Raw genomic sequence first — 55,853 nt, 5'->3', positions numbered from 1 at the left:
GCGATCGCGCTCGGCCTTGACCTTCCACAGCTCTTCGTGACCCATGATCACGGTGTCGATGACGGTGAAATCTTCGTAGGCGAACTGGTCCTGGCGCAATTTACCCAGACGCACGTTCGGCTCAAGCATCACCTGGCCGCCAGACGGCTCCAGATCGCCGCCGAGGATCTTCATGAAGGTGGACTTGCCACAGCCATTGGCGCCGATGAGGCCATAGCGATTGCCACCGCCGAATTTGACCGAAACGTTCTCGAACAGCGGCTTGGCGCCAAACTGCATGGTGATGTTAGCTGTGGAAATCAATTACCTTACCTATCAATGGGTTGCGGGTTGCTGGATGTGACCTTGGGCCAATCCTGGGGCATTTCTGAGTTGTTCCATTTCCCCCAATCGCCGCTGGAGCTGGGCCAGCGCGCATATGTCGAGAGCAGCATCTGGACTGAGTGTCCGAGCTGTTGGGCGACAAAGGAGGGATTCGTTCCAGACATTGCGCGTAGTGTCGCATAAGTATGACGACAGTTGTACGGCGGACTCTGGAACAAATCTCTGAAGGACCTGTCAGGTAAATGCGTGAAAGTGGCTCTACGCTGGGCTCAGTGCTGGCTGGAGCCGCTTGAATCTACCTATGATCATTTTGGAATTGACTATGTTGAATAAATGGAATTTGCCAGTCGCAACGAACCGATCGCTAAAAAAAGCCGCGCTCAATCTCACCCTGAGCCTGGCCGTCACAATGACCGTTGGCGTCACGGCGGCTCTGGCAGCCTCGCCGCCTGCGGAGGCGCAGAGCAGTTACACCGCCGAACAGGCTTCAATGCTTGGCGGCAAGCTCTCGTTCAGCGTGCCCTCCGGGTATGTCCAACAGCCTGAGACACAGGATCCCAGAGCCACAGCCATGGGCGTGACCAGCGCCAGCTACCTCAACAAAGCGGAAAAAAGCCTGCTGATCACCGCACAGGTCCCGCTTGCCGTGGATGCCGATTCCGACAATGACCAAACCGCATTGAGCGGGATGGTGACCGGCACCGAGATGCAACAAACCTCAGATTACAAAGACTATAAAAAGCTGGGGGAAAAAAGCATCGTTAAGGCCAACGGCTTGGGTTTACGTCAGCTCGACGCCTCAATGAGCCTGGCTGACAAGCCGATGCTCGCGACTACCGTCGCAGCCGCCTCGGGCACACGGTCGGCCATCGTCACAGTGCTGACCAACGCGGACAACCCAAAAGGCCACGCTGCACTGGTGAAAACCGTTATCGGCGAGTAAGCGCGGCCTGACGTTCGCGTTCAAACCGGCAGACGCCACGTCATCCCCAGGGTGCCGCGGTTTCTAGGGTTCATCTGGTGGTGCCCGGTCGTAACATCGGAATCCGTCCCCCGATAACCGACCTCGCGCTTGTGGCGCTTTACTCAACGGGCGCTGAAGGCGATGGTTCCAGCAGCAGAAGGGTGCCCATGTCATTTTGAGCACTCACGGGGTACTTCGAGATGAGGGAGTCGTCATCCAGCTTCAGCAACGTCTGCGATGTGGGACCGACGCCCAGATAGATGCACTCCAGCGGCTTGCTGAGTGCCCCCGCCATGAGCGCATCAAGGTCACTCTGCAGGAGAGTTTCGATCAGGCCTGGCCCAGCCAAAGGCGACGCTGATTTCAATTCTGCGTGATAGATCGCTTGGCGCTGGGCCAATATCAAGCAGTCGCGGCCTTTGGACGTTGCACGGAGGAATGCCAGTTCACTGGCGATCACAGGGTCTCTCGCCTTGTCAAAGTCCAGAACATTACTGACCCCAGCCATCACCAGGTCTCGCGCTGAGAAGGCCAGCGTAACGGTGCCCAGGCTCACGAAGAACACGAATGGTAGTGCCAGTAGGCCTGAAACAGAGGATGTCGAGCGCTTGCGTACCGCGCGGAGTATCAGGTCGGTCAGGATGGCGCCAACGATCAGCGCAGGCCACAGCACCATCATCAGGCAGTAAATATGAGATCGGCCCTGATAATAAGTAAACAGCCCAAGGCCCATTATCGCCGCACAAAACAAAACATCATAAATGTGGTTATTAACGTGCCGACGCCATGCTGATACGGCCGCGACTGCCGCCGCGGCATACGCTACCAAAACGAGTTGCCAAGGATGGAACGTGAGCGGCATGGGCAGCATCATGAACCCCGACCCGTAAAACAGTTTCTGGGACGAGATGGCTTCCTGAATCCCGAGCGGGCCACCCGCCTTGAGTCTCAGGATCGCCATCAGTAGGCCAAAGGTAAGGGCTGCAAAACTCGAGAATGCGAACGCTGGCCCCAATACTCTCCACCTCAGCGGCTGGATGAAGAACGGCTTCACCAATAGCGTGGCGCCGATCGAAACCAGCACCGGAATGCCGGAATCAAAATTCCAGAACACGGCGACCCCTGATGCGACGCCCAACGCCACCAGCCTCGTCCGCGTTGGCTTCAGGCAATAGCCGGCGAAAAGGAATAACGCCACGGAAGGGCAGATGAAGCGAATCGGGTAGTACTGGACATACATCTCTTGCTTGATGTCGTTGAGGTACAGAAACAACCCTGTCGATATCAAAAGGCACAAGAACGTCATGGCCCGAAGGAGGGGGTTGCGGACGTGAAGATGCAGCACGGCAGCCAGGCACGAAAGCGCGATCACCTGAAGGACAATGAACAAGGTGCTGACCGTGAAAACGCTGATGTCTATGAGCTTGAAGAGCGGCGCTATCAGCTCCGGAAACAGACCATATTGAGAAGGCAGGTCGTGTAGGAGGGTCTTTCCCGCAACGACTTGGGTCAGCGCATAGGTGGCAGCGTCGTAGCTGACCGACCATTGGGCTGCGAGCGTTACCATTCGGTCTGAAGCAAGCCGGTAAGGCGCCACTTGAAAGACTATCGCAGCGGCGATAGCTGCTCCGATGGTCCAGCCCATGTGATAACGGCGTGCTGCATTGCCCTTCAGGCTAACTGACAGCACTGCGGCTGAAAGCAGCACCGCGAGTGTCAACATGATCAGCCTGTTGGCGTTTGCCAGGCTGGTAGGGAAGAACATTACGCCCACAAAATCAGAAGTGACAAAAGGCGCTACCAATAGAATGCAAGCTGCCGTGGCCAGAAGGGTGTGACCCAATAGGCTTGGGTTGAATCCTCGGAACAGTTTCCCGGCAATGACCAAGGCAAGGGGGGCAAGCGCGGCAAGGAGGATAAATACTGATCGCTCAACGGGCTCAGGGTTTAGCTGCGAGGGTGTCGGGATACGTACTGTCGCAAACACGGGTATCTCGGCATTCATCCCTATATGCAGATAGTGGACGAGGTAGCTCAGTGCCGAGGCCGCAAGCACCAGACATGCGATGAAGAGGATCAGCCCGAGGACCTGGGCGCGGATAACGTCATGTCTTGGCTGCGATGCAGCATCATTGGTCATTGTCGTAATCGGCCTGATCGAGTGTGGTGTGAACAAAAGGGTGCGATTCAATCACAGCCAGCGTTGAGTGCGCTATAAACGCGGACAGCTTCGTCGACCATTTCTTCTCTGTAAAACCTCCATGCCAGCCCTCCGCAGGATCCTTTGCGCACCCTTGAGCCGTTTCGATTCTGACTGACAGCCACATTCCATCGGGACGGCTGCCATCAAGGTCGGCGTGGAACATGCCAAGCGGCGTGATGTCGAGGTGGGTCAAGCGCTGTGGGCTCCTACAAACACCCACCGGCACGGGTCGCCATTGGCAACAGGGGGTTGGGACGAGCATGAAGGGACAGTTGAACTGTCGGCAGAAAGCCGCAAACTAGGGCCAATTTTTGGGGGAGTGGTGGTATTTCGTGGCGATTGCTCGTGATCCAACCAGCACCCTTAATGTCACTGAAGGCGGCGACACGACCTGATGAAAATGGGTGATCGGTGGTTCAGCGGATGCCCCATATGCATCGGGGCAGCAGAAGCACAAGTCCGGGTCGTGCGCCGCGACCCTAGGAAAGGCTCAAGCGGCGTCTTGGTTACCCACCTACCGCCGCTCGCCGGTGACGATCACCTGATCAAGCGTGTTCGACCTGCGTCCTGACTTTGTTCACCGTGCTGTAATGGGAAAACACGATGCAGCCGATCAGTCGGGAGAACAGCTCAAGGGTTTCCACGAGGTCGGGGTTCTCGAAGGTGCTGGCCTTGGTGTCGAGCAGGCACAGCGCGCCGAAGAGTTGGCCGTCGGGCAAGGAGATCGGTACGCCGATATAGCTTTCGATGGCGTATTTCTTGACCACGGGGCGGCCTGCATAGCGCTCGCTCTTGCTGATGCTGGGGATGATCAGCGCCTTCGGGTTTTTGATCAGCTCGTTACACAGTGTCGTTTCCAGCTCCAGGACTTCGCCTTCCTGAATGCCGATGTGAATCTCGTCGTAAACCGCGCAGGCGACCCACTCGGCGTCGGTGAACTTGGCGATGCCCGCGAAGCGCATGCCGGTCAGCCGGGTCACGAGCCTGAGGACGTTCGTCGTCGCTTCAACCTCGGCAATCGCCGAACGCTCTGCAATGGTCAGTAAATCCGGGCAAAGCAGGGAATTCAAAGCCATTGTCGGCTCCATGTAAGCGTGGGGTGGCATACCGGATGGGGCCACTTATGTCGGCAGATTAGCATCTTGTAGGGCAAGCGTATCTCCCCCTCAGCGCGCTGCGACTATTTGCCATGGCTCACCCGAACCCAAGGCGAGGGCGGTCGCTGTCAGAGCTGGTGGGTAAATCGCTGCACCGCCCCCACGACCTGCCGCGCGCCCTCCTGAATTTCCACGATCACGCTGCCGGCCTGATTGGCCAGCGACAGGCCCTGTTCGGCCTGGACCCGCGTGCTGCCCATGTCCTTGACCACGTCATCCACCAGCTTCTGGTTCTGCTGCACCACTGCGACAATTTCTTCGGTGGCGGTGCTGGTGCGCCCGGCCAGCTGACGCACTTCATCCGCCACGACGGCAAAGCCACGGCCTTGTTCCCCGGCGCGGGCCGCTTCGATGGCGGCATTGAGGGCCAGCAAGTTGGTCTGTTGGGCGATGCCGCCGATGGTTTGCACGATGGTGCTGATCAGCAGCGACTGCTTGCCCAGCGCTTCCATGCCATGGGAGGCGGAAAGCATCTGGTCGGCGATGCCGTTCATGGTCTCCACCGTGTTGTTGATCACAGCCGCGCCGCGCTGGGCCGAGACGTCGGTGCGCTGGGAAATCTCGAACGCTGTGCCGGCTGCAATGCTGATGTCCGCCTCGCGCCGCACTTGATCCGTGATCACGGTGGCGAACTTGACCACTTTATAAAGCTCGCCCTGGGTATCGTGCACCGGGTTGTAGGTTGCTTCGAGCCAGACGTCTTCGCCCCGGCTGTTGATGCGCTTGAACCGGTCGGCCACGAACTCGCCGTTGTTCAGGCGTTTCCAGAAAGTTTTGTAATCTTCGGTGGCGGCAAACTTCGGGTCACAGAACAGGCTGTGGTGCTTGCCGACGATCTGATCCTGGCTGTAGCCCATTTCCTTGAGGAAAGACTGGTTGGCCTTGAGCACGTGACCGCCGAGGTCGAATTCGATGACCGCCGTCGAGCGCAACAGGGCGTTGATGAACGACTCGTTTTCCCGGGCCTTGTTGATTTCGCTGGTGACGTTGGTCGCCAGGCATTTGAGGGCGACGAGGCGACCCTGCTCATCTTTCAACGGCGACCAGGTGGCGTGAATCCAGATCAACGGACCGCTTTTGCTGACGAAGCGGTAGTCGTCCGTCACTGCCGTGCCGCTGGTGGCTGCGGCCTTGAAGTTGCGAAAGCATGGCATGGTCGCCACGTAGGAAGGGACAAACGCCGCCATGGGGTTGCCGACCAGTTCATCGTGGGAGTAACCGATTGCTGCGCAGAACTTGCTGTTGGCGTCCGTGATGCGCAGGTCGGAATCCACTGTCAGCGACAGCATCTCCTGCATGAGGGCGTCATGAAAATTTTTTAGCGTGACCAGCTCCGAGCTTAGTGTGGCCACCTGCTTTTTGACTTTGGAATTAAACATCTGCCGCTCCTTGGATATCCTCTGCTTGATGTCGGCGTTCGTACGCCGAAATTAAGCCCGGTCGTCAGAATGTTTATAGATCATGCGTGGACAGAAGGAGGGCGCTGACAAGGAATTGCGGACAAGAAAAAGCCCGCGATGGGGGGTGCGGGCTTAAAGTCAGTCTTGGAGGAGCAAGTGAAGACTACCGCCCTCGATGTGAAAAACCCGTGAACACCTCTCAACAACAGTTAATAAATAGCGTTGGTCAGAAAGGCTTTGACGATGGACTTCGCCGAAGGACTGACTTTCTGGCTGCCCAGTTCTTCAGTGGTAAACCACTTGCAGTCGGCAATTTCATTGTGGGGGGCAGGGGTGGCGATCATCGTCACCGACACCTCGAACACGTGATGCATCACGGCGCCGCCTTCAAACCGGCTGATGTATGCCAGGTCTTCCAGGATCAGTCCGGTCTCTTCACGTAGTTCCCGAGCAGCCGCCTGTGCAGGCGATTCATCGGCCTCGACCTTGCCGCCCGGCAGGTTCCAGCGGGCTTTGGATTTGCGCACGTAGAGGATTTGATTGTCCCTGCGGCAAATGACTGTGGCTCGTTCTTTCATTGGCGTTCCTCCACCGTACAACCCGTAAAAGCGCCTGCCGTCCGTGCATGTTCACGCGGTTGTCATAAAAGCTTCATAAAGACGTTTGAAGCAGTAAGGGTGCCAATGTTCCCTTGACCTCTACATAAATCGGCCGGTCATAGCAAAACCGTAGTTGGAATGGGGGAAGTTTTTCGGTAACCGGCCCAACGGCATGGCGTAGCGCCGTGGTCTGAGCTCAGCACAACCCAAAGTGCCACTACTGAAGTGACGCGATGCTTAGGGGTTACACCAAGGGGATCGTGCCCTTGCCGCGATGAACGGTCGGCGGAGGTAAGACGTGATGCGCGTTTCTGGCGCGGGGCGCACACCGATGGGGCCCAATGCTCACTGCGTGGGGTGATCCGTAGCGCTGAATCTATCGACTCGCGAGAGGATTCAACCTGCACGCAACTGCCTTTCAACTGCATGTGATTGAAAACACCCGTGATTCTTGCGCCTTCTTTTACCGCCCGACTCTGTGGCACACTTTCTGCTGTCCATTCCGTTGTGGCAAACAGTGTTCCGCTATAGCGGAATAAATACAACCGGCGGAGTTTCTCTCATGTGGCGCGGATCCCTTTCTTTGAAAGCTTGTGCACTGGCCCTGATAACGGCAGCGACGTTTGCGACGACGGCGTACGCGGCTGACAGCAAGCTCGACAGCGTTCTGCAACGTGGCCATCTGATCGTGGGCACGGGCAGCACCAATGCCCCGTGGCATTTCCAGGGCGCAGACGGCAAGTTGCAGGGTTTTGATATCGACATCGCGCGGATCGTCGCCAAGGGCCTGTTCAATGACCCGAGCAAAGTCGAGTTCGTCGTGCAGTCTTCCGACGCGCGGATCCCGAACCTGCTGACCGACAAAGTCGACATGAGCTGCCAGTTCATTACGGTCACCGCCAGCCGCGCCCAGCAGGTGGCCTTCACCCTGCCTTACTACCGCGAAGGCGTCGCGCTGCTGCTGCCGACCAATAGCAAGTACAAGGAAATTGACGACCTGAAAAGCGCTGGCGATGGCGTCACCGTTGCCGTGCTGCAAAACGTCTACGCCGAAGAGCTGGTGCATCAGGCGCTGCCGAAGGCGAAGGTTGACCAGTACGACAGCGTCGACTTGATGTACCAGGCCATTAACTCCGGTCGTGCCGATGCGGCGGCCACCGATCAGTCGTCGGTGAAATACCTGATGGTGCAGAACCCCGGTCGCTATCGCTCGCCCGCGTTCGCCTGGAGCCCGCAGACCTACGCGTGCGCCGTCAAGCGTGGCGATCAGGACTGGCTGAACTTCGTCAACACCGCCCTGCATGAAGCCATGACCGGGGTTGAATTCCCGATGTATGCCGAGTCGTTCAAGAAGTGGTTCGGCGTGGACCTGCCGACCCCTGCGATCGGTTTCCCGATGGAATACAAATAACCCGCGCCGCTTGCGTCGCCCATTGAAGGGGGCGAGGACGGCCGTGGTGCCGTCCCGTCCCAGGTACTGCTGACCATGAATTATCAGCTGAATTTTGCAGCGGTCTGGCGGGATTTCCCCAGTCTGCTGGCGGGGCTGGGGCTAGGCCTGGAACTGGCCCTGATCTCCATCGCCATCGGGTGCGTGATCGGCATGATGGCCGCGTTTGCGATGCTGTCGCGCTATCGGGCACTGCGCATCGTGGCGTCGGTTTACGTCACCGTGGTGCGCAACACGCCGATTCTGGTGCTGATCCTGTTGATCTACTTCGCCTTGCCAGGGCTCGGTATTCGCCTGGATAAGATCCCGTCGTTCATCATCACCCTGTCGCTGTATGCCGGGGCGTACCTGACCGAGGTGTTCCGTGCAGGCCTGCTGAGCATTCACAAGGGCCAGCGCGAAGCGGGGCTGGCGATCGGCCTCGGCGAATGGCAGGTGCGCGCGTACATCGTGGTGCCGGTGATGCTGCGCAACGTGCTGCCGGCGCTGTCGAACAACTTCATTTCGTTGTTCAAGGACACGTCCCTGGCCGCCGCCATCGCGGTACCGGAACTGACCTATTACGCGCGCAAGATCAACGTCGAGAGCTACCGGGTGATTGAAACCTGGCTGGTGACCACGGCGCTGTACGTCGCGGCCTGTTACCTCATCGCCATGCTGCTGCGTTACCTCGAGCAGCGTCTGGCGATTCGCCGCTAGGAGGCCAGGACCATGTACGAACAACCCAGTTGGTTGCATGAATTGTGGATCGCCCGGGAGGCGCTGTGGGCGGGGTTTCTCACCAGCGTGCAGTGCGCGGGCCTGGCGATCGTGTTCGGGACGGTGATCGGCGTGTTCGCCGGGCTGATCCTGACCTACGGCAAATGGTGGGCGCGCCTGCCGTTTCGCGCTTACGTGGATCTGATTCGCGGCACGCCCGTGTTTGTCCTGGTGCTGGCCTGCTTCTATATGGCGCCGGCGCTGGGCTGGCAGATCGGCGCGTTCCAGGCCGGTGCACTGGGGCTGACGCTGTTTTGCGGCTCCCACGTGGCCGAGATCGTGCGCGGTGCCTTGCAGGCCATCCCGCGCGGGCAGCTGGAAGCGGGCAAGGCCATTGGCCTGACGTTCTCCCAGTCCCTCAGCTATGTGCTGCTGCCCCAGGCGTTGCGGCAGATATTGCCGACCTGGGTCAATTCGTCTACCGAGATCGTCAAGGCCTCGACCCTGCTCTCGGTGATCGGCGTGGCCGAGCTGCTGCTCAGCACCCAGCAGGTCATCGCGCGCAACTTCATGACCCTTGAGTTTTACCTGTTCGCCGGCTTTCTCTTCTTCGTCATCAACTACGCCATCGAGCTTCTTGGGCGGCAAATCGAAAAACGGGTGGCCTTGCCATGACACAGACTCAAACCGCACCTGCCGCCCCGGCTCTGTTGAGCATCGAAGGGCTGCACAAATCCTATGGCCCGGTTGAAGTGCTCAAGGGCGTCGACCTGAAGATGAACAAAGGCAACGTGGTGACGCTGATCGGCTCCAGCGGCTCGGGCAAAACCACGCTGCTGCGTTGCGTCAATCTGCTGGAAGAATTTCAGGGTGGGCACATTCGTCTCGAAGGCCAGGACATCGGATACAGCGACGTCAGTGGCAAGCGCGTGCGTCATCCGGAAAAGGTCATCGCGCAGCACCGGGCGATGACCGGGATGGCGTTCCAGCAGTTCAACCTGTTCCCGCACCTGACAGCGCTGCAGAACGTCACCCTTGGCTTGCTCAAAGTGAAAAAGCTGCCCAAGGACCAAGCCGTCGCCCTGGCCGAAAAGTGGCTGGAGCGCGTCGGCCTGCTGGAGCGGCGCAACCACTTTCCCGGCCAGTTGTCCGGCGGCCAGCAGCAGCGCGTGGCGATTGCCCGCGCCATCGCCATGAACCCGAGCCTGATGCTGTTCGACGAAGTCACGTCGGCGCTGGACCCGGAGCTGGTGGGCGAGGTGCTCAGCGTGATCAAGGGCCTGGCGGAAGAGGGCATGACCATGTTGCTGGTGACCCATGAGATGCGCTTCGCCTATGAGGTGTCCGATCAGATCGTGTTCATGAACCAGGGGCGCATCGAAGAGCAGGGCCCGCCCAAGGCATTATTCGAACAACCCAAGTCAGCGCGTCTGGCTGAATTCCTCAAGAACATTCGTTTTTAAGACGCTCAATCAAAGGAGATTTTCATGAGCATTACTCGTTACGGTGCCGGCAGTACCGCAGGTGGCGGCCAGCCACGTCCTTTCGCCCGCGCCGTCGAAGCCGATGGCTGGCTGCATGTGTCGGGGCAGGTGCCGGCTGAAAACGGTGAGATCATCAACGGCGGGATCGTCGAGCAGACCCATAAAACGATGCAGAATCTGGTGGCCATTCTGACCGAGGCCGGTTACGGCCTGGAAGACGTGGTACGGGTTGGCGTGTGGCTGGAAGACCCGCGTGATTTCTGGAGCTTCAACAAGGTCTTCGGCGAGTACTTCTCCCCGGAACACGCCCCGGCCCGCGCCTGCGTGCAGGCCAACATGATGGTCGACTGCAAGGTCGAGATCGATTGCATTGCCTATAAGCGCAAGTGAGGCGAGCGGCAAGCTTCAAGCTGCAAGTCGATACAGCGGTGATCGAACGCTTGCCGCTTGAAGCTTGCAGCTCAATTGCCTACCCCATTTTTAAAGGCTGAAGGCGCTTTTTGCATCCGCGCCGTTTAGCCTGGAGCTGCTCTTATGACCGAAGACATCAAACGCCGGGCCCGTGGTTTAGACCGAGCGTTCGATATTCTCGATTTTCTCAAGGAAACCGGCACGCCGATGCGGCCCAACGAGATCGCCAGTGGCATCGGCAGCCCGAAATCGACGGTGTATGAGCTGGTCAGTTCTCTGTTGGAGCGGCGCATCCTCGAGACCGTCGGCAAGGACGGTCACGTGTACCTGGGCCGGCAGCTGTACTTCCTTGGGCAGGCGCATCTGCGCCATTTCGACTTCACCCGCGAGGCGGAAGTCAGCCTGGGTGAAATCGTCGAGCAGACCCGGGAAACCGCGCAGATGTGCCTGCTCAACGGCCGCAAATACACCGTCGCGCTGATGAAAGAAGGCGCGCGGCATTTTCGTATTTCTTCGGACATCGGCGAGGACGCGCCGATCCCGTGGACCGCCTCGGGACGCTTGCTGCTCGGGCACCTCACCGATCAGGCGATCACCGACCTGATCGACGACGAGGACTTCATCCTGCCGGACGGCAAGCGCCTGCCGATCGCGACGTTTCTCGCCGAGATCCGCAAGGCCCACGACGACGGCTTCTTTTCTTTCGACAGCATCGCCGACACCTTCACCCATTGCTTCGCCGCGCCGGTGCGGGACAAACAGGGCATCTGCATCGCAACCCTGTGCATCGTCGCCCCGCGCGCCGACGCCACCGCCCATTACGATCATTACCGGCGCGTGTTGATCGACAGCGCCAACGGCCTGGCCCGGCGCGTCATCGAATAGCGTCGCCGACCGTACACACGAACAAAAAAATTCAGGAGAACAGAGATGAGCATTGCCGCGATTGAAAAAGGCGCCACGCAACCCGGCGACCACCTGGTGCGCGATGTCAGCCTGCCCGCGCTGGTGATCCACGACACGGCGCTGGAGCACAACCTGCGCTGGATGCAGAAGTTCGTCAGCGACAGCGGCGCCGAGCTCGCGCCCCACGGCAAGACCAGCATGGTCCCGGCGCTGTTTCTGCGGCAACTGCAGCACGGCGCGTGGGGCATGACCCTTGCCACGGCGGTGCAGACCCGCGCAGCCTACGCCCATGGCGTGCGTCGGGTGTTGATGGCCAACCAGCTGGTCGGCGCGCCGAACATGGCGATCATCGCCGAGATGCTCACCGACGGGATGTTCGACTTTCACTGCATGGTCGATCACCCGGACAACGTCAAGGCGCTGGGCGAGTTCTTCGCCGCCAAGGGCCTGAGCCTCAACGTGATGATTGAGTACGGCGTGGTCGGCGGACGTTGCGGCTGCCGAAGCGAAGACGAGGTCATGGCCTTGGCCGACGCGATCGCTGCACAACCGGCGCTGAAGCTGACCGGCATCGAAGGCTACGAAGGCGTGATCCATGGCGACCAGGCCGTGAGCGGCATTCGTGCGTTCGCCACGTCGCTGGTGCGCCTGGCCGTGACGCTGCAGGACAAGGGCGCATTTGCGCTGGATCGCCCGATCGTCACGGCCTCGGGGTCGGCCTGGTACGACCTGATTGCCGAAGAATTCGACAAGCAGCAGGTGCGCGAGCGCTTCCTGAGCGTGTTGCGTCCCGGCAGTTATGTGGTCCACGACCACGGCATCTACAAAGACGCGCAGTGCTGCGTGCTCGACCGACGTCACGACCTGAGCGAGGGTTTGCAGCCAGCGATGGAAGTCTGGGCCCACGTGCAGTCGATGCCGGAGCCGGGCTTTGCGGTGATCGCCATGGGCAAGCGCGACGTGGCGTTCGACGCCGGCATGCCCAACCCGATCAAACGCTATGCGCCGGGGGCGGTGCCGGCGGTTGGCGAGGACGTCAGCGCCTGCAAGGTCACAGCGGTCATGGACCAGCACGCGTTCATGACCGTCGCGCCGGGCTGTGAGCTAAAGGTCGGCGATATCATTTCGTTCGGCACCTCGCACCCGTGCCTGACTTTCGACAAATGGCGCACGGGTTGCCTGGTGGGTGATGATCTGTGCGTCATCGAATCCTTCGATACCTGCTTCTGACAGGAGTCTGCGATGAGTGAAATGGTCAGTCACAGCTATCCGCGCGTCGCGCTGATCGGCGAATGCATGATCGAGCTGCAACAGCACGCCAACGGCACGCTCAAGCAGAGCTTCGGCGGCGACACGCTAAACACTGCGGTGTACCTGTCGCGCCTGCTGGGCTCGGCGGCGCAGGTGGATTACGTCACCGCGCTGGGCGACGACAGTTTCAGCGACGCCATGTGCCAGGTCTGGAAGGATGAGGGCATTGGTCTGAGTCGGGTGCAGCGTCTGCCGGGGCGGTTGCCGGGTCTGTATTGCATCCAGACCGACGCCAACGGCGAGCGGCGCTTCCTTTACTGGCGCAACGAAGCGGCGGTGCGCGAATGCTTCACCACCCCGGCCGCCGAGCCGGTGCTGGCCGCGCTGCCGGATTACGACGTGCTGTATTTCAGCGGCATCACCCTGGCGGTGCTGGGTGAGACGGGCAGGGCGCGGCTGCTCTCGACCCTTGGCGATGCCCGGGACCGAGGGGCGAGGGTGGTGTTCGACAACAACTACCGCCCGCGCTTGTGGCGCAGCGTCGAGCAAGCGCGGCAGGCGTATCGCGCAGTCATGCATGAGGTGGATCTGGCGCTGCTGACCGAGGAGGACGAGCAGGCGCTGTTCGACTACACCGACGGCGAGCAGATTCTGCAGACCTATCGGGCCATGGGTGTCAGCGAAGTGGTAGTCAAGCGCGGGGCACAGAGCTGTCTGGTCAGTGTCGACGACCGGCGTTATGAAGTGCCTGCGCACCCAGTGCAGAAAGTCATCGACACCACGGCGGCGGGGGATTCGTTCAGCGCAGCCTATCTGGCTCGGCGTTTGCGCGGCGGCGGTCCAAAAGATGCGGCCAACGCCGGTCATCAGTTGGCGAGTCTGGTGATTCAGCACCCGGGGGCGTTGATCCCGCGCAGCGTGATGCCGGTCTGAGGCAGGCCGCTGGGTTCGCGCACTCTGTGGGACCGGCTTCAGCCGGGAAGGCGTCGGGCGTTATGCCGCGAAATCGAGGGTGTGCATGCGGGCCTCTTCCCGGCTAAAGCCGGTCCCACAAGGGTTCCGAGTTCCTTCAGCTGGCCCTCACCACCCATCCCGCTGAATGCACGCCATGCTTAGTGGGACCGGCTTTAGCCGGGAAGGGGCCAGTGTGACCACCACAAAATTCCAGAGACAGCCCCTCAATCCCGATAAACCACCTGCACCAGGTGATACCCGAATTTGCTCTTGACCGGACCATGCACGGTCCGCAGCGGCTTTTTGAAGATCACCTGGTCAATTGCGCCGACCATCTGGCCCGGCCGCACCTCACCCAGATCGCCGCCGCGCTTGCCGCTCGGGCAGGTCGAATACTTCTTCGCCAGCACGTCGAACGCCTCGCCCTTGGCAATGCGCTGCTTCAGTTGCTCGGCTTCTTCAGCGGTCTTGACCAGAATGTGGCGGGCTTGGGCTTTCATGATGGTCCGGACGTCTCGATAAAAAAGCCGCGCATTATGCCTTTGCTGCGCGATTTCGGGTAATTTCCCACACCTAGACCGGACGAACGTGTGAATCGGCGCTCAAACAGCCCTGACCCGGCCAGTTAAACAGCCCGAACGTTGAAACCGGCCGAAGGTCGACACACTGTAGGCCTGCAGTCTCCTCAAACCTCTTGTGCGGTGTTGCCTTATGGATTTTCCGGCGTTGTTGAAGGTGCTTGCCACCCAGGATGGATCGGACCTTTACCTGTCCACCGGCGCGCCCCCCTGCGCCAAGTTCAGCGGCGTGCTCAAGCCGCTGGGCACGGAAGCGTTCAAACCCGGCGACGTCGGCCTGATCGCCAACGCCATCATGGACGCCGAGCAGCGTGTGGATTTCGAGCGCGAGCTGGAGATGAACCTGGCGTTTTCCCTGTCCGGCGTCGGGCGTTTCCGGATCAACATCTTCAAACAGCGCAACGAAGTGTCGATCGTGGCGCGCAACATCAAGCTCGACATCCCCAAATTCGAAGACCTGCACCTGCCGCCGATCCTGCTTGATGTGATCATGGAGAAGCACGGCCTGGTGCTCTTTGTCGGCGCCACCGGCTCGGGTAAATCGACCTCGCTGGCGGCACTGATCGACCACCGCAACCGCCACGCCAGCGGCCACATCATCACCATCGAAGACCCGGTGGAGTTCATTCACAAGCACAAGCGCTCGATCATCAACCAGCGCGAAGTGGGCGTCGATACGCGAAGCTTTCACGCGGCGTTGAAGAACACCCTGCGGCAGGCGCCGGACGTGATTCTGATCGGCGAAATCCGCGACCGCGAGACCATGGAGCACGCGCTGGCGTTTGCCGACACCGGCCACCTGGCGATCTCGACGCTGCACGCCAACAACGCCAACCAGGCGCTGGACCGCATCATCAACTTCTTCCCCGAAGAGCGCCGCCCGCAGTTGCTCCATGACCTGGGCAACAACCTCAAGGCGTTCGTCTCCCAGCGGCTGGTTAAGACTACCGACGGCAAGCGCCGTGCGGCGGTGGAGGTGATGCTCGGCACGCCGACGATTCGCGACCTGATCCACCGCAACGAGCTGACCGAGCTCAAGGGCATTATGGAGAAGTCCACCAACCTCGGCATGCAGACCTTCGACAATGCGCTGTATGACTTGGCCGTGGAGGGTGCGATCACGGAAGACGAGGCTCTTAAAAACGCCGACTCGGCCAACAACGTGCGCCTGCGTTTGAAGTTGCACAGCGAAGACGGGCCATCCACCATAGCCACCGCGCCGCGCGCACCCCAGCCTGCTGCGCAGGTGAATGTAAAGGATTGGGGGTTGGTGGACGAGCGGGACGAGCCGGGGAGTTGAGGTTTCCTCGGCGATGATGTCTCGGTGTCATCGATGGCGCCTTCCCGGCTAAAACCGGTCCCACTGATAGCCGCGTACCCAGGTAGGACCGGCTTCAGCCGGGAAGAAGCCGGTTGGAGCAACACACATTTCGAGGTGTAGCGACCGAGGCTTTCCCGGCTAAAGCCAGTCCTACTGGGCTTGCCCCGTCTACCGCGCCAGCCACCCTCCATCGATATTCCACGCCGCACCACGCACCTGCGCGCCCGCCTCACTGCACAGAAACAACGTCAACTCCCCCAACTGCGAAGGGGTCACGAATTCCAGCGACGGCTGCTTCTCCGCCAGCAGGTCATGCTTGGCCTGTTCCAGGTCACCGGTCTGCGCAGCCCGATCATCGATCTGCTTCTGCACCAGCGGCGTCAGCACCCACCCGGGGCAGATCGCGTTGCAGGTGACATTGCTCGCCGCGGTCTCCAGGCCGACCACCTTGGTCAACCCGATGACGCCGTGTTTGGCCGCCACGTACGCCGCCTTGCCTGTCGAACCCACCAGGCCATGCACCGACGCAATGTTCACGATTCGCCCCCAGCCCTTGGCACGCATGCCCGGGAGGCACAACCGCGTGCTGTGAAACACCGACGACAGGTTGATGGCAATGATCGTGTCCCAGCGCAACACCGGGAAATCCTCCACCGCGTCGACGTGCTGAATCCCCGCGTTGTTGACCAGAATGTCGACGCCGCCAAACTCACGCTCGGCGTAGGCAATCATGTCGGCGATCTGCGCCGCATCGCTGACGTCCGCCGGGTGGTGGCCGACTTTCCCGCCGTACTGCTTGACCTGCTCGATCACCGCCGACGCATCGCCGAAGCCGTTGAGCACCAGATTTGCGCCAGCCTTGGCCAGCGTCAGCGCGATGCCCAGCCCGATGCCGCTGGTGGAGCCGGTGACCAGTGCGGTTTTGCCTTGCAGACTCATGTTCAATTCCTCATACGATGCCGGTTGCATAGAAAACCCCGATCACCACGAACACCGCCAGTGTCTTGATGAGGGTGATGCCGAAGATGTCCTTGTAGGCCTCGCGGTGGGTCAGGCCGGTGACCGCCAGCAGGGTGATGACCGCGCCGTTGTGCGGCAGCGTGTCCATGCCGCCGCTGGCCATGGCCGCGACGCGGTGCAATACCTCCAGCGGAATGTTCGCTGCGTGCGCCGCCGCGATAAAGCTGTCGGACATCGCCGCCAGCGCAATGCTCATGCCCCCGGACGCCGACCCGGTGATGCCTGCGAGTAGCGTCACGGTAATCGCTTCGTTGACCAACGGATTGGGGATGCTTTTGAGCCCGTCGGCCAACACCAGGAAGCCGGGCAACGAAGCAATCACAGCGCCAAAACCGTATTCCGACGCCGTGTTCATTGCCGCCAACAACGCGCCGCTGACCGCACCCTTGCTGCCCTCGGCCAGCTTCGATTTCACGGTCCTGAAGGCAAACAGCAGCACAAAGACAATGCCCACCAGCAACGCCGCTTCTACCGCCCAGATCGCAGTGATCTTGGCGATGTCGGTCTGCACCGGCGTCGCCATGCCCGGCAGCGCCAGGGTGTGGGTCTTGCCGTACCACTGGGGAATCCACTGGGTAAACAGCAGGTTCATGACCCCCACCAGCAACAGCGGCGCCAGGGCGATCCACGGGTTGGGCAGGGCGATGTCGTCCGGGGTATCCGGCTCGTTGCGCAGCTCGGTGCCATAGCCTTCGCCGGCACGCTGGGCCTTGTTGCGCTGGCGCTGCAGAAACAGCATGCCGACGCTGAACACGAACGCCGTGCCGATCAGGCCCAGCCACGGCGCCGCCCACGCCGTGGTGTTGAAGAAGGTCGAGGGGATGATGTTCTGGATCTGCGGGGTGCCGGGCAGGGCGTCCATGGTGAACGAAAACGCACCAAGGGCGATGGTCGCCGGAATCAGCCGTTTGGGAATGTTGCTCTGGCGGAACATCTCCGCGGCGAACGGGTAGACCGCAAACACCACCACGAACAACGACACGCCGCCGTAGGTCAGCAGCGCGCAGACCAGCACGATCACCAGCATCGCCTGGCGGGTGCCGAGCAGGCGGATGGCGGCCGCCACGATGGAGCGCGAGAAACCGGACAGCTCGATCAGCTTGCCAAACACGGCGCCGAGCAGAAAGACCGGGAAGTAGAGTTTGACGAAGCCGACCATCTTGTCCATGAACACGCCGGTGAAGGCGGGCGCTACGGCAGAGGGATCGGTAAGCAGCACGGCACCGAGCGCCGCGATGGGGGCAAAGAGGATGACGCTGTAACCCCGGTAGGCAGCCAGCATCAGCAGCGTAAGCGCCGCTAAAGCGATGATCACACTCATCGAGTGTCTCCTGTTGTTTTTGTTTTGGGTGCGGCGAGGCCGCGTAACAGGAGGTATAGCTACTTTCACGCCAGAGCGCTAACTGTCTGATTTATGAGAGATTTTATCAGCGGCATCAGGACAGGGGGTCGAGTTGGTCCAGGAAATGAGACCACGACTGTGGGATTGGCATGTGGCCAACCCGTTGCCCTGGATGGCGACAGCTCTAGAACGAGGTTTATGTCGATCAGTCCAGGATTATAGACAGCCAGTCCCTTTACTGAGACTCGGCGATCCCCAGCGCTGCCATTTTCTTGTACAGCGTCGAACGTCCCAACCCCAACTGTTGGGCGGCGAGAATCACGTTCCCCGCACACTGCGCCAGCTTCGCCTGGATCAGCTCCCGGTCGAAATGCTGCCGCGCCTCGCTGTAAGTCTGATCATTGGACGCAAACGATCCCGTTGCCGGCGGACTGGTCACGGGAACCAGCGTGCCGATGGCCGCGCGGATGTCGCCGGGATTGAGCTGCAGATCGTCGCTGAGCAATGCCGCACGCTCCAGCACGTTGCGCAGCTCGCGAATATTGCCCGGCCAGGCATGCTGTGCGAGGGCGGCCATGGCGGCGGGCGACAGTTCGTGCTGGCTGCGCAGGTCCTCGAGAATCGCTTCGGTCAACGCCGGAATGTCGTCGAGGCGCTCGCGCAACGGCGGCACCTGGATGGGCAACACGCTCAGTCGGTAATACAGGTCAGCGCGAAACTCGCCACGCTTGATCGCCGCTTCGAGATCCGTAGAGGTCGCCGCGATCAGGCGCACATCGCTTTTGATCATCTCGTTGGAACCCACCGGCTCGTACTCTTTTTCCTGCAGCACACGCAGCAGCTTGCTCTGCAGCGGCAGGGGCATGTCGCCGATCTCATCAAGAAACAGCGTGCCGCCCTCGGCCAGGTGCAATTTGCCCTGGCGCCCCTTGCGGTCGGCCCCGGTGAAGGCGCCGGGGGCGGTGCCGAAGAACTCCGCCTCAAGCAGCGCCTCGGGGATCGCGGCGCTGTTGATGCTGATGAAGGGTTTGTGCGCCCGTGGCGAGCTGTTGTGTACGGCGTGGGCCAGTAGCTCCTTGCCGGTTCCGGTTTCACCGAGCAGCAACACCGGGGAATCGGTACTGGCGCCGCGCCGTGCGCGGCGTTTGACTTCCAGGCTGGCGGCACTGGTGCCGATGAAGTGGGCAAAACTGTATTTGGCCTGGCGGGCGCGCAGCAGGGAGCGGGTCGAGGCCAGCTCCTGCTGCATGCTCGAATAACGCTTGAGCAGCGGCGACAGCGCGTGCAGCTCATCGAACAGCGCAAAGCCGATGGCGCCGATCACCGCGCCGCCGTCGTCATGAATCGGCAGGCGCATGACCACCAGCGGGTCCTTCGCCGTGTCCATCATGTCCAGCAGAATCGGCTGACCGTTGCTCGCCACCTGACGCAGCAGACTGCCCGGAATCACTTGCTCACACGGCTGACCCACCGCGCGGCTGGGGTCTTCGAGGCCAAAGCGACGGGCGTAGCGCTCGTTGATCCAGACGATGCGGGCGTCGCGGTCGACGATGACCGTGCCTTCGCTGGACTGCTCGATGATCTCGAAGAGCGAACGGATCGCCAGTCGCCGAACGCGTCGGTAATCCTTCAGGCTCTCAGTGTCTTTCATGTGCGGTTCCGTCCATCGTGTTCCTCGGCATCTGGCCGCACAGACTACTGGTTGAGACAAGCTTCAGTTGAAACCGGGATGCGCCGCCGCCAGCAGCTCCCGTGTGTAAGGGTGCTGCGGCGCATCGAACACATCGTGGCTCGCACCGCGCTCGACCACCTTGCCGTCCTTGACCACGATCAGGTCATGGGCCAGCGCCTTGACCACCGCCAGGTCGTGGCTGATGAACAGGTAAGTCAGGCCATGCCGTTCCTGCAACTGGCGCAGCAACGCGACGACCTGTTTCTGGACGGTACGGTCCAGCGCAGAGGTCGGTTCGTCGAGCAATATCAAGGCAGGTTTGAGCACAAGGGCGCGGGCAATGGCGATACGTTGCCGCTGCCCACCGGAAAATTCGTGGGGGTAGCGGTGCCGGCTCGACGGGTCGATGCCGACTTCCTCCAGCGCGCGAATCACTTCGGCCTCACAGCTGACCTTGTCCAGGTCGCTGTGAACTTCCAGGCCCTCGCTGATGATCTGTGCCACCGACATGCGCGGGCTGAGGCTGCCGTAAGGGTCCTGAAAGACCACCTGCATCTGCTTGCGCCATGGGCGCATCTGCTTCTGATTCAGGCTGTCCAGCGCATGACCCCTGAAGCGGATACTGCCACGGGATTCCAGCAAGCGCAGGATGGCCTGACCAAGTGTCGACTTGCCGGAGCCGGATTCGCCGACGATGCCAAGGGTTTTGCCGCGCTCGATGCTCAGGCTGATGTCATCGACCGCTTTCAGGTATTCGTGGTGCCGGTTGAAAATTCCGCCGCCGAGGGAGAACCAGACCCGCAGGTTGTCGACCTCCAGGACCTTCTCGCGGGTGTCCCGGGGCAACGGCTCGCCCGCCGGTTCCGCGTCCAGCAGCAAGCGGCTGTAAGGGTGTTGCGGGTGCTTGAACAGCAGCTGGCAATTGGACTGCTCGACGATTTCCCCGGCGCGCATGACGCACACCCGCTGGGCGATGCTGTGCACCAGATTCAGGTCGTGGCTGATCAGCAACAGCGACATGTTCAGCCGTTGCTGCAGTTGTTTGAGCAGCAGGAGGATCTTGCGCTGCACCGTCACGTCCAGCGCCGTGGTCGGCTCATCGGCAATCAGCAGTTCGGGCTCGCAGGCCAGCGCCATGGCGATCATCACTCGCTGGCGCTGGCCGCCGGACAATTCGTGGGGATAGGCCTTCAAGCGCTTTTTCGGATGCTGAATGCCGACCAGCTCCAGCAGCTCGATGATCCGCGCCTGGGCTGCCTTGCCGGCCATCCCCTTGTGCAGCATTAAGGTCTCGCCGATCTGGCGGGACACCGTGTGCAACGGGTTCAGCGAGGTCATCGGCTCCTGAAAGATCATCGCGATCTGATTGCCGCGCAGCTCGCGCATGACGGTGCCATCGGCGCCGAGCAGCTCCTTGCCGCGGTAGCGAATGCTGCCGGTGCTCAGCGTGCCGGCCTGGGGCAGCAGTTGCAGGATCGAATGGGCGGTCACCGATTTGCCCGAGCCCGACTCGCCGACCAATGCCAGGCACTCGCCCGCCGGGATGTCCAGGCTGAGGTGCTTGACCACGCTGTGGCCGTTGAACGACACCGAGAGGTCGCGGATTTCGATCAGGTTTTCGGACATCTCAGGACCTCGGGTCGAAGGCATCCCGCAGGGCCTCGCCAATGAACACCAGCAGCGACAGTATCAGCGCCAGTGTGAAAAATGCCGTGAAGCCCAGCCACGGCGCCTGCAGGTTCTGTTTGCCCTGGGCGATCAGCTCGCCCAGGGACGCGCTGCCGGCGGGCATGCCGAAGCCGAGGAAGTCCAGCGCGGTCAGCGTGGAGATCGCCCCGGTGAGGATGAACGGCAGATAGCTCAGGGTGGCGTTCATCGCGTTGGGCAGAATGTGCCGCAGGATCACCTTGCGATCACTCAATCCCAGCGCGTGCGCGGCTTTGACGTACTCCAGGTTGCGCCCGCGCAGGAACTCGGCGCGCACCACGTCCACCAGCGCCAGCCATGAAAAGAGCGCCATGATCCCCAGCAGCCACCAGAAATTCGGCTCGACGAAGCCCGACAGAATGATCAGCAGGTACAGCACCGGCAGGCCGGACCAGACTTCCAGCAGGCGCTGGCCAAGCAAATCCACCCAGCCGCCGTAATAGCCCTGCAATGCGCCGGCAGCGATGCCAATCAGCGCACTGATGAAGGTCAGCGCCAGGGCAAACAGAATCGACACCCGCGCGCCGAAAATCACCCGGGCCAGCACGTCCCGGGCCTGATCGTCGGTGCCCAGCCAGTTGATCGAGGAGGGCGGGCTCGGCGCCGGCTTGTTCAGGTCATAGTTGGGGGTGTCATCGCTGAACGGGATCGGCGGAAACAGCATCCAGCCGTCGCCCTTGCTGATCAGCTGGCGCACGTAATCGCTGCGGTAATCCGGCTGAAACGGCAACTGGCCGCCGAATTCCTGCTCGGTGTGGCGTTTGAAGGCGGGGAAGTACAATTCGTGCTGATAACTCAGCACCAAGGGCTTGTCGTTGGCGATGAGTTCGCCGCACAGGCTGAGCACGAACAGCCCGCAGAACAGCCACAGCGACCACCAGCCACGGCGGTTATTGCGAAAACGCTCGAAGCGACGGCGAGCCACCGGAGACAGTCTGCGCATCACGCATTCCTCGCGCTGAAGTCGATTCGGGGGTCGACCAGGGTGTAGCAGATGTCCCCGACCAGCTTTATCAGCAACCCGAACAGCGTGAAGATGAACAGCGAGCCGAACACCACCGGGTAATCCCGGGACACGGCGGCTTCGTAACTCATGCGGCCGAGGCCGTCGAGGGAGAAGATCACCTCGATCATCAACGAACCGGCAAAGAACACACTGATGAACGCCTGGGGAATGCCGGCCACGATCAGCAACATGGCGTTGCGGAACACGTGGCCGTAAAGCACCCGCCGCTCGCTCAGGCCTTTGGCCCGGGCGGTCACCACGTACTGGCGGGTGACTTCGTTCAAGAAGGAGTTCTTGGTTAGAATGGTCAGCGTCGCGAAGCCGCCAATCACCAGCGACGTCACCGGCAATACCAAGTGCCAGAAGTAATCGGCGATCTTGCCCAGGGTGCTCAACTGATCGAAGTTCTCGGACACCAGCCCGCGCACCGGGAACCAGCTCAACGACGTGCCGCCGGCGAACAGCACCACCAGCAGCATGGCGAACAGAAAGGCCGGCATCGCGTAACCGATGATGATTGCCGTGCTGCTCCAGATATCAAAGTGACTGCCGTGCTTGACCGCCTTGCGGATGCCCAAGGGGATCGACACCAGGTAGGTAATCAATGTGGCCCACAGCCCCAGCGAGATAGAGACGGGCATTTTCTGCAGGATCAGGTCCGTCACCTTGGCGCCGCGAAAGAAGCTGTTGCCGAAATCCAGCCGCGCGTAGTTCTTCAGCATCAGCCACAAGCGCTCGTGCAAGGGCTTGTCGAACCCGTATTGGTGCTCGATTTCCTTGATCAGCTTGGGGTCGAGGCCGCGACTGGCCCGGGACTGGCCGGCGTTCATGGTTTCGGTGTGGCCGGCGCCAATGGTGCCGCCCGCCACGCCTTGCAGCTTGGCGATGGCTTGTTCGACCGGGCCGCCGGGCGCGGCCTGCACGATGAAGAAGTTGACCAGTAAAATGCACAGCAGCGTCGGAATTATCAGCAGCAGACGCCTCATCAGGTAGCCGAGCATTACTTGACCTCCGAGGGAATGGCCGAGGCGCCCCGTTGTTGGGCGAACTCTTCGTTGGTCAGTGCCTGGGGGCTGACTTCCCACCAGGTGTCGATGGCCTCACTGTTGCTGGCCTGCACCTTGGGAATGCCGAAGCGGTTCCACCACACGGTGGACGAACCGGGCGGGTAATAGTTGGGAATCCAGTAGAAACCCCACTGCAGGACCCGGTCCAGGGCATGGGCGTAATCGATCATCGCGGGCTTGCTGTCGGCCTTGGCCAGGCCCTCGATCAGCGTGTCGACGGCCGGGTCGCGCAGGACCATGTAGTTGCTGGAGCCGGAATCGGTGGCGACTTTCGAGCCGAAGTTGTTGTACAGCTCCATGCCGGGGGAGGTCGAGACGCCGTAGCCGGTGACGATCATGTCGTAATCCCGCGCCATGACCCGGTTCAGGTACTGTGCCGAGTCGATGCGACGGATTTCGAAATCGATGCCGATCTGCGCTAGGTTGCGCTTGTAGGGCAGCAGGATTTTCTCGAAGCCGCTCTGGCCGTTGAGAAAAGTAAAACTCAACGGTTCGCCCTGGGCGTTGACCAGCTTGTCACCCTGGGGCATCCAGCCTGCTTCTTCGAGCAACGCCAGGGCTTGCAGCTGTTTGTCGCGAATGAAGCCGCTGCCATCGGTTTTCGGGGTCTGGAACACCGTGGTGAAGACCTCCGGCGGCACCTGACCCCGCAACGGCTCGAGGATCTTCAGCTCGGACTCGGTGGGCAGCGCTGTCGCCGCCAGATCACTGTTGGAGAAGTAACTGTTCTGGCGCACATAGACGTTGCGCATCATCTGTTTGTTGGTCCACTCGAAATCCCACAGCATCGCCAGCGCCTGACGCACGCGACGGTCCTGAAACTTCGGACGGTCCAGATTGAAGATAAAACCTTGTGAGCTCTGCACCGCGCCCTTGGCCAGGTGCGCCCGCTGCAGACGGCCTTCGGTCAAGGCCGGGCTGTCATAGCCGATCGAATAACCGGTGGCGGAATATTCCCGGTTGTAGTCGTAACCGCCACCGCGGAGCACCTGACGGGCGACGTCGGTGTCGCCGAAATACTCGACGCTGAAATGATCGAAGTTGTACTGGCCGCGATTGACCGGCAGGTCCTTGCCCCACCAGTCGGGGTTGCGTTCGAAGGTGACGCTGCGCCCCGGGTCGACCTTGCCGATGCGGTACGGGCCGCTGCCCACCGGGATCTCGAAGCCGCCGCCGTTGGCAAAGTCGCGGTCCTTCCACCAGTGTTCGGGGAGCACCGGCAGCGAGGCCAGATCCAGCGGCAGGGTGCGGCTTTCACTGCTTTTGAAATCAAACCGGATCTGCGTCGGCGACTCGACTTCCACGCCTTTGACGTCCTGAAACTCGGTGCGGTACGACAGGCTGCCCTGGGTCATCAGCAGGTCGTAGGTGTAGCGCACGTCTTCGGCGGTGATGGGCGAGCCGTCGGAGAATTTCGCTTTGGGGCTCAGGTAGAAACGCAATGACATGCCGTCGGGAGCACGCTCCATTTTCTCTGCGATCAGGCCATACACGGTGTAGGGCTCGTCCAGCGACTTGACCGCCAGCGGGGAGTAAAGCAAACCATTGACCTGGGACACGCCGGTGCCTTTATCGAGGTACGGCATGATGTGATCGAACTGGCCGATTTCCTGCGCCGACCGGCGCATGCTGCCGCCTTTCGGAGCGGCGGCATTCACGTAATCGAAGTGTTCGAAATTCGCCGGATAGCGTGGCGCCTCGCTGTAAACGGTCAACGCGTGTTGAGGGGCGGCGGACAGAACCTGAAAACCTGAAACGAGGACGAGTGTTGCAACCATCAGCGATGACAAAACAAAACGCATTGCACGAATCCTGACTGACATTGGTGACCAATATCAGGGTTGAAGGTCATGACGGCGCGGCTGGCCGATCCGGTTTTTTTATTGATTACCCCGGTGGCAAGGTACCGCAAAGCCGAAGCCTTTGTAACCGGACAATACAGCCCTGTAGCCAGGATCCGATAAACAAACGGCCCGCTTTCAAGGGCGGGCCGTTCGTGCAGCAGCGCGGAGGATCAGTCCTGGCGGCTGGTCACTTCCAGCAGGTGATAACCGAACTGGGTTTTCACCGGGCCCTGGACGACGTTCACCGGTGCGCTGAACACCACGGTGTCGAATTCCTTGACCATTTGACCCGGGCCGAAAGAGCCGAGGTCGCCGCCTTGACGGCTGGACGGGCAGCTGGAGTTGGATTTTGCGACTTCGGCAAAATCAGCGCCGCCTTCGATCTGAGCCTTGAGTTCGTTGCACTTCTCTTCGCTGGATACGAGGATGTGGCGGGCAGTGGCTTTGGCCATTGGGATGACTCCTGTGAAAAAAAAGAAACGAGCGTACCGGATTAAGGGCCGCGTTTCCCGAGAAAGTTCAGGCGCCTTTGTCTTGCCGTGACAGACGACATCGTCGCTCAAAGACCTTTGCTGAACAGCAGACCCGCATGGTCCACGTACAGCCTTACCGGATCGACCTGTCTGCGAACCAGACCGGCGCTCTGATTGATTGAGTCCACGTGGTCCATCGGGTAGTCGGAGCGGATCACCTTGCCCAGGTGGGAGCTGAAGCGGCCGACGAGACCGTCATTGGATGCAGCTTCCTTTTCGAATAGCAGTGCGTAACTGCGCAATGCCAGGTGCAGCGGATCCATGGCATTGCGGCCTTCGGAAAACAGCGAGCCGTCGATGCTGCCGCTCCACGAATAATAGTGAACGCCATTGACCCGTTCAGCGCCTTCGCCGCCCCAGGTTGAGGGCAGTCCCTGGGAATATTTGCGGTTGAACGCCGCCACGCCGTCAGTGGTCAGCGCATCCAGCGCCTGAATCGGGTCTTGGGGCAAGTCCGCGTTGCCACTCAACAGCGCTAGAAAATGCGCGAAGCCTGCGGTCATCCGAGATGCGACCGCTTCAGGCATTTGCCCGGGCGTCAGCGCCCGACGTACCCGGTCGGCCACTTCCGAGCCGTGATTGGGCCCGCTCACCGAGGTGACCGACGCCACGATGTCGGGGCGCAGCGCGGCGGCATAGCGAGAGGTCAGCGCGCCCTGGCTGTGTCCGATCAGGTTGACCTTCAAGTAACCGGTGCGGCGCAGGAAGCGTTCGATCTGGTCGATCAGTTGCTCCCCACGGGTTTCGTTGTCGTGGACGCCGGACAGGGCCGGCACATGGACCCTGCAGCCGGCTTTTTCCAGCGCCTGAGGGATGGCATGAAACATCTCCACCTTGCCGATCCGGTCAAAGCCGAACAGCCCGTGGACCAGCAAAAGGGGGTACTTGGTGGTGACTTCCTTATACATAGCGATCATTCCTTGAATGGCAAAGAGGGATCGAGCTTAACCAGCGGAAGTCACGGGGGAAGGGCGCGGCGGTGCATGGCAATGCGCCGGTCGAGGCAGGTTGTGGAGAGCCTTTGACCGCTACAGGCCTTGGTTGCCGGGGAGGCTGGCGAACGCATCGGCGTTGCGCTCCAGATACGCCGGGTGATGGGGGCGCTTTCCCACGATCACCGTCTTCGGAGCCACGGGCCGCCGCTGACAACAACGACGGTTTTGAAGGAAGCCGGCGACAAGGCCGGCACCGGCTTCCCGTTTGCAAATATTACCTGTAGCGCAGTTTGTTCACCGCGTCGCGCAGCAGGCGCTCGGTGGACTCCCAGCCCAGGCACGCGTCCGTCACTGACACGCCGTATTTAAGAGAAGCGCTCAAGGGCTGGCAGCCTTCGAGCAGGTGACTTTCCAGCATCATGCCGATGAGGGTCGGGTCGCCGGCCAGTCGTTGCTGCAGTACGTCATTGAAGACGGCCGGCTGACGCAGCGGATCCTTGCCGCTGTTGGCGTGACTGCAATCGACCATGATGCGCGCGGCCATGCGGTGCTTGGCCAGGCTGGCATTCACCTCGGCGACACTGGCCGCGTCGTAGTTGGGCCCGCCGTGACCGCCGCGCAGCACGATGTGAGTGTCTGGATTGCCCGCCGTCTCGATAATCGCCGGGTGGCCCTGGGAATCCATGCCGAAATGCCGGTGCGCGTGGGCCGCCGAGCGAATGGCGTCGCAGGCCACGGAAATGCCGCCGTCGGTGCCGTTCTTGAAGCCCGTGGGCACGCCGAGGCCGCTGGCCATTTCCCGGTGGATCTGCGATTCGGTTGTTCTTGCGCCAATCGCCACCCAACTCAGGACGTCATCGAAGTAGCCCGCCGCCATCGGCTGCAGCAGTTCTGTGGCGATCGGCAAGCCGAGCCGGACCATTTCACGCATCAACTGCCGCGACAGGGCGAGGCCTTCCGCCATATCGTCACTGCCGTCCAGCGCGGGATCGTACGCCAGGCCTTTCCAGCCAACCGTGGTGCGGGGCTTCTCGACGTAGGCGCGCATCACCAGCAGCATCTGGTCGCTGACTTCGGCAGCGAGACGCGCCAGGCGCTCGGCGTATTCAAGGGCGGCGTGGGGATCGTGGATCGAGCACGGGCCGACAACGACCAGCAGGCGCGAGTCTTCACCATTGAGGATGGCGCGAATCGACTGACGGTGGGCGGCGACCTGTGCGGTCATGGCAGCGTCCAGCGGCAGCTGATGTTTCAGCGCGAACGGCGTGGGCAGGCGTTTTGGGGCAGTGCAGCTGTCATTCAGGGTGACGGCGCTGGACGGCAGATCGATGAGGGTGTTGCTGACGACGGGCGAATTCATGTGCTGGCTTCCTGGTCGGCGGGCGTTCCCGCGCGGACCTACTGGGGTGTTCGACAATTGGCCTGGTTGGCTGTGAGCAGGGCGTTGCCACCTGTCAGTGACCGATCGGAGGCGGCAGGCTGTCCCGAACGGAGGTTGCTAAATCGCCAGGCGAAGTCGGTGTCGTTGCGGTAATAGTGGGTGTGGTTCATGTGCGGTTCCTCGATTCAATCAGTCAGAAATAGGTGGCCCAGAAAAACAAAACCCCCGGTCGGGAAGCCGACCGGGGGTGAGAGTTATCTCTGGTGGGCGTCCCGAAGTTCAGGGCGCCGTGTGGGTATCAGGCGCGCCAGTGGCTAAACCAATACCCATAAAAATAAGAGGCAGGAGCGGTAGATGCTGTCGCATTCCAGGCAGCCGCACGCTCGGCCAGACGTGAACCGTCGGCGGCGTTGAACAACTGAGTGGAAAGGGAAGGCAACATGGTCTGTCTCCGTGGAATCCCGCCGAGCTTACTTCAGACCCGTCGGATTCTTCAATTGGAAATTGCAATCGGGGTCATAGAGGCCGGCTGCTTACCAAGCAGCAGTTAAAACGGCAAAATGCCGATTCAGTCCTCAGGCACTTGCGTAGGCCCGCCTTCAAGCGGTATCACGCCGATCTTCATTCCCAGCAGCACCGCGACTTTGTGCGACTCGCCCCGGCGTCCCTTCTTTCGCCCGGACAGCACTTGATAGGTGGTCGCCGGGTCCACGTTGTGCTCCCTGGCAAACTCTTGAACCGATTTGCCTTGCTGTTCCAGCCAAGCCTTGGCTTGTGCGGCAGTACGGATTCCGGGCATAGTTCAAAACCGTTCAAGTTCGTTCAAATTATTTCGATTCTATCACTCAAAAGAGTGGTGTCAACAAGGCTATGCATTCAAATGAGTGGGATAAGTGCCCGAATTAGGGAAGAGCGTGAGCGCTTGGGGCTTTCACAACGCGCATTCGGTGAAATCGGCGGCGTGGAAGCCAATGCGCAGGGCAAGTATGAAAACGGCGAGCGCACGCCCAAGGCCGATTACCTGGCCCGCGTCGCACTTCGCGGTGTTGATGTGTTGTACGTGTTGACAGGGTCGCGCACCCCGGTGCCCATCGTGGGTCTGAGTGAAAACGAGGAGTGGATGGTGGGCAGTTACCGCACCCTCGGCAAGGAAGAGCAGGATGCCATCTGCCGGCTGACGACTACCCTGGCTGAATACCAGAGCAGCTATGCCCCGGACAAGAAGCCCTAGGACTGTGCGAGGGATGCAGCGGTCGTGCGTTTGAAGATTTTTATCAGGTTTTGCGGTCGATGATGATAGCTTGTCGGCATCGTTGTAGATCATCTGGCACACATGCACGAGCATTGCTCCAGAGCAGGTCGCGTACTTTCTTTTGCTAACGTGGCGGGTAGCCGCCATGAATCGTTCGGTGAGGTGTCTGCTTGATTAGGGTGCTGGTTGTCGATGACCACGATCTGGTTCGGACAGGTATCACGCGCATGTTGGCCGACATCGAAGGCTTGCAGGTGGTGGGGCAGGCCGAGTCCGGTGAAGAGTCGTTGCAGAAAGCCCGTGAGCTGAAACCCGACGTGGTCCTGATGGACGTGAAGATGCCTGGCATCGGCGGACTGGAAGCCACGCGCAAGCTCATCCGCAGCCACCCCGACATGAAGGTGGTGGCGGTCACGGTGTGCGAAGAAGATCCGTTCCCTACACGCCTGCTGCAAGCGGGCGCGGCGGGATACATGACCAAGGGCGCCGGTCTGACCGAAATGGTTCAGGCCATTCGCCTGGTGTTCGCAGGGCAGCGCTATATCAGCCCGCAGATCGCCCAGCAACTGGCGCTGAAATCCTTCCAGCCGCAGACCAGCAATTCGCCGTTCGATCTCTTGTCCGAGCGGGAAATCCAGATTGCCCTTATGATTGTCGGCTGCCAGAAAGTGCAGACTATTTCCGACAAGCTTTGCCTGTCCCCCAAAACCGTGAATACCTACCGGTACCGCATATTCGAGAAGCTGTCGATTAGCAGTGACGTGGAACTGGCCCTGTTGGCCGTTCGTCACGGCATGGTCGACGCCAGCGCATAAATGACCCAACCGTTTGATCCCAGTGCTTTTCTGTCCACCTGCAGTGGCCGCCCCGGCGTATATCGGATGTTCGATATCGACGGCAAGCTGCTGTACGTCGGCAAGGCCAAGAGTTTAAAGAAGCGCCTCGCCAGCTATTTCCGCAAGACCGGCCATGCCCCGAAAACAGGCGCACTGGTCGCGCGGATCGCTCAGGTTGAAACCACCATCACCGCCAATGAAACCGAGGCGTTGCTGCTGGAGCAAACCCTGATCAAGGAGTCGCGCCCGCCGTACAACATTCTGCTGCGCGACGACAAATCCTACCCCTACGTGCACCTGTCCGACGGCGAATTTCCCCGGCTCAGCATCCATCGTGGCGCGAAAAAGGCCAAGGGCCGGTACTTCGGGCCTTACCCCAGCGCCGGCGCCATTCGCGAAAGCCTGAGCATTCTGCAAAAGACCTTCCATGTTCGTCAGTGCGAAGACAGCTTCTACAAGAACCGCACGCGGCCTTGCCTGCAATACCAGATCAAGCGCTGCAAGGCGCCCTGTGTGAACCTGGTCGAGCCGCAGATCTACAACGAAGACGTGCGTCACTCGGTGATGTTCCTCGAGGGCCGCAGCAATGCCCTTACCGACGAACTCAATGCGCTGATGGAAAAATCGGCGATGAACCTGGATTTCGAGCACGCGGCCGAGCTGCGTGACCAGATTGGCCTGCTGCGTCGCGTCCAGGACCAGCAGAGCATGGACGGCGGGACCGGCGACGTTGACGTTGTGGCGGCGTTCGTCAATCCGGGCGGCGCCTGCGTGCATCTGATCAGCGTGCGTGGCGGGCGGGTGTTGGGCAGCAAGAATTTCTTCCCCCAGGTCGGGATCGAGGAGGAGGTGGGCGAGGTTATGTCCGCTTTCCTGGCCCAGTATTTCCTGGGCGGTGGCGAGCGCGAATTGCCCGGCGAAGTCATCGTCAACGTGGTCAGCGAGGATTTCCCGGCGCTGATCGACGCCATCGATGCCTCACGCGGGCGCGAAATCATCATCAGCCATCGGGTGCGTGGCACCCGTGCGCGCTGGCAGCAACTCGCCGTGACCAATGCCGAGCAGGCACTGATGGCGCGACTTGCCAACCGGCAGCACGTCACGGCGCGTTTTGAAGCCTTGGCCCAAGTCCTCAAACTCGAGGAGCCGCCGCAGCGTCTGGAATGCTATGACATCAGCCATTCCAGTGGTGAGGCGACAGTGGCGTCGTGCGTGGTGTTCGGTCCCGAGGGGCCGATCAAATCGGATTACCGCCGTTACAACATTGAAGGCATCACGGCGGGGGACGACTACGCCGCCATGCACCAGGCGCTCACCCGTCGCTTCAGCAGAATCAAGGACGGCGAAGGCAAATTGCCCGACATCCTGCTGGTGGACGGCGGCAAGGGCCAGTTGAGCATGGCCCGCGACGTAATGAACGAGCTGGCGATTCCCGACCTGATTTTGCTGGGCGTCGCCAAGGGCGCTACACGCAAGGCCGGTTTTGAGACGCTGTACTTGAACGATGCGGCCCATGAGTTCACCCTCAAGGGCGACTCGCCGGCGCTGCACCTGATCCAGCAAATCCGAGACGAAGCTCACCGGTTCGCCATCACCGGGCACCGCGCGCGACGGGGTAAAACCCGTCGAACCTCAACCCTGGAAGGCGTTGCGGGGGTGGGCCCGACCCGGCGTCGCGACTTGCTCAAGCACTTCGGCGGCCTTCAGGAATTGTCCCGGGCCAGCATCGAAGAAATTGCCAAGGCACCCGGAATCAGCAAAAAGCTCGCAGAGTCGATTTATGCAAACCTGCACAGCGAGTAGAATGCTCGCTCACCTCGTAGCCAGTTGTGCCGATGAATATCCCTAATCTGATCACCGTATTACGTGTCCTGCTGATTCCGATCTTCATTCTGTTGTTCTATCTGCCGTACCACTGGAGCTACATGGCCGCCAGTTCGGTATTCGCCCTGGCAGCCGCGACCGACTGGCTGGACGGATACCTGGCAAGACGCCTTGAGCAAAGCACACCGTTCGGGGCGTTTCTCGATCCGGTGGCTGACAAACTGATGGTGGCCGTTGCGCTGGTGTTGCTGGTACAGGCTCACGCCAACCTCTGGCTGACCCTGCCGGCCGCCGTAATCATCGGCCGCGAGATCGTCATCTCCGCTCTGCGCGAGTGGATGGCCGAGCTGGGCGCGCGAGCGCAAGTGGCCGTGTCGAACCTGGGCAAATGGAAAACCGCTGCGCAAATGCTTGCGCTCGTCATCCTGCTGGCCAACCCGCCTGCGTTTACCTTCTGGGTCGTGTTGGGTTACGTGCTGTTGATGATCGCAGCGGGCCTGACGCTGTTGTCGATGGTGCAATACCTGCGGGCCGCATGGCCGCATCTGCGCACGACCACAGATGAAAAATAAGTATTTTTAAATCAAGGGGTTGACGGGGTCATTTGAGTGTATAGAATGGCGCCCACACAAAGCGGGAATAGCTCAGTTGGTAGAGCACGACCTTGCCAAGGTCGGGGTCGCGAGTTCGAGTCTCGTTTCCCGCTCCAGTTTGTATGCGTTTAGCGGTAGTGGTTGGATCGTTGAGCGTTTGAGGCCGAGTAGCAAAATGGTTATGCCGCGGATTGCAAATCCGCTTACGCCGGTTCGATTCCGACCTCGGCCTCCACATTTAAAGCCCGTAAGATCAACGTCTTACGGGCTTTTTTGTGTGTGGCGTTTAGCGAATCACTTCCGCAACCCGAATGCCATATCCTGGTGGAGAGGTGAGCCGGAGGGTTTGACCGATGGCGGTGAGGGTGGGCAGTAGTTAGAAATGGAGAACGTACTGAAAAACCACAAGAGCAGGCAAGGCTACTCCCGCACCCGCAACGAAAGGCAGCAAGCCTATGCGGGATGAAAATGATTCCTTGGCACTCATTTGAGCATCCAATTCGGCTATCTCTCGGCGCAAGATCGTTGATGCTGACTGGGTATCAGGACTGGTTTTCATTAATGGATCCTCTCGATCCTCTCGCAGCATTGTTGCTTCCTTAGCGGTGGCGAATGTCGTGGCTCAGGTGGCGGAGGATTATGGACGCGGGGAAGGACCTCTCGAAAGGGGGCTGGTGCATAATGCGATGCCAAAATTGTATCTTGGCTAGACTTGGAATTTTGCGCGCACTGGCAGGAAAACCGCACTGACCTGACCTAACTGATTGAAATCCGTGCCCTTTGAACTTGCCTCGCCGGCTGGGGATGTATATATTCCCCGCTCTTGTCAGCTTACCCTCGCGACATCGCTCGCTGGTTCGACAGCTGATCTGCACTACCGCCCTGATGGTGAAATTGGTAGACACACCGGACTTAAAATCCGTCGTCCGAAAGGATGTGCCGGTTCGACTCCGGCTCGGGGCACCATTCAGAAAAAAGGCACTTGAGGAGAACCTCAAGTGCCTTTTTCGTTTCACCCCCTCAAAACCTTCCGCAAAAACGGCGCCGTACGGCTCTCCGCCACCTCCGCAACCACCTCTGGCGTCCCACACGCCACAACATTGCCGCCCTTGTCCCCAGCCCCCGGGCCGATGTCGATCACCCAGTCGCTTTGCGCAACCACGCGCATTTCATGCTCAACCACCACGACGCTGTGCCCCGCATCCACCAACGCATTCAACTGCGTCAGCAGTCGATCCACATCAGTGGGGTGCAGCCCCGTGGTCGGCTCATCAAGCACGTACAACGTGGCACCGCGTTGACTGCGTTGCAGCTCCGTCGCCAGTTTGATGCGCTGGGCCTCGCCGCCGGACAGTTCAGTCGCAGGCTGACCAAGACGCAAATACCCCAGTCCAATATCACGCAGCACAGTCAACGAGCGCAGCACGCCGGGTTGTTCGGCGAACACGTCCACTGCTTGTTCAACCGTCAGCTGCAAGACGTCGGCGATGCTCAAACCATTCCACTTGATCGCGAGGGTGTCGGGGTTGTAGCGCGCGCCGTGGCAGGTCGGGCAGGGCGCGTAGACGCTGGGCATGAACAGCAACTCAACGCTGACAAACCCTTCGCCTTCGCACACCGGGCAGCGGCCTTTGGCGACGTTGAACGAGAACTGTCCGGCGTCGTAGCCGGCCTTCTGCGCGTCGGGCGTCGCGGCGAACAGTTTGCGCACGTTGTCGAACAGCCCGGTGTAGGTCGCCAGGTTGGAGCGCGGGGTGCGGCCGATGGGTTTCTGATCGACCTGCACCAGCCGCTTGATGGCGCTCAGTCCGCCAGCGATATGCCCGCCGGTGGGTTGCGGCGCGTCGTCTTCCAGGCTGGACTCTTCCGCCTCAACCTCCGCGACCGGACGTCCCAATTCGGCGCCCACCAGCTCCAGCAATGCCTGGCTGACCAGACTGGACTTGCCCGAGCCGGAGATGCCGGTCACCGAGGTGAAGCAGCCCAGCGGGAATTCGGCGCGCAGCGAATTGAGGTTGTTGCGGGTGATGCCTTCCAGGCGCAGCCAGTCAGCGGGCTGCCTTCTTTTCGCACTGAGTCCGGTGTGTTCAGCGAACAGATGCTGGCGTGTTTGCGACGCCTCGATCTCGGCCAGGCCTTGGGGAGGGCCGCTGTAAAGCACGTGCCCGCCATGCTCGCCGGCAGCGGGGCCGACGTCGATCAGCCAGTCGGCGCGGCGCATGGTTTCCAGGTCATGCTCGACGACGAACAGCGAATTGCCGGACGCCTTGAGCTGCTGCAGCGCTGTAAACAGAGCTTCGCTGTCCGCCGGGTGCAGTCCCGCCGACGGCTCGTCCAGAACGTAGATCACGCCGAACAGTTGCGAGCCCAATTGTGTCGCCAGGCGCAGGCGCTGCAATTCACCCGACGACAGCGAAGGCGTGCTGCGATCCAGCGCCAGGTAACCTAGCCCCAGATCAGTGAGGGTGCTGACCCGCGCCAACAGGTCCTGAGCAATGCGCTGAGCGGCGAGGCGCTTCTCGACCGACAGGTTGGGCGTCGCGCGCACATCGGGGGCGGCGTCGTGGGCCGAGCCGCCTGCAGTGACCCGCTTCTTTTTCGCTTTCGCCCTCTGCTCGCGATCCAGCACGGCGCTGCCGCGATCTTCATCAGCGAAGACGCCCGCTGCCACGGGCTGCAGCACCTCGGCCAGCCGCAGCAGCGGCATCTGCGCCAGCTCGCCGATGTCGAGGCCGGCGAAGGTCACCGACAGGGCTTCTCGCTTCAGGCGTTTGCCGTCGCACAGCGGGCATGGGCTGCCGCGCATGAACCGCGAGACGCGTTTTTTCATCAGCGCGCTCTGCGTGGTGGCAAAGGTGTGCTGCACGTAGCGACGGGCGCCGGTGAAGGTGCCCTGATAGCTGGGCTCGACCTTGCGCTTGATCGCCAGACGCGTCTCTTCAGGAGTAAGGCCGGCATACACCGGTACGTTGGGCTGTTCGTCGGTAAACAGAATCCAGTCGCGGTCCTTTTTCGGCAGGTCGCGCCACGGGGTGTCGACGTCGTAACCCAGGGTCACGAGGATGTCGCGCTGGTTCTGACCGCCCCAGGCCAAGGGCCATGCGGCGATAGCGCGCTGGCGGATGGTCAGCGAATCGTCCGGCACCATCAGTTCTTCGGGAATCTCGTAGACCCGACCCAGGCCATGGCACTCGGGGCAGGCGCCCTGGGGCAGGTTGGGCGAGAAGTCTTCGGCGTAGAGCATGGGCTGGCCCGGCGGATAAGTGCCGGCGCGGGAGTAGAGCATACGGATCAGGCTGGACAAGGTGGTCACGCTGCCGACGGAAGAACGCGTGCTCGGCGTGCCGCGTTGCTGCTGCAGCGCGACGGCCGGGGGCAGGCCCTCGATGGAGTCGACGTCGGGCACACCCACTTGGTCGATCAGGCGTCGGGCGTAGGGCGCAACGGATTCGAAATAGCGGCGCTGGGCTTCGGCGTACAGGGTGGAGAACGCCAGCGAGGATTTGCCTGACCCCGAGACGCCGGTGAACACCACCAACGCGTCTCGGGGGATGTCGACGTCCACGTCCTTGAGATTGTGCTCACGGGCACCGCGAACCCGGACGAATCCGGGACGGTTGGCATCTACGGTGAAGGAGGAAGGGCGGACATCGTCGGGCAGGTGCGGCGGTGTGGTCATGGGTGAGGCCTTTGAATCCTGAAATACAAGAACGGGTTTACTCGGCGAGGGGCACCTTGGGGGTGTGCCCGGCGTCATCGTGGTCGCCGCCGGTCAGCGGCTCGTCTTCACGCACGTCGTCGGTGCGGTCGCGGTCATCGGCCACGTCGGCAGGGCGCGCGTCCGGGTCATTGAGTTTTTCACCCGGGATGTGAGCGTCGTGATTGGTCATGCTGTTTCTCCTGTCAGTTCTTCGGATGCTTCACGAATGACTTCGGCGGCCTGCAGCCCCTGGAGGAAACCGGCCAGCGCCACTTCTTCCAGACGCAGGCCCTTGCGCTGGCGGATGCGCGGCAGCTTGGCCAGTTCGCCCATGGCGAAGGCTTCCAGCACCGCCGGGTGGATGTAGCACTTGCGGCAGACCGCCGGGGTGTTGCCCAGCAATCGCGCGACTTCCTTGACCATGGACACGACGTGTTTCTTCGCGTCCGCTTCCGGCTCCCAGTGCAGCTTGCGCAGGGTCGCCAGCGCCATCGCGCTGCCGGCCCAGGTGCGGTAATCCTTGGCGGTGAAATCGGCGCCGGTCAGTGTGTGCAAGTACTGGTTGATATCGTGGGAGGAAACGGTGTGCCGCTGGCCGTCGTCGTCCAGATACTGGAAGAGGTTCTGGCCGGGCAATTCCATGCAGCGCTTGATGATGTTCGCCAGGCGTCTGTCAGTAACGCTGAGCCGGTGCTCGACGCCGCTCTTGCCGCGAAACTCGAAGTAGATCTTGCTGCCCTTCACGTCGACATGTTTGTTGCGCAGCGTGGTCAGCCCGTAGGAGCGGTTGTCCCGCGCGTACTGGCTGTTGCCGATTCGGATCAGTGTCTGGTCCAGCAGCGACAACACCGCCGCCATGACCTTCTCGCGGCCCATGCCGGGTTTGGCCAGTTGCGTTTCCAACTGCTTGCGCACCTTGGGCAGCGCCTGGCCGAAGGCGATCATACGCGAGTATTTGTTCTCGTCGCGGATCTCGCGCCAGCGCGGGTGATAGCGGTACTGCTTGCGCCCGCGGGCGTCGCGGCCGGTGGCTTGCAGATGGCCCTGACGATCGGCGCAGATCCACACGTCGGTGTACGCCGGCGGGATGACCAGCGCGTTGATGCGCTTGATCTCGTCCTCGTCGCGGATGCGTTCGCCGTCGGTGTCGAAATAGGCAAACTTGCCGCGCAGGATCTTGCGGCTGAATCCGGGCTGGCTGTCGTCGACGTAGTGCAGATCTTTGGGCAGGTCTTCGCTGTGGATTGTGTCCGGCATGAAAGGCAGTCCTGAACGCGGGGTCTTTTTGCATTGACCGTGGCGCTGCGCAGTCGTGCCGAATAATTGCGTTTTGATGAGTGCGATGGATCGGGCCTAGGCCAGCAGCGCCACCGACTTGATCTGCGCCCACAGCCGTTGACCGGGTGCCAATTGCAGCTGATCCCTGGAATAGCGGGTGATCCGCGCCAGCAGCGGCGAGCCGTCGGCATCCAGGCGGACCAGCACATGGGCGGTGTTGTCAGCCGCGATCTCTTCGATGACCGTGACCGGCAGGCGATTGAGGATGCTGCTTTGAGCATCGGGTTGCAGGCTCAGGCTCACGTCCCGCGCCTGCACTTTAAGGCGCAGCGGCTTGCCGGGCAGCAATGCAGAGTGGGCGACGCGGATGCTCAGTTGGCTACGCGGCAGTTGAACGGTGATGAGCTGATACGCAGCGTCATAGGCCAGCACGCTGCCTGCGATGACCACGCCCGCGTCGTCGCCCATCGCCAGTGGCAGATCCAACCGCGCCAGGGTCTCGCCGATGGGCCCGCTGGCCAGCGCTTTGCCGTCGCTGAGCAGCACCAGATGATCGGCCAGTCGAGCCACTTCATCCTGCGCGTGACTCACGTAGATCACCGGAATATCCAGCTCGTCATGCAGACGTTCGAGGTACGGCAGGATTTCGCTCTTGCGTTGCGCATCCAGCGCCGCCAGGGGTTCGTCCATCAGCAGCAGGCGCGGGCTGGTCAGCAGCGCGCGGGCGATGCCGACCCGCTGACGCTCGCCGCCGGACAGCTTATCGGGCGCGCGGCTGAGCAGATGATCAATGCCCAGCAGCGAGGTCGCCTGTTGCAGCGTGATACGCCTGTCGCGCTCGGGGATGCGCTTGAGCCCGAAGCGCAGATTGCCCTCGACGTCGAGGTGCGGAAACAGGCTGGCTTCCTGGAACACGTAGCCCAGGGGGCGTTTGTGTGGGGGAAGAAAAACGTTGCTTGCACTGTCCTGCCAGACCTCGCCGTTGACGCGTATGTACCCGTCGGCCGCCTTTTCCAGCCCGGCGATGCAACGCAGGCACGTGGTTTTGCCAGAACCGGAATGGCCGTAGAGCGCCGTGACGCCACGACCGGGCAGGGTCAGGTCGACGTCCAGGGCGAACTCGGCGTAATCCACTTTGAGGCGCACTTCAATGTTCGCACTCATGCGCCGCTCCACGCCGAACGGGCCTTGCCGCTGGAGTACAGCGCCAGCAGCACCACAAAGGAAAACACCAGCATCGCCCCGGCCAGCCAATGGGCCTGGGCGTATTCCATGGATTCGACGTGGTTGTAGATTTGCGTGGACACGACCCGGGTTTTCTCCGGGATGTTGCCACCGATCATCAGCACCACGCCAAACTCACCGACGGTATGGGCGAAACCCAGAATCGCGCCGGTAATGAAGCCGGGGCGTGCCAGCGGCAGAATCACCGAGAAGAACGTGTCCCAGGGGCCTGCGCGCAACGTGGCCGCCACTTCAAGGGGGCGCGGGCCGATGGCGGCGAAGGCGTTCTGCAAGGGCTGCACCACGAACGGCAGGGAATACAGCACCGAGCCGATCACCAACCCGCTAAAACTGAACGTCAGCGTGCCAAGCCCAAGGCTCTGGGTCAGCTGCCCGATCGCGCCGTTCGGCCCGAGCAACAGCAGCAGATAAAAGCCGATCACCGTGGGCGGCAACACCAGCGGCAGGGCGACCACCGCGCCGATTGGGCCTTTCAGCCATGAGCGGGTGCGCGACAGCCACAGCGCGATGGGCGTGCCGACGATCAGCAGAACCACGGTGGTCAGGGACGCCAGTTTCAGCGTCAGCCAGATGGCCGCGAGGTCGGCACTGCCCAGCAGCATTTACAGCTGATACCCGTAGGACTTGATGATCGCGGCGGCCTGTGGACCCTTGAGGTATTCCATCAGCGCCTTGGCGGCGGCGTTGTCTTTGCCCTTGTTGAGGATGACGGCGTCCTGCTTGATGGGTTCATGGAGGTTGGCCGGAACGATCCACGCCGAGCCGCCGGTCAGCTTGCCGTCCTTGAACACTTGGGAGAGGGCGACGAAACCCAGCTCGGCGTTGCCGGTTTGCACGAACTGATAGGCCTGGGCGATGCTCTGGCCTTCGACGATCTTGCTTTTGGTCGCCTCGGTCAGGCCCAGTTTGTCCAGGGTCTGGGTGGCGGCGAGGCCATACGGTGCGGCTTTCGGGTTGGCAATGGACAAGTGCTGGAATTTGCCGTCCTTGAGCACTTGGCCTTTGTCGTCGACGTAGCCGTCTTTGGCCGACCACAGCGCCAGGGTGCCCACCGCGTAGGTGAAGCGCGAGCCTTTTACCGTCTCGTTTTCGCTCTCCAGTTTTGCCGGGGTGCTGTCATCTGCGGCGAGGAACACTTCGAACGGCGCGCCATTTTTGATCTGGGTATAGAACTGGCCGGTGGCGCCGAACGAAGCCACGAGTTTATGGCCCGTATCCTTTTCGAAATCCGTGGCGATGGCCTGGATCGGCGCTGTGAAATTGGCCGCGACGGCCACCTGGACTTCATCGGCAAACGCTGTACCCGACGACAGCGCGACGAAGGCGATGGCCAGTGAGGTGAGGGTGAAGCGGTGTGAAACTGCGCGCATGGAACGGCTCCGGGGTGGCGAACGGGGTGTGGTAAACGGGGGTGAGGAAGAACGCCAACCGGACACCGGTCAAACGCTATGCAGCGAAATATATAGCGAGTCTTCCCTGCGCGGAAGCCGGATCTTGCCGCGCTGCGTTTTAAATCGGCGGCTTAAGGCCCCGGTTTACCGCCCGGCCAGCCGCTCCAGGGCGCCGATGGCCATCGTCCGGGTGAGTTCTTCCGCCGACAGCGAGTGCTTGATGCCCACCGCCTGACCCGCCCAGAGGTTCATGAAACCGTCGTCGCCCCGGGCTTCGGCCTTGCTGCGCAGCGGCATCAATGCGCCGCCGGCCGTGGGGAAGGCCGGCGCGGCATCGGCCATGGGCCCGATGTCACCCATGATGCGGTTGACGATGCCCCGAGCCGGGCGACCGGTGAAAATGTTGGTAATGGCGGTCTGGCTATCCTGCGCTCGGCTCAGTGCCGCCTGATGCAGCGCCGAGGTTTTGGCTTCCGGGGTAAACAGATACGCGGTGCCGATCTGAACCGCTGACGCGCCGAGCATGAACGCGGCGGCGATCCCGCGACTGTCGGCAATGCCACCGGCGGCAATGACCGGAATCCTCACAGCATCGACAATCTGCGGCACCAGCGCCATGGTTCCGACCTGGGTGTGAAGCTGATCGCTGAGGAACATCCCGCGGTGACCGCCGGCTTCGTAGCCCATGGCGATGATCGCATCGCAGCCCCGCGCTTCTAGCCACACCGCTTCTTCAACCGTCGTTGCAGATGACAACACCTTCGCGCCAGTCGCCTTCACCCGCGCCAGCAGCGCAGCCTCGGGGAGACCGAAATGGAAGCTGACCACTTGAGGCTTCAGTTCCTCGACAAGTGCGCAAGAGGCCTCGTCGAACGGCGCGCGGTTGGAGGTGGGGGTGGGAGCGTCGAATTCTGCACCCAGTTCGTCGTAATAGGGCTTGAGCAGGTTTTTCCAGTCTGCATCCGCCTGCGGATCGGCGGGCGGAGTCGAGTGGCAGAAGAAATTCAGGTTCAGCGGCGCATGGGTGCCCGCGCGTATTCGCGCCACTTCTTCGCGAATCTGCGCCCGGGTGAGCATGGCGCAGGGCAGCGAGGGCAGGCCACCGGCTTTGCCGACCGCGACGGCCATCGCCGAGCCGGACGCACCGGCCATGGGTGCTTGGAGAATGGGCAGTTCGATGTCCAGCAGTTTGAGCAGGCGGGTGTCGGGCCAGGCGATCATCGGCAGAGTCTCCATAGCGAAAAGGCTGTTAAAAAGCAGCACTTGAAACGTTGCGGTTGATTTAATAGACGCTCGGTCTAATATGCAACCCCATGAACGACATCATTGCAAAACCCAGACGCCCCGGCCGTCCACCCAAAGTGGCGCGCCCCGATGACTTCGACACCCGCGAAGCGCTGATCCGTTGCGGCGTTGAAATACTGACCGAGCAGGGCTTCATGGCCACAGGCATCGACGGCATCCTCAAGCGCGTCGGCGTGCCCAAAGGCTCTTTCTACCACTACTTCGCCAGCAAAGAGGTGTTCGGCCTCGCGGTGCTCGACAGCTACGCCGGCTACTTTGCCCGACGCCTTGATCGCTGGCTGCTGGATAAAACCCTGTCGCCGCTGGAGCGGCTGGCCGGGTTTGTTCAGGAGTCAAAGGTCAACATCGCCCGCTATGAGTTCCGCCGCGGCTGTCTTGTCGGCAACATGGGTCAGGAAGTGAGCGTGCTGCCAGCGGGTTTCCGCGAGGCGCTGGAAAAGGTTTTCCTCGATTGGCAGGCGCGCCTGACGGTGTGCTTCAAGGCGGCGATTGCCGCAGGCGAACTGCCGGCGCGCACCGATTGTTCAGAGCTGGCAGCATATTTCTGGATCGGCTGGGAGGGCGCCGTGCTGCGGGCTCGACTGGTGCAGAACGAGCAGCCGCTCAACACCTTCATCATCGGATTTCTGCGCGGCTTGCCGCGCTGATGTTTTCAGGTTTGGTTATAGACGAGCGGTCTAAATAGGAGAGGGTCAATGTTCAAAGGCATCCTGATCAACAAAGACGACAACGGCTACCGCGCCGAGCTGGCAGACATCGATGACAGTCACTTGCCCGAGGGCGACGTCACGGTGCGCGTCAGCCACAGCACGCTGAATTACAAGGACGGTTTGGCGATCACCGGCAAAGGGCCGATCGTGCGGCAGTTCCCGATGGTGCCCGGCGTGGATCTGGCCGGCACCGTCGAGGACAGCAGCGACCCGGACTTCAAACCCGGCGATCAGGTGTTGCTGAACGGCTGGGGCGTGGGGGAAGGCCATTGGGGTGGCTTGGCACAGAAGGCGCGGCTGCAAGGCAAATGGCTGATCCCGCTGCCGAGCGCCTTTACACCGGCGCAGGCCATGGCCATCGGCACGGCGGGCTACACCGCGATGCTGGCGATCATGGCACTGGAGAAAAACGGCGGGACGCCGGACAAGGGCGAGGTGCTGGTGACCGGGGCCAACGGCGGTGTCGGCAGTTTCGCCATCGCGTTGCTGGCCAAGCTCGGTTATCGCGTCGTAGCCTCCACCGGCCGCGTGAGCGAGAGCGAATACCTGACGTCCCTCGGCGCCGCTGAAATCATCGACCGCGCGACCCTTGCCGAGCCCGGCCGCCCATTGGCCAAAGAGCGCTGGGCCGGGGCAATTGATTCAGTGGGCAGTCACACGCTCGCCAATATCTGCGCCAGCACACGGTATTGGGGCACGGTGGCGACCTGCGGACTGGCCCAGGGCATGGACTTTCCGGCATCGGTGGCGCCGTTCATTTTGCGCGGCGTGACCCTGGCCGGTATCGACAGTGTGATGCGCCCGCGCCAGGACCGCGTCGACGCCTGGGCGCGTCTGGCCCGGGATCTCGATGTCTCGCTGCTGCCGTTGATCAGCCGGGAGATCGGTTTGAGTGAAGTGGTTGAAACCGCGCAGCTGCTCATGGACGGGCAGGTGCGCGGCAGAATCGTGGTCGACACCCAGCGCTGATCAGCCGCAGGCGAACGGGCGCACGTCGAGCACCCTGACCTGCGCCATGGCCGGGTGACGGGGGTTGAGCAGCAGGTTGCGCGTGTGGGTGATGATTGCGGAGGGCACGATCAAACCCAGTTGCTCACGCCGCTCCAGCCAGGCGCTGCCGAAATCCATGCTGGGCCGGTCTGCCGGCGTGACCTCCCAGCCGGGCGGCAGTTGGGCGAGGGCAGGCTGCCAGTACAGTGCCGGGTCATCCGGCAACTGCAGGTGAACCAGCTGGAAACCCGGCTGCGGCAGGCTCGCGCACTGGACGAGGGTGTCCAGCGCGCAGCCTGACGCGCTCAGCGCCAGGTATACCGCAGGCTGGTCGGCATGATTCCAGCGCCCGCCGAATTGCGCGGCGCCCGTGCCGGACAGATCGTTCGCGGCATTTGCCTTGCTGATCCTCCAGGCCTGCATCAGACGACCCCGCCGTGCTGCAAGGCGCTGAGCACCCGACGTGCCTGGCGCGCGCCGATCTCGGTTTCGCACAGGGCAATGGGCGTCTGCCCGTTGAGCGCGCGGTTGGACGCGATCATCCAGCGGCGGGCGGTGTTCTGGTCTTCGAAGAGTTCGGCGGCGTGGGTGGCGAGGGCGGCGACCCGGTCAAGGCGTTCGGAGCCGACGATGTCCAGCGGCCGTTGCTGACGCTGGCGGCGCTCCAGGGTGGAGACCGAGGTTGCCAATAAGGCTTCGAGCTGGCTGTTGCTGAGGCGAAAGGCATTGCGCAGCACCTTGACCCAGCCGGGCGGGAAGCCCGAGCGGATGTAGTCCAGCCGTTCGGTTTCGTTGCGCGCGTTGAGCTGGTCGGCGATCAACCAGAATGAGGGGGCGGTGTCGGTTATCGCTGCTTGAAGAGTCGAAGGCACGTCCATGCTCCTTGTGAGATCCGGTGAAGGGACCTTACGCCGCTGTGAGGGTTTCTCAAGCGAGAAGCTGTTACCGGCGTTTGCATGCTCGGGGCTTTTTGCGTGCTCGGCTTCTTTTGTAGGACCGGCTTCAGCCGGGAAGCTTCTAGCGAGTCTTTGCCACGTTCACTGCCGGACCGGATGTTTGCTCCGCTGCTCGACCCTCGCGATCAAGAAGCGCGCGCTTGCGCTCGACACCCCAACGATAACCCGACAACGCGCCATCGCTGCGCACCACGCGGTGACAGGGAATCGCCACGGCAATGCGGTTTGCCCCGCAGGCCAGGGCAACCGCACGACTGGCGGTCGGCGCACCGATTTGCCGGGCGATTTGTGCGTAACTGGCGGTCGTGCCCGGCGGTATCTGCGTCAGGGCCTGCCACACCCGCTGCTGAAACGCCGTGCCCTGCAAATCCAGTGGCAGGTTCAGGCCCAGCTTCGGCGCCTCGATAAACCCCACCACCTCAGCCATGAGCCGCTCGAAGTCGGCATCGCCGCCGATCAGCGTGGCGCTGTGAAACTGATCCTGCAAGTCTTGCACCAATCGATTGGGGTCATCGCCCAGCAGAATGGCGCACACGCCGCGCGCACTCCGGGCCACCAGAATCGCACCGAGAAAGCACTCGCCGACGGCGAAACGAATCTCCAGCGCGGCGCCGCCCTTGCGGTAGTCGGTGGGGCTCATGCCCAGCAGTCCGGCACTGGCTTCGTAAAAGCGGCTGTTGGAATTGAAACCGGCGTCGTAGAGGGCGTCGGTGATGCGCCCGCTGTCCGTCAGTTTGCTGCGCACCTTGTCGGCGCGGTGGGCATTGGCGTAGCCCTTGGGTGTCAGGCCGGTGACGGCTTTGAACACGCGGTGGAAATGCCAGGGGCTCATGCCGGCGTGGACGGCCAGCTCGGCGAGGGTCGGCAGCAACTCCGCGTCGGCGATCAGTCGACAGGCGCCGGCGACCACGGCAGCATGCCGCTCGGCCAGACCGGTGCGGTCGGCGGCGGCGCGTTTGCTCGGGCGAAAGCCGGCGGCCTCGGCCTCGGTGGCAGTGTCAAAGAACACCACGTTTTCCGGGCGTGGCAAGCGTGCGCTGCTGCTCGGACGGCAGTAGACGCCGGTGGTGCGTACCCCGTAGACAAACAGCCCGTCGGCGCTGGCGTCCCGGGACAGCACGGCGCTCCAGCGCGGATCGAACTCGACGCTTTCGGGTGATGGATTACGCGGCTGGCGGCTCATTGGCGGCGGCTCTCTGACGGTTCACTGGCCTGTACGTTAGGCGCTGCGATGGAGGACGACACTCCGAGTCTTGCGTTCAAACTCTTGTACGCAGGGCCTCGCATTCAAATCAGCCCAGCATCGGCGGCAAGGTGCCGAGCAACGACACCGCGGCCAGCGCACCTGCACCTAGCAGGCATTCCAGAAACACGCTCAGCCGCAGGCGCGCCACCGGCAGATCGACCGAGTGGGCCAGTTGCCGGTTCAGCGCCGCCAGCACCAGCATACCCAGCACCATCACGACTTTGACCGCCAGCACCAGGCCAAACCCGGCAAACCCAGGTTCAGGCCAGAACCCGCCGCTGAGCGCACGAACGTTGATGAGGCCCGTGGCGATGATCACCGCCACCAGCCCGTAACCGATGCCACTGAAACGGCGCAACACCGCCGCTAGATCGACGCCATGATCAGCCCTCAGCAGCCAGGCCAGCATCCATAACCCGCCGAGCCAGGTGCCGACGCCGAGCAGGTGCAGCATCTGGTTGAGGATCAACAACTGGCCTTTCAGCCCGTCAAACATCGCGCCGTGACCGACTGGCGCCAGCGTCATCAGCAACAGGGTATTGAGGACCAGCATGACCCTCGGCTTCGCCCGGTGATTGAGGATGACAACCAGCGCGTTCAACAACAGATGGACGATCCACACGTGACCGAACCAGGTATTGCCCAGCACCAGTCCGACAGTAGACGGATCAATCGCGCTGCTCCAGTCACTGCTCAGGTAAGCAGCCGTCAGCATCAGCCAGGCCACTGCGCTCGCCAAGGCCACAACGGCAAGCCAGCCGAGCAGTCGACTCAGCGGAGGTCCCGCCGGGCTGGCCTCAAAAGGCAGCAGATGCGGGATAAATAACAGCCACCGGAACGCGCCGATCCCGAACAGCAACAGCACTGCGCCGAAGTGGATGAACCGGCACAGGATCAGTCCTTCGTGCATGGGGTTATGGCGTCACCTGAAAGCGATAGGTGCCTTCGCTCTTGTGGGTGTCCACCGACACGGCGTGCCATTCCACCTTGTATTTGCCCGGGACCATCGGCACGGCCGGGGTCACGATCAGGACTTTCTTGTCGTTGGGATCGGTTTCGACGTTGCGCGTCTGGATGATTTCAGTCGGTGTATCGGGCGCGTCCAGGCTGATCACGACTTTGGTGAAGGTGTCTTCGACGCCCTCGGAGAAGATCAGGCGCAGCTCTTTGGGTGCGCTCACTTCACTGTCGGCAGCCGGCTGCTGGCTTTCAAGATGGGCGTGGGCGAAGGCGGCAGTGGAGGTCAGACAGGCCAGCAGGGACAGGCAGGAGAGGGCGTGCTTGAAACGGTGGGCAGACATCGGCGGGACCTTTGCTAGGGCGGCAGTTGCAGCGAATGGATGATGGAATCGACGGCAGTCGACTCGCGATGATCGGATCGCTACTAGACCAGAAAGTGCAGAAGGACTCCAGCGATTAAGCCGGCGGCGGCGTCGGAATCAAGACGTCTTTAAAGAGGAAACCAGGGTGGCGGGGTGATGGCGTAAATGGCTGCGTCGCCTGAACGACGCAGCCTTGCAGGCTCAGACCTTGAAGAAGCTCACGCGGTCGGTGAGCACGTCGGCAAGGGTCGACAGCTCGCGGCTGGAGCGGGCGACCTGATTGGAGCCGACCGCAGTTTCCAGTGCGGAATCGTGGATGCGGTTGATGTTGACGCTGACGTCATCGGCCACCGCCCGTTGCTGCGCGGCGGCGCTGGCGATCTGCGCGTTCATGTCGTTGAGCGCGCCGACTTCGTGGCGGATCTTCACCAGCGCGGTTTGCGCTTCGTGGGTCTGCTCGACGGTGCGCTGGGCCATTTCGCGGCTTTCGCGCATCAGGTCGGCGGTCTTCACCGCACCCGTTTGCAACTGCCCGACCATGTCGCGGATTTCCTGGGTTGATTCCTGAGTGCGATTGGCCAGAGAACGAACCTCGTCGGCGACCACGGCGAAACCGCGGCCCGCTTCACCGGCGCGGGCGGCCTCGATGGCGGCGTTGAGCGCCAGCAGGTTGGTGCGTTCAGCGATGGAGTTAATCACCGCCACCACGTTTTCGATGGCGCGGCTGTCGCTGGACACTTGCCCCACCGAGTCAGCGGCGCTTTCCAGCTTGCGCGCCAGTTGGTCCATCGCCTGGGCGGTGCCTTCGACCACGCGCTTGCCGTTCTCGACTTCCTGGTCGGCGTTCTGGGTGGCATTGGCGGCCTGATTAGCGTAGCCGGCGACTTCTTTTACAGTGGTGGCCATCTGATTGATCGCCGTCGCCATCTGTTGGGTTTCGCTGGCCTGCAGGCGCATCTGCTCGCTGTTGCTGTCGGAACTGGACAGCAACTGCGCGGAGGAGTGGGTCAACGCTGCGGCGGCAGAGCGTACTTCGGTGATGGTGGCCGACAGGTGCAGGTTGGTCGCCTTGAGCGCACCCATTACGCTGTTGGGGTAGGACGTTTCAATATTGTCGGTCAGTTCGCCGGCCGCCAGACGACGGATCGAAGCCGCGACCTGGTGGGGTTCGGCGCCGAGGGTCGACTTGAGGCTGCGGATGATCAGCAGCGAGGCGATGATGCCCAGCACCACGGCGATGCCGGTAGCCAGCAGCATCAGCGAAGCGAATTGCGAGGCCGTGGCTCGGACCGAAGTGATGTGCCCGCCAATGGACGCTTCTTCGAGGTCAATCAGTGCGTTGATGCGGGCGAGCCAGTCTTTGTAGGCGCCGGACACTTGCTCCATCAGCAGCGTCTGGGCCTGGTCGATCTCGCCTTGCTGACGCAGCTTCAGCAGTTTATCGGTGGCGCTCAGTGCAGTGCGTTCGGCCGTCTTGATGTTGGCCAGCAGCTCCTGCTCACGGGGCGACGCACCCTTGGTCTGGTAGATGCGGTCCATGGGCGCGGCCGAGGCTTGATAAAGACCGTCCAGGCGCTCGATGTCACGCAAGTGGGTGGCGAGGCCTGCGTCAGTGCGCACCAGCACAACATCGCGCAGGGCAATGGCGCGGTCATGCACGCTGCCGCGGAAGTTGATCGCGTAGCGCTGTTTGACGGTGGCGTCCTCACTGACGTCGGTCAGGGCGGATTCCATCAGATGAACCCGGTTGACGCCCACCAGCGTGACGAGAATCATCAGCGCGAGGACAAGCCCGAAGCCCAGTCCCAGGCGCTTGGCAATCGAAAGATCTTTGAACATGACGTGCACCTGAAATGAAGGCGTTCGTGATATTAGAACGCTATTACTTGGTGCGCTTTATATCGGAGTTTCCAGAGCGGTGCCGAAATATTTTAACTATTAAAGCAATAGAGTCCGTTGGTCCCTTTAGAGGGAATTTTTCCGCCGTTGGGTGTTCGTGAAAGTGCCGCGAACGTCTGGCAGAACCCGGGCATAAAAAAAGCCACCGCACTGACGTGAGGTGGCTAAAAGTCTTACCAAAGGAATGATGAAGCGGAGCATGATTCGATTGCCTGACGCTGCGGAGTCATCCGGCAATGGAGTCGTGTTCTTCATCGCCGACGACGGTAACACCCGTTCAAAGTTTTCGACTATTACGAAGGTTGATAGTGACTATCAAGACTCGTTGGGAATCCTGCCGGTCGGATAGTGCTACAAGAATTTCGGCCTTCAAGTGCGTGGTATAACCTGGCCTGAACGCGCATCAACAATAATCAATGTGCTCCATTGGCTGGAACAGCCGTCCAGTCACTGGCATGTGTGTTTCGCTTCCATCTGCCGCAACGCCCGCTTCAGCGCTGAATCGTCGTGTGAACTTTAAACAGTGCCCTGCATCGGGGGCGCACGCGCTGGGCCTTAATCGAGACAGGGGATAACAATGACTTTCGTGAAATGGAATCTGATGACGCTGGCGGTTTCGCTGGGCTTCAGTCAATTGGCAACGGCAGCAGTTGTCAGTGATCAATCGGAGGCCAAGGGCTTCGTCGACGACAGCAGTCTGACCGTTCACCTGAAGAACTACTATTTCAACCGGGACAATAAAAACGGCAAGGACGACAGCAAGGACTGGACCCAGGGCGTGCTGGGTAATTTCAGTTCCGGCTTTACCCAGGGCACCGTGGGTTTTGGCGTTGATGCCTACGGTTACTGGGGCCTGAAACTGGATGGCGGTGGCGGGACCACCGGCACTGGCAACCTGCCGGTGGACAGCCATGGCAATCCCCAGGATGAATACGGCACGGCCGGCGGCGCGCTGAAGATGCGCATCTCGAAGACTGAATTGCGCTACGGCAACCTGCAGCCCCAGGCGCCGGTGTTTGCCGCAGGTGGCTCGCGCCTGTTCCCGCAAACCGCGACCGGTTTCAACGTGCTGAGCAGCGACATCGCCAACCTGGAACTCGACGGCGGCCACTTCACCGGCAGCAACGGCCCGATCACCACCAACAATGATCACGGTATCTGGGCGGCGTATGCCAACGTCGAAGCCAGCAGCATTGACTACGCCGGCGGTAAATACGCGCTCACCGATAATCTGTCGGTCAGCCTTTACGGCTCGGACCTCAAGGATGTCTGGCATCAGTACTACGGCAATGCCAACTACACCGTGCCGATCTCTGATCAGCAGTCGTTGAACTTCGATTTCAATATCTACCGCACCAACGACAGCGGTGCCGCCAAGGCGGGCGATATCAGCAACACGACCTGGTCGCTGGCGGCGGCCTATTCATTCCTGACCGCTCATACCGTGACCCTGGCCTACCAGAAAGTGCATGGCGACACGCCGTTCGATTATGTGGCCTTCGGTAATAACGGTGCGGGCGACACCGGCGACTCGATACTTCTCGCGAACTCGGTTCAGTATTCCGACTTCAACGGTCCGGGGGAAAAGTCCTGGCAGGCGCGGTATGACCTGAACATGGCGAGTTACGGCGCGCCGGGGCTGAGTTTCATGGTCCGTTATATCCACGGTGACGACATCGATGGATCCCATATTCCGTCGAACAGCACTTACACCGGTTATGGCGATGACGGCGACCATCACGAAACCAACCTCGAGGCGAAGTATGTCGTGCAGTCCGGGCCGGCGAAGGATTTGTCCCTGCGCATGCGTCAGGCCTGGCACACCGCCAACGGCGATCAGCCTGACGGCGACGTGAAGGAATTTCGTTTGATTGCCGATTATCCGATCAATATTTTCTGATCGGGAGGCGGGTGATGTGAATCCCCGCTGCATAAGAAAGCCAGGCTGTCCGAAAGGAAGCCTGGCTTTTTTGCTTTTGTCACTGGCCGGGATATGTATCAGCAGTGCCGGGCTCTTCCCGGCTAAAGCCGGTCCCACACAGTGCATGCCGCTGCTTTTAGTGGGACCGGCTTCAGCCGGGAAGGGGCCGGTATGGACGACACACCTCTCAATGCCAGTCAGTCAGGCCTGTGATCCCCACGAATCGAAAAATTCGCCATGTGTTCCAGCCCCTTGATCAGCCCCGAGTGATCCCAGCCACTCCCGCCCAACGCCGCGCAGGTGCTGAACACTTGCTGGGCGTTGGCCGTATTGGGCAGGTTCAGGCCCAACTCCCGCGCGCCTTCCAGGGCCAGGTTCAGATCCTTCTGATGCAGCGCGATCCTGAAGCCCGGGTTGAACGTCCCTTTGATCATCCGTTCGCCATGCACCTCAAGAATCTTCGACGAAGCAAACCCGCCCATCAATGCTTCGCGCACCTTGGCCGGATCAGCGCCGTTTTTCGACGCAAACAACAGGGCTTCGGCCACGGCCTGAATGTTCAGCGCGACGATGATCTGGTTAGCCACTTTGGCGGTCTGGCCGTCTCCGTTGCCACCGACCAGGGTGATGTTCTTGCCCATGGTCTGAAACAGGGGCAGGGCGCGCTCGAACGTCGCCTGCTCGCCGCCGACCATGATGCTCAGCGTGGCCGCTTTGGCGCCGACTTCACCGCCCGACACCGGCGCGTCCAGGTACTGCGCCCCGGTGGCGTTGATTTTCTCGGCGAACGCTTTGGTCGCCGACGGAGAGATCGAACTCATGTCGATGACGACTTTGCCGGAACCTGTGCCTTCGCTCAGACCGTTTTCGCCAAACAGCACGTCGTTGACCTGCGGGGTGTCTGGGAGCATCACGATGATGAATTCAGCCTCTTGCGCCACCTCCCGCGGGTTGGCCAGCACCGTCGCGCCGCCGTCCACCAATGACGCGGGCGGGGCAATGAAATGCCGGGAAAGAATCAATTGATGACCTGCTTTCTGCAGGTTTTCTGCCATGGGCAGGCCCATGATGCCGGTGCCGATAAAACCGATGTTAGCCATAGAAGATGCCTCTGGTTGTTGTTGGGGAGCAAGCGGCGAGCGGCCAGCTTCAAGCCGCAAGCTAGAAGCCTGACTGCGTTCGTCCGGCTGGCAATGCTTGAAGCTTGAGGCTTGAAACTTGCCGCTGACCTCAGATCAAATTATGGGTCTTGAGCCATCCAAGCCCGGCTTCGGTCGTGGTCAGCGGCTTGTATTCACAGCCGATCCAGCCGCGATAACCCAGCCGGTCCAAGTGCTTGAACAGAAAGCCGTAGTTGATCTCGCCAGTGCCCGGTTCGTGGCGCCCCGGGTTGTCCGCCAGTTGCACGTGACGGATCGCCGTCAGGTGGTTTTCAAGGGTGTGGGCCAGGTCGCCTTCCATGATTTGCATGTGGTAGATGTCGTATTGCAGCGACAGATTGCGGCTGCCGACCTTCTCGCGAATCGCCAGCGCCTGGGCGGTGGTGTTCAGGTAGAACCCCGGAATGTCCAGGGTGTTGATCATTTCCATGACCAGATCGATGCCCTGGGCTTGCAGGCGATCGGCGGCGTATTTGAGGTTGTCGACGAAGGTCTTTTCGATTAGCCCGTCGTCGAAACCCTGGGGCTTGATACCCGCCAGGCAGTTGATCTGGGTGTTGCCGAGGACCTTGGCATAGGCGATGGCCAGATCGACGCCAGCATAGAACTCCTCGATCCGATCAGGATGGCAGGCGATGCCGCGTTCGCCCTTGGCCCAGTCGCCCGCTGGCAGGTTGAACAGCACTTGGGTCAGCCGGTTGCGGTCCAGCTCGGCTTTGATCTGGGCAGAGCTGAAGTCATAGGGAAACAGGTACTCCACGCCGCTGAACCCGGCGTCGGCGGCGGCTTCGAAACGCTGCAGAAATTCCAGTTCGGTGAACAGCATCGACAGATTGGCGCATAAACGGGGCATGACGTACTCCTTGTTCGTGTTCCGGGTTCGTGTTGGGAGTGCTTGTTTGGAGTTGTTGTTTGGAGTGCTTGTCTGGAGTAGCCGAGCGCGATCAGTCCAGCAGGCTGATGGCGGTGGGGGCGTCGGCGCGGCTCTCGGCCAGGGACTCGAATTCATTGATGGCGTTGATCTCGGTGCCTATCGCAATGTTGGTGACGCGCTCGAGAATGATCTCCACCACCACCGGCACGCGGTACTGCTGCATCAGGCTCGACGCTTCGGCGAAGGCGGCCTGCAGGTGCGCCGGGTCAAGGACGCGGATTGCCTTGCAGCCGAGGCCTTCCGCAACCGCGACGTGATCGACGCCATAGCCTTCCAGCTCAGGCGCATTGATGTTGTCGAACGCCAGCTGCACGCAGTAATCGATGTCGAAGTTGCGCTGGGCCTGACGGATAAGCCCGAGGTAGGAGTTGTTCACCACCACGTGGATGTACGGCAGCTTGAACTGCGCACCGACGGCCAGTTCTTCGATCATGAACTGGAAGTCGTAATCGCCGGACAGCGCAACCACCTGGCGGCTTGGGTCGGCCTTGACCACGCCCAGCGCCGCCGGAATGGTCCAGCCCAGCGGCCCGGCCTGACCGCAGTTGATCCAGTGCCGCGGCCTGTAGACGTGGAGGAATTGCGCCCCGGCAATCTGCGACAGACCGATGGTGCTGATGTAGCAAGTGTCCTTGCCGAAGTACTGATTCATCTCCTCGTACACCCGCTGCGGCTTGACCGGGATGTTCTCGTAATGGGTCTTGCGCTGCAGCGTGCGCTTGCGTTCCTGGCAGCTCGCAAGCCATTCACTGCGGTTCTTCAGCTTGCCGGCGGTGTGCCACTCGCGCGCCACTTCGATGAACATCGCCAAGGCTGCGCCGGCGTCGGAAACGATGCCCAGATCGGGCGTCAGCACGCGGCCGATCTGCGTCGGTTCGATGTCGACGTGGATGAACGTGCGCCCTTCGCTGTACACCGACACGGTGCCGGTGTGGCGGTTGGCCCAGCGGTTGCCGATGCCGAGCACCAGATCGGACTCCAGCATCGTCGCGTTGCCGTAGCGGTGAGAGGTCTGCAGCCCGACCATGCCGGCCATTTGCGGGTGATCGTCCGGGATCGTGCCCCAGCCCATCAGCGTCGGGATCACCGGAATGCCGGTCAGCTCGGCGAACTCCACCAGCGCGTCCGACGCATCGGCGTTGATGATGCCGCCGCCGGCCACGATCAGCGGACGCTCGGAGGCGTTGAGCATCGCCAGGGCTTTTTCAATCTGCTTGCGGCTGGCCTGGGGCTTGACCACCGGCAGCGGTTCGTAGGCGTCGATGTCGAATTCGATCTCGGCCATCTGCACGTCGAACGGCAGGTCGATCAACACCGGGCCGGGCCGGCCGCTGCGCATCAACTGAAAGGCCTTCTGGAACACATACGGCACCTGGCCCGGCTCCATGACCGTGGTCGCCCACTTGGCCACCGGCGCTGCGATGCTGGCGATGTCCACGGCCTGGAAGTCTTCCTTGTGCATCCGTGCGCGCGGCGCCTGGCCGGTGATGCACAGAATCGGAATCGAGTCGGCAGAGGCTGAGTACAGACCGGTGATCATGTCGGTGCCGGCCGGGCCCGAGGTGCCGATGCACACGCCGATATTGCCGGCGATGGCGCGGGTATAACCCTCGGCCATGTGCGAGGCGCCTTCGACGTGGCGCGCCAGCACGTGGTCAATACCGCCGAGTTTCTTGAAGGCGGCGTACAGCGGGTTGATCGCGGCGCCCGGAATACCGAAGGCGGTGTCGACGCCTTCGCGACGCATCACCAGAACGGCGGCTTCGATGGCTCTCATGACGGTCATTTGTTAGTCTCCTGAACTCGATAGTTTTTGTACGTAAACAGCCTGATTTGAATCCGATGTTTTGTGAATGGCTGTTTTTATCCGTTCTATCGGTATCTGGAGTATCGAATGGATCGCTATAAGGAATTGCGCAGCTACGTCCTGGTGGCCACCCGTGGCAGTTTTGCCGCCGCGGCGCTGGTGGAGGGGGTGACGCCGGTGATCATGGGCCGGCGCCTGAGCGCGCTGGAGGATCGCCTGGGCGTAAAGCTGATTCATCGCTCGACGCGGGGCCTGACCCTGACCGATGCCGGCGAGTCCTATCTGGAAAACGCCAAGCTGGTGCTGCAGTCGTTCGAAGAATTGGACGCCAGCATCAGCGAGAACGAAAGCAGCGTGCGCGGGCATCTGGTGGTTTCGGCGCCGGCGGGGTTTGGTCGTCAGCACGTCGCGCCCCATGCGCCGGAATTTCAGGCGCGGTTCCCGGATTTGCAGCTGTCATTCAACCTCACTGACAACGTGGTGGACCTGGTGCGTGAGGGTTATGACATGAGCATCCGCATCGGCGAAGTGCTGGACCCGAACTACGTCGCCATCAAGCTGTACGCCAACAAACGCGTGGTCTGTGGCTCGCCGGCGTATTTCGCCGAGCATGGGTTTCCCCAGGTGCTTGAGGATCTGGCGCAGCACAATTGCCTGTCGTTCAACCTGCAGGGCGGGCAGCATCGCGGCTGGACGTTTCAGCGCGAGGGCAAGCCGGTGGCGATCAAGGTCGTGGGCAATATGTATTGCAACGATGGCGAGCTGTTGTACGACTGGGCCAAGCGCGGGCTGGGCCTGAGCTGGCGCTCGACGTGGGAGATTCAGAACGAGGTTGAAAGCGGCGCGCTGGTCACCGTGCTGGACGAATTCGCCTTGCCCAGCTACGACATCCAGGGCGTGTACCCGCAGCAGCATTACCTGCCGGCGAAAGTGCGGTTTTTTATCGCGTTTCTGAAAGAGGTGTACAACCGGCCGGGGTATTGGCGGCAGGGATGAGCTGTGATCCCCGAAGCACCCAAATCAAAAGCTTCCCGGCTGAAGCCGGTCCCACAGGTCGTGCGCGGTCGGTAGGACCAACTTCAGTCGGGAACAGGCCAGAAAGCACACGATGCTTTTGGTAGGACCGGCTTCAGCCGGGAACAGAACGCGCACGCTGCTTTTAGTGGGGCCGGCGTCAGCCCGGCACGGGGCCGAACAGTGGCGGTAAATATGTTTGTATACCCCACCTATTAAAAGCAGAAAACCGGCACACCAAATCCGACCCAGGGACCGAAAA

At 61.4% G+C, this 55,853-nt stretch carries 54 protein-coding genes, 3 tRNA genes and 1 pseudogene (1 of these 58 running past the window's edge); 21 read left to right on the top strand and 37 right to left on the bottom strand.

What is annotated here, in order from left to right; translation table 11 throughout:
- Positions 1–303 carry the 5' end (the start) of an ABC-F family ATPase gene (locus tag QWI20_RS23710; RefSeq protein ID WP_133774936.1) on the bottom strand. 1,284 nt of this gene lie to the left of the window's left edge, so the window shows 303 of its 1,587 coding nt (coding positions 1–303); its start codon is at positions 301–303; the stop codon falls past the left edge of the window.
- 5 nt (positions 304–308) lie between these two features.
- Positions 309–542 (bottom strand): annotated as a pseudogene (locus QWI20_RS23705) (hypothetical protein); the annotation flags it as partial.
- Positions 543–625: 83 nt separating this feature from the next.
- On the opposite strand from QWI20_RS23705, the gene QWI20_RS23700 reads away from it, so the two are divergent.
- The gene (locus QWI20_RS23700) at positions 626–1,267 is read left to right on the top strand and encodes a polyribonucleotide nucleotidyltransferase (RefSeq protein WP_369307487.1); all 642 of its coding nucleotides are present in this window, start codon (positions 626–628) and stop codon (positions 1,265–1,267) included.
- 139 nt (positions 1,268–1,406) lie between these two features.
- Here QWI20_RS23700 and QWI20_RS23695 read toward each other — a convergent pair whose 3' ends face one another.
- The 5 genes from QWI20_RS23695 to QWI20_RS23675 form a co-directional block, all read right to left on the bottom strand.
- Positions 1,407–3,428, bottom strand: a complete 2,022-nt coding sequence (locus tag QWI20_RS23695) for a hypothetical protein (protein ID WP_369307486.1) — start codon at positions 3,426–3,428, stop codon at positions 1,407–1,409.
- Positions 3,418–3,684, bottom strand: a complete 267-nt coding sequence (locus QWI20_RS23690; protein ID WP_369307485.1) for a hypothetical protein — start codon at positions 3,682–3,684, stop codon at positions 3,418–3,420. Before QWI20_RS23690 ends, QWI20_RS23695 begins: the two co-directional genes overlap by 11 nt.
- Before the next feature lie 352 nt (positions 3,685–4,036).
- The gene (locus QWI20_RS23685) at positions 4,037–4,567 is read right to left on the bottom strand and encodes a GAF domain-containing protein (protein WP_369307484.1); all 531 of its coding nucleotides are present in this window, start codon (positions 4,565–4,567) and stop codon (positions 4,037–4,039) included.
- A gap of 149 nt (positions 4,568–4,716) precedes the next feature.
- On the bottom strand, positions 4,717–6,027 hold the full coding sequence (locus QWI20_RS23680; RefSeq protein WP_369307483.1) for a methyl-accepting chemotaxis protein: 1,311 nt from the start codon (positions 6,025–6,027) through the stop codon (positions 4,717–4,719).
- A gap of 230 nt (positions 6,028–6,257) precedes the next feature.
- A complete protein-coding gene (locus tag QWI20_RS23675; protein ID WP_369307482.1) occupies positions 6,258–6,626 on the bottom strand; it encodes an NUDIX hydrolase in 369 nt (122 codons plus the stop codon).
- A 583-nt stretch (positions 6,627–7,209) separates the two neighbouring features.
- Between QWI20_RS23675 and QWI20_RS23670 the strand changes: the two genes are divergently transcribed.
- The 8 genes from QWI20_RS23670 to QWI20_RS23635 all read left to right on the top strand — a co-directional run bounded on the left by QWI20_RS23670 (position 7,210) and on the right by QWI20_RS23635 (position 13,781).
- On the top strand, positions 7,210–8,058 hold the full coding sequence (locus tag QWI20_RS23670; protein WP_369307481.1) for a transporter substrate-binding domain-containing protein: 849 nt from the start codon (positions 7,210–7,212) through the stop codon (positions 8,056–8,058).
- A 75-nt stretch (positions 8,059–8,133) separates the two neighbouring features.
- Positions 8,134–8,796 carry an amino acid ABC transporter permease gene (locus QWI20_RS23665; RefSeq protein ID WP_282372237.1) on the top strand — a complete coding sequence of 221 codons (663 nt, stop codon included), beginning with the start codon at positions 8,134–8,136 and terminating at the stop codon, positions 8,794–8,796.
- A gap of 12 nt (positions 8,797–8,808) precedes the next feature.
- Positions 8,809–9,471, top strand: coding sequence for an amino acid ABC transporter permease (locus tag QWI20_RS23660; protein ID WP_369307480.1), 663 nt, complete (start codon positions 8,809–8,811; stop codon positions 9,469–9,471).
- Positions 9,468–10,259, top strand: coding sequence for an amino acid ABC transporter ATP-binding protein (locus tag QWI20_RS23655; RefSeq protein ID WP_369307479.1), 792 nt, complete (start codon positions 9,468–9,470; stop codon positions 10,257–10,259). The genes QWI20_RS23660 and QWI20_RS23655 overlap by 4 nt, the downstream gene beginning before the upstream one ends.
- A gap of 24 nt (positions 10,260–10,283) precedes the next feature.
- Positions 10,284–10,670, top strand: a complete 387-nt coding sequence (locus QWI20_RS23650) for a RidA family protein (RefSeq protein WP_172611983.1) — start codon at positions 10,284–10,286, stop codon at positions 10,668–10,670.
- 144 nt (positions 10,671–10,814) lie between these two features.
- Positions 10,815–11,576 carry an IclR family transcriptional regulator gene (locus QWI20_RS23645; protein ID WP_369307478.1) on the top strand — a complete coding sequence of 254 codons (762 nt, stop codon included), beginning with the start codon at positions 10,815–10,817 and terminating at the stop codon, positions 11,574–11,576.
- A gap of 45 nt (positions 11,577–11,621) precedes the next feature.
- Positions 11,622–12,827 carry an amino acid deaminase gene (locus tag QWI20_RS23640; protein ID WP_369307477.1) on the top strand — a complete coding sequence of 402 codons (1,206 nt, stop codon included), beginning with the start codon at positions 11,622–11,624 and terminating at the stop codon, positions 12,825–12,827.
- A gap of 12 nt (positions 12,828–12,839) precedes the next feature.
- Positions 12,840–13,781 carry a sugar kinase gene (locus tag QWI20_RS23635; protein ID WP_369307476.1) on the top strand — a complete coding sequence of 314 codons (942 nt, stop codon included), beginning with the start codon at positions 12,840–12,842 and terminating at the stop codon, positions 13,779–13,781.
- A 245-nt stretch (positions 13,782–14,026) separates the two neighbouring features.
- Here QWI20_RS23635 and QWI20_RS23630 read toward each other — a convergent pair whose 3' ends face one another.
- A complete protein-coding gene (locus QWI20_RS23630) occupies positions 14,027–14,302 on the bottom strand; it encodes a peptidylprolyl isomerase (RefSeq protein WP_369307475.1) in 276 nt (91 codons plus the stop codon).
- A 211-nt stretch (positions 14,303–14,513) separates the two neighbouring features.
- Between QWI20_RS23630 and QWI20_RS23625 the strand changes: the two genes are divergently transcribed.
- The gene (locus tag QWI20_RS23625; RefSeq protein WP_369307474.1) at positions 14,514–15,680 is read left to right on the top strand and encodes a PilT/PilU family type 4a pilus ATPase; all 1,167 of its coding nucleotides are present in this window, start codon (positions 14,514–14,516) and stop codon (positions 15,678–15,680) included.
- 189 nt (positions 15,681–15,869) lie between these two features.
- Here QWI20_RS23625 and QWI20_RS23620 read toward each other — a convergent pair whose 3' ends face one another.
- From QWI20_RS23620 to QWI20_RS23565, 12 genes are all read right to left on the bottom strand, one after another.
- A complete protein-coding gene (locus QWI20_RS23620) occupies positions 15,870–16,640 on the bottom strand; it encodes a 3-hydroxybutyrate dehydrogenase (protein WP_369307473.1) in 771 nt (256 codons plus the stop codon).
- A 10-nt stretch (positions 16,641–16,650) separates the two neighbouring features.
- Positions 16,651–18,042: a GntP family permease gene (locus tag QWI20_RS23615; protein WP_369307472.1), complete on the bottom strand. Its 1,392-nt coding sequence runs from the start codon at positions 18,040–18,042 to the stop codon at positions 16,651–16,653.
- A gap of 256 nt (positions 18,043–18,298) precedes the next feature.
- On the bottom strand, positions 18,299–19,714 hold the full coding sequence (locus QWI20_RS23610; protein WP_369307471.1) for a sigma-54 interaction domain-containing protein: 1,416 nt from the start codon (positions 19,712–19,714) through the stop codon (positions 18,299–18,301).
- A gap of 63 nt (positions 19,715–19,777) precedes the next feature.
- Entirely contained in the window at positions 19,778–21,361 is a 1,584-nt protein-coding gene (locus QWI20_RS23605) for an ABC transporter ATP-binding protein (protein WP_369307470.1), read from the bottom strand.
- A 1-nt stretch (position 21,362) separates the two neighbouring features.
- Positions 21,363–22,385 (bottom strand): ABC transporter permease, encoded by a 1,023-nt coding sequence (locus QWI20_RS23600; RefSeq protein WP_369307469.1) that lies wholly within the window; start codon positions 22,383–22,385, stop codon positions 21,363–21,365.
- The gene (locus tag QWI20_RS23595) at positions 22,385–23,449 is read right to left on the bottom strand and encodes a microcin C ABC transporter permease YejB (protein WP_369307468.1); all 1,065 of its coding nucleotides are present in this window, start codon (positions 23,447–23,449) and stop codon (positions 22,385–22,387) included. Before QWI20_RS23595 ends, QWI20_RS23600 begins: the two co-directional genes overlap by 1 nt.
- Positions 23,449–25,317, bottom strand: coding sequence for an extracellular solute-binding protein (locus tag QWI20_RS23590; RefSeq protein ID WP_369307467.1), 1,869 nt, complete (start codon positions 25,315–25,317; stop codon positions 23,449–23,451). Before QWI20_RS23590 ends, QWI20_RS23595 begins: the two co-directional genes overlap by 1 nt.
- A 212-nt stretch (positions 25,318–25,529) precedes the next feature.
- Positions 25,530–25,811: a peptidylprolyl isomerase gene (locus tag QWI20_RS23585; RefSeq protein ID WP_027898593.1), complete on the bottom strand. Its 282-nt coding sequence runs from the start codon at positions 25,809–25,811 to the stop codon at positions 25,530–25,532.
- A gap of 107 nt (positions 25,812–25,918) precedes the next feature.
- On the bottom strand, positions 25,919–26,800 hold the full coding sequence (locus QWI20_RS23580; protein ID WP_369307466.1) for an esterase/lipase family protein: 882 nt from the start codon (positions 26,798–26,800) through the stop codon (positions 25,919–25,921).
- Between the two features lie 301 nt (positions 26,801–27,101).
- The gene (locus tag QWI20_RS23575; RefSeq protein WP_369307465.1) at positions 27,102–28,187 is read right to left on the bottom strand and encodes a 3-deoxy-7-phosphoheptulonate synthase; all 1,086 of its coding nucleotides are present in this window, start codon (positions 28,185–28,187) and stop codon (positions 27,102–27,104) included.
- 319 nt (positions 28,188–28,506) lie between these two features.
- On the bottom strand, positions 28,507–28,650 hold the full coding sequence (locus QWI20_RS23570) for a hypothetical protein (RefSeq protein ID WP_369307464.1): 144 nt from the start codon (positions 28,648–28,650) through the stop codon (positions 28,507–28,509).
- Positions 28,651–28,776: 126 nt separating this feature from the next.
- Positions 28,777–29,007 (bottom strand): DNA-binding protein, encoded by a 231-nt coding sequence (locus QWI20_RS23565; RefSeq protein ID WP_369307463.1) that lies wholly within the window; start codon positions 29,005–29,007, stop codon positions 28,777–28,779.
- Positions 29,008–29,088: 81 nt separating this feature from the next.
- On the opposite strand from QWI20_RS23565, the gene QWI20_RS23560 reads away from it, so the two are divergent.
- The 6 genes from QWI20_RS23560 (at position 29,089) to QWI20_RS23535 (ending at position 32,948) form a co-directional block, all read left to right on the top strand.
- Positions 29,089–29,439, top strand: coding sequence for a helix-turn-helix domain-containing protein (locus QWI20_RS23560; RefSeq protein WP_369307462.1), 351 nt, complete (start codon positions 29,089–29,091; stop codon positions 29,437–29,439).
- Between the two features lie 191 nt (positions 29,440–29,630).
- A complete protein-coding gene (gene uvrY, locus QWI20_RS23555; RefSeq protein ID WP_065990451.1) occupies positions 29,631–30,275 on the top strand; it encodes a UvrY/SirA/GacA family response regulator transcription factor in 645 nt (214 codons plus the stop codon).
- The gene (uvrC, locus tag QWI20_RS23550) at positions 30,276–32,099 is read left to right on the top strand and encodes an excinuclease ABC subunit UvrC (RefSeq protein ID WP_369307461.1); all 1,824 of its coding nucleotides are present in this window, start codon (positions 30,276–30,278) and stop codon (positions 32,097–32,099) included.
- A gap of 32 nt (positions 32,100–32,131) precedes the next feature.
- Complete coding sequence (gene pgsA, locus QWI20_RS23545; RefSeq protein WP_369307460.1) at positions 32,132–32,692, top strand: CDP-diacylglycerol--glycerol-3-phosphate 3-phosphatidyltransferase; 561 nt, start codon at positions 32,132–32,134, stop codon at positions 32,690–32,692.
- Between the two features lie 61 nt (positions 32,693–32,753).
- Positions 32,754–32,829: transfer RNA gene (locus QWI20_RS23540), tRNA-Gly, on the top strand.
- 45 nt (positions 32,830–32,874) lie between these two features.
- Positions 32,875–32,948: transfer RNA gene (locus QWI20_RS23535), tRNA-Cys, on the top strand.
- Between the two features lie 141 nt (positions 32,949–33,089).
- Here QWI20_RS23535 and QWI20_RS23530 read toward each other — a convergent pair.
- Positions 33,090–33,272 carry a hypothetical protein gene (locus QWI20_RS23530; protein ID WP_369307459.1) on the bottom strand — a complete coding sequence of 61 codons (183 nt, stop codon included), beginning with the start codon at positions 33,270–33,272 and terminating at the stop codon, positions 33,090–33,092.
- Positions 33,273–33,592: 320 nt separating this feature from the next.
- On the opposite strand from QWI20_RS23530, the gene QWI20_RS23525 reads away from it, so the two are divergent.
- A tRNA-Leu gene (locus QWI20_RS23525) sits at positions 33,593–33,679 on the top strand.
- 46 nt (positions 33,680–33,725) lie between these two features.
- Here the strand turns inward: QWI20_RS23525 and QWI20_RS23520 are convergent.
- From QWI20_RS23520 to QWI20_RS23490, 7 genes are all read right to left on the bottom strand, one after another.
- Positions 33,726–36,392, bottom strand: a complete 2,667-nt coding sequence (locus QWI20_RS23520; RefSeq protein ID WP_369307458.1) for an excinuclease ABC subunit A — start codon at positions 36,390–36,392, stop codon at positions 33,726–33,728.
- A gap of 37 nt (positions 36,393–36,429) precedes the next feature.
- The gene (locus tag QWI20_RS23515; RefSeq protein ID WP_282372349.1) at positions 36,430–36,603 is read right to left on the bottom strand and encodes a hypothetical protein; all 174 of its coding nucleotides are present in this window, start codon (positions 36,601–36,603) and stop codon (positions 36,430–36,432) included.
- Positions 36,600–37,670: a DNA topoisomerase IB gene (locus tag QWI20_RS23510; RefSeq protein ID WP_369307457.1), complete on the bottom strand. Its 1,071-nt coding sequence runs from the start codon at positions 37,668–37,670 to the stop codon at positions 36,600–36,602. Before QWI20_RS23510 ends, QWI20_RS23515 begins: the two co-directional genes overlap by 4 nt.
- A 96-nt stretch (positions 37,671–37,766) precedes the next feature.
- Positions 37,767–38,855, bottom strand: coding sequence for a molybdenum ABC transporter ATP-binding protein (gene modC / locus QWI20_RS23505; RefSeq protein WP_369307456.1), 1,089 nt, complete (start codon positions 38,853–38,855; stop codon positions 37,767–37,769).
- Entirely contained in the window at positions 38,852–39,538 is a 687-nt protein-coding gene (gene modB / locus QWI20_RS23500) for a molybdate ABC transporter permease subunit (protein ID WP_369307455.1), read from the bottom strand. The genes modC and modB overlap by 4 nt, the downstream gene beginning before the upstream one ends.
- Positions 39,539–40,306 carry a molybdate ABC transporter substrate-binding protein gene (gene modA / locus QWI20_RS23495; RefSeq protein WP_369307454.1) on the bottom strand — a complete coding sequence of 256 codons (768 nt, stop codon included), beginning with the start codon at positions 40,304–40,306 and terminating at the stop codon, positions 39,539–39,541. It lies immediately after the preceding gene.
- 165 nt (positions 40,307–40,471) lie between these two features.
- A complete protein-coding gene (locus tag QWI20_RS23490) occupies positions 40,472–41,548 on the bottom strand; it encodes an NAD(P)H-dependent flavin oxidoreductase (RefSeq protein WP_369307453.1) in 1,077 nt (358 codons plus the stop codon).
- Positions 41,549–41,640: 92 nt separating this feature from the next.
- Here QWI20_RS23490 and QWI20_RS23485 point away from each other — a divergent pair, with 92 nt between their 5' ends.
- On the top strand, positions 41,641–42,279 hold the full coding sequence (locus QWI20_RS23485; RefSeq protein WP_369307452.1) for a TetR/AcrR family transcriptional regulator: 639 nt from the start codon (positions 41,641–41,643) through the stop codon (positions 42,277–42,279).
- Positions 42,280–42,327: 48 nt separating this feature from the next.
- Positions 42,328–43,311, top strand: coding sequence for an MDR family oxidoreductase (locus QWI20_RS23480; RefSeq protein WP_369307451.1), 984 nt, complete (start codon positions 42,328–42,330; stop codon positions 43,309–43,311).
- Here the strand turns inward: QWI20_RS23480 and QWI20_RS23475 are convergent, their stop codons facing one another.
- The 6 genes from QWI20_RS23475 to QWI20_RS23450 all read right to left on the bottom strand — a co-directional run bounded on the left by QWI20_RS23475 (position 43,312) and on the right by QWI20_RS23450 (position 48,695).
- Entirely contained in the window at positions 43,312–43,755 is a 444-nt protein-coding gene (locus QWI20_RS23475) for an RES family NAD+ phosphorylase (protein WP_369307450.1), read from the bottom strand.
- On the bottom strand, positions 43,755–44,204 hold the full coding sequence (locus QWI20_RS23470; protein WP_282372338.1) for an antitoxin Xre/MbcA/ParS toxin-binding domain-containing protein: 450 nt from the start codon (positions 44,202–44,204) through the stop codon (positions 43,755–43,757). The genes QWI20_RS23475 and QWI20_RS23470 overlap by 1 nt, the downstream gene beginning before the upstream one ends.
- A gap of 145 nt (positions 44,205–44,349) precedes the next feature.
- On the bottom strand, positions 44,350–45,471 hold the full coding sequence (ada, locus tag QWI20_RS23465) for a bifunctional DNA-binding transcriptional regulator/O6-methylguanine-DNA methyltransferase Ada (protein ID WP_369307449.1): 1,122 nt from the start codon (positions 45,469–45,471) through the stop codon (positions 44,350–44,352).
- A gap of 109 nt (positions 45,472–45,580) precedes the next feature.
- Complete coding sequence (copD, locus tag QWI20_RS23460; RefSeq protein ID WP_369307448.1) at positions 45,581–46,444, bottom strand: copper homeostasis membrane protein CopD; 864 nt, start codon at positions 46,442–46,444, stop codon at positions 45,581–45,583.
- A gap of 4 nt (positions 46,445–46,448) precedes the next feature.
- Positions 46,449–46,835, bottom strand: coding sequence for a copper homeostasis periplasmic binding protein CopC (gene copC / locus QWI20_RS23455; protein WP_192173942.1), 387 nt, complete (start codon positions 46,833–46,835; stop codon positions 46,449–46,451).
- A 222-nt stretch (positions 46,836–47,057) separates the two neighbouring features.
- Complete coding sequence (locus QWI20_RS23450; protein WP_369307447.1) at positions 47,058–48,695, bottom strand: methyl-accepting chemotaxis protein; 1,638 nt, start codon at positions 48,693–48,695, stop codon at positions 47,058–47,060.
- A gap of 637 nt (positions 48,696–49,332) precedes the next feature.
- Here QWI20_RS23450 and QWI20_RS23445 point away from each other — a divergent pair.
- A complete protein-coding gene (locus QWI20_RS23445) occupies positions 49,333–50,655 on the top strand; it encodes an OprD family porin (protein WP_369307446.1) in 1,323 nt (440 codons plus the stop codon).
- Between the two features lie 218 nt (positions 50,656–50,873).
- Here the strand turns inward: QWI20_RS23445 and QWI20_RS23440 are convergent, their stop codons facing one another.
- The 3 genes from QWI20_RS23440 to gcl form a co-directional block, all read right to left on the bottom strand.
- Positions 50,874–51,776, bottom strand: a complete 903-nt coding sequence (locus QWI20_RS23440; protein ID WP_369307445.1) for a 2-hydroxy-3-oxopropionate reductase — start codon at positions 51,774–51,776, stop codon at positions 50,874–50,876.
- Positions 51,777–51,906: 130 nt separating this feature from the next.
- The gene (gene hyi, locus QWI20_RS23435) at positions 51,907–52,689 is read right to left on the bottom strand and encodes a hydroxypyruvate isomerase (protein WP_369307444.1); all 783 of its coding nucleotides are present in this window, start codon (positions 52,687–52,689) and stop codon (positions 51,907–51,909) included.
- 91 nt (positions 52,690–52,780) lie between these two features.
- On the bottom strand, positions 52,781–54,556 hold the full coding sequence (gcl, locus tag QWI20_RS23430) for a glyoxylate carboligase (protein ID WP_369307443.1): 1,776 nt from the start codon (positions 54,554–54,556) through the stop codon (positions 52,781–52,783).
- 108 nt (positions 54,557–54,664) lie between these two features.
- On the opposite strand from gcl, the gene QWI20_RS23425 reads away from it, so the two are divergent.
- Positions 54,665–55,573, top strand: coding sequence for a LysR substrate-binding domain-containing protein (locus QWI20_RS23425; protein ID WP_369307442.1), 909 nt, complete (start codon positions 54,665–54,667; stop codon positions 55,571–55,573).
- Positions 55,574–55,853: the final 280 nt, after the last annotated feature.

Source organism: Pseudomonas sp. W2-17 (genome assembly GCF_041060445.1).
Classification (GTDB): domain Bacteria; phylum Pseudomonadota; class Gammaproteobacteria; order Pseudomonadales; family Pseudomonadaceae; genus Aquipseudomonas.
Note: the sequence above shows the minus strand (reverse complement) of the source record. Positions and strands in the feature narration are given on the sequence as shown.

Bases quoted from the DNA above. Each gene is read 5' to 3' on its own strand.
- QWI20_RS23700 (WP_369307487.1), top strand. From the start codon at position 626: ATGATCATTTTGGAATTGACTATGTTGAATAAATGGAATTTGCCAGTC.
- QWI20_RS23695 (WP_369307486.1), bottom strand. From the start codon at position 3,428: ATGACCAATGATGCTGCATCGCAGCCAAGACATGACGTTATCCGCGCC.
- QWI20_RS23685 (WP_369307484.1), bottom strand. From the start codon at position 4,567: ATGGCTTTGAATTCCCTGCTTTGCCCGGATTTACTGACCATTGCAGAG.
- QWI20_RS23680 (WP_369307483.1), bottom strand. From the start codon at position 6,027: ATGTTTAATTCCAAAGTCAAAAAGCAGGTGGCCACACTAAGCTCGGAG.
- QWI20_RS23675 (WP_369307482.1), bottom strand. From the start codon at position 6,626: ATGAAAGAACGAGCCACAGTCATTTGCCGCAGGGACAATCAAATCCTC.
- QWI20_RS23670 (WP_369307481.1), top strand. From the start codon at position 7,210: ATGTGGCGCGGATCCCTTTCTTTGAAAGCTTGTGCACTGGCCCTGATA.
- QWI20_RS23665 (WP_282372237.1), top strand. From the start codon at position 8,134: ATGAATTATCAGCTGAATTTTGCAGCGGTCTGGCGGGATTTCCCCAGT.
- QWI20_RS23660 (WP_369307480.1), top strand. From the start codon at position 8,809: ATGTACGAACAACCCAGTTGGTTGCATGAATTGTGGATCGCCCGGGAG.
- QWI20_RS23655 (WP_369307479.1), top strand. From the start codon at position 9,468: ATGACACAGACTCAAACCGCACCTGCCGCCCCGGCTCTGTTGAGCATC.
- QWI20_RS23650 (WP_172611983.1), top strand. From the start codon at position 10,284: ATGAGCATTACTCGTTACGGTGCCGGCAGTACCGCAGGTGGCGGCCAG.
- QWI20_RS23645 (WP_369307478.1), top strand. From the start codon at position 10,815: ATGACCGAAGACATCAAACGCCGGGCCCGTGGTTTAGACCGAGCGTTC.
- QWI20_RS23640 (WP_369307477.1), top strand. From the start codon at position 11,622: ATGAGCATTGCCGCGATTGAAAAAGGCGCCACGCAACCCGGCGACCAC.
- QWI20_RS23635 (WP_369307476.1), top strand. From the start codon at position 12,840: ATGAGTGAAATGGTCAGTCACAGCTATCCGCGCGTCGCGCTGATCGGC.
- QWI20_RS23630 (WP_369307475.1), bottom strand. From the start codon at position 14,302: ATGAAAGCCCAAGCCCGCCACATTCTGGTCAAGACCGCTGAAGAAGCC.
- QWI20_RS23625 (WP_369307474.1), top strand. From the start codon at position 14,514: ATGGATTTTCCGGCGTTGTTGAAGGTGCTTGCCACCCAGGATGGATCG.
- QWI20_RS23620 (WP_369307473.1), bottom strand. From the start codon at position 16,640: ATGAGTCTGCAAGGCAAAACCGCACTGGTCACCGGCTCCACCAGCGGC.
- QWI20_RS23615 (WP_369307472.1), bottom strand. From the start codon at position 18,042: ATGAGTGTGATCATCGCTTTAGCGGCGCTTACGCTGCTGATGCTGGCT.
- QWI20_RS23610 (WP_369307471.1), bottom strand. From the start codon at position 19,714: ATGAAAGACACTGAGAGCCTGAAGGATTACCGACGCGTTCGGCGACTG.
- QWI20_RS23605 (WP_369307470.1), bottom strand. From the start codon at position 21,361: ATGTCCGAAAACCTGATCGAAATCCGCGACCTCTCGGTGTCGTTCAAC.
- QWI20_RS23600 (WP_369307469.1), bottom strand. From the start codon at position 22,385: ATGCGCAGACTGTCTCCGGTGGCTCGCCGTCGCTTCGAGCGTTTTCGC.
- QWI20_RS23595 (WP_369307468.1), bottom strand. From the start codon at position 23,449: ATGCTCGGCTACCTGATGAGGCGTCTGCTGCTGATAATTCCGACGCTG.
- QWI20_RS23590 (WP_369307467.1), bottom strand. From the start codon at position 25,317: ATGCGTTTTGTTTTGTCATCGCTGATGGTTGCAACACTCGTCCTCGTT.
- QWI20_RS23585 (WP_027898593.1), bottom strand. From the start codon at position 25,811: ATGGCCAAAGCCACTGCCCGCCACATCCTCGTATCCAGCGAAGAGAAG.
- QWI20_RS23580 (WP_369307466.1), bottom strand. From the start codon at position 26,800: ATGTATAAGGAAGTCACCACCAAGTACCCCCTTTTGCTGGTCCACGGG.
- QWI20_RS23575 (WP_369307465.1), bottom strand. From the start codon at position 28,187: ATGAATTCGCCCGTCGTCAGCAACACCCTCATCGATCTGCCGTCCAGC.
- QWI20_RS23570 (WP_369307464.1), bottom strand. From the start codon at position 28,650: ATGTTGCCTTCCCTTTCCACTCAGTTGTTCAACGCCGCCGACGGTTCA.
- QWI20_RS23565 (WP_369307463.1), bottom strand. From the start codon at position 29,007: ATGCCCGGAATCCGTACTGCCGCACAAGCCAAGGCTTGGCTGGAACAG.
- QWI20_RS23560 (WP_369307462.1), top strand. From the start codon at position 29,089: ATGAGTGGGATAAGTGCCCGAATTAGGGAAGAGCGTGAGCGCTTGGGG.
- uvrC (WP_369307461.1), top strand. From the start codon at position 30,276: ATGACCCAACCGTTTGATCCCAGTGCTTTTCTGTCCACCTGCAGTGGC.
- pgsA (WP_369307460.1), top strand. From the start codon at position 32,132: ATGAATATCCCTAATCTGATCACCGTATTACGTGTCCTGCTGATTCCG.
- QWI20_RS23530 (WP_369307459.1), bottom strand. From the start codon at position 33,272: ATGAAAACCAGTCCTGATACCCAGTCAGCATCAACGATCTTGCGCCGA.
- QWI20_RS23520 (WP_369307458.1), bottom strand. From the start codon at position 36,392: ATGACCACACCGCCGCACCTGCCCGACGATGTCCGCCCTTCCTCCTTC.
- QWI20_RS23515 (WP_282372349.1), bottom strand. From the start codon at position 36,603: ATGACCAATCACGACGCTCACATCCCGGGTGAAAAACTCAATGACCCG.
- QWI20_RS23510 (WP_369307457.1), bottom strand. From the start codon at position 37,670: ATGCCGGACACAATCCACAGCGAAGACCTGCCCAAAGATCTGCACTAC.
- modC (WP_369307456.1), bottom strand. From the start codon at position 38,855: ATGAGTGCGAACATTGAAGTGCGCCTCAAAGTGGATTACGCCGAGTTC.
- modB (WP_369307455.1), bottom strand. From the start codon at position 39,538: ATGCTGCTGGGCAGTGCCGACCTCGCGGCCATCTGGCTGACGCTGAAA.
- modA (WP_369307454.1), bottom strand. From the start codon at position 40,306: ATGCGCGCAGTTTCACACCGCTTCACCCTCACCTCACTGGCCATCGCC.
- QWI20_RS23490 (WP_369307453.1), bottom strand. From the start codon at position 41,548: ATGATCGCCTGGCCCGACACCCGCCTGCTCAAACTGCTGGACATCGAA.
- QWI20_RS23485 (WP_369307452.1), top strand. From the start codon at position 41,641: ATGAACGACATCATTGCAAAACCCAGACGCCCCGGCCGTCCACCCAAA.
- QWI20_RS23480 (WP_369307451.1), top strand. From the start codon at position 42,328: ATGTTCAAAGGCATCCTGATCAACAAAGACGACAACGGCTACCGCGCC.
- QWI20_RS23475 (WP_369307450.1), bottom strand. From the start codon at position 43,755: ATGCAGGCCTGGAGGATCAGCAAGGCAAATGCCGCGAACGATCTGTCC.
- ada (WP_369307449.1), bottom strand. From the start codon at position 45,471: ATGAGCCGCCAGCCGCGTAATCCATCACCCGAAAGCGTCGAGTTCGAT.
- copD (WP_369307448.1), bottom strand. From the start codon at position 46,444: ATGCACGAAGGACTGATCCTGTGCCGGTTCATCCACTTCGGCGCAGTG.
- copC (WP_192173942.1), bottom strand. From the start codon at position 46,835: ATGTCTGCCCACCGTTTCAAGCACGCCCTCTCCTGCCTGTCCCTGCTG.
- QWI20_RS23450 (WP_369307447.1), bottom strand. From the start codon at position 48,695: ATGTTCAAAGATCTTTCGATTGCCAAGCGCCTGGGACTGGGCTTCGGG.
- QWI20_RS23445 (WP_369307446.1), top strand. From the start codon at position 49,333: ATGACTTTCGTGAAATGGAATCTGATGACGCTGGCGGTTTCGCTGGGC.
- QWI20_RS23440 (WP_369307445.1), bottom strand. From the start codon at position 51,776: ATGGCTAACATCGGTTTTATCGGCACCGGCATCATGGGCCTGCCCATG.
- hyi (WP_369307444.1), bottom strand. From the start codon at position 52,689: ATGCCCCGTTTATGCGCCAATCTGTCGATGCTGTTCACCGAACTGGAA.
- gcl (WP_369307443.1), bottom strand. From the start codon at position 54,556: ATGACCGTCATGAGAGCCATCGAAGCCGCCGTTCTGGTGATGCGTCGC.
- QWI20_RS23425 (WP_369307442.1), top strand. From the start codon at position 54,665: ATGGATCGCTATAAGGAATTGCGCAGCTACGTCCTGGTGGCCACCCGT.